Raw genomic sequence first — 57,671 nt, 5'->3', positions numbered from 1 at the left:
TTATTGTTATAATTGTAAACGCTTACTATAATAAGGTTATAAAGATTCACCACATCTTAATAAGAAAAAAGAGGAGCGAATAATATGGAAATCGCAATGGCAGTTTTAAAATTTATAGGTGGAGCAATCCCATTAATCCAAGAACTTCTAAAAACATTTATGTAAATTCACTATTTAGCAATGATTTATAAAAATTATCATACAAATGATCTGTATATCAAAAATGAATTGATTTACAGATCATTTGCGTGAGCAAGTTCCCTTTAACATGATTAAGGGACTTTTTTAATTTTTAAATACTTAAGGTTACGCCACATTAACATCAAGTTAGCAAAACAAATGGAATAGCATATTTTTCATTTTTTGGGCCTTAAAAACTTTAACTTCATGGTGAAGGGGTAACAATTCTGATTTAGAGATAAGATCAGTTTATACAAAGATTACCCACCGATATGTGGAAGATGAAGAATACACTTGCGAAATTGAAACGATTGAATTAAAGGACTTGATGTTAGTGTGGTGAACAGAATATGAAAATCACTTAAAAAATCGTAATCTTAACAAAAAAATACCAAGACCCCCTCCTCTTTAGGGCAGTTTTGGTATTTTTTACGTTCACATAAAAATTATTATTTGTATTGTTGCATGTGGTCTTTGTTAAATCCTTTACGTCTACCTTACCATTAATAAGCAATGACTAATATCTCTCCTTTAATCGTACTGATTATCTATACCATGTGTTAAAGGAACTATCTTGGCTAAAATGATAAAACAAGAAATTGAAATAAGCACCTTTTTTATTTTGTAAACTGTAAAGCTTCCATTTTATATGAACCAGAGTTAAGTTTAAAGGAACTAAATTGTGCGTTTTCTCTTTATTCAACCGTTTAACTTACTAACACTTTTCATAAGATATTTACACACTGCATTTAGGTAAAGAAATACAGAAATGTGTTTTTTTCTTTGTACTATCTAAATTTATGCTCCCTCCATGTTTTTCTACTATATGCTTAGCAATAGTTAATCCAAGACCTGATCCCCCATTATTTTCTCGAGAATCATCTACTCGAACAAATGCATCAAAAATACTTTGTTTCATATCCTCAGGTATTCCAATTCCATTATCTATAATGTTTATATATACTTTGCTTTCATCCTCAATTAACGATATAAACACGGTCGTACCTGCCGTATTATACTGTAGAGCATTAGATATTATATTAGAGATAGCACGGTATAGTAACCTGTTGTTAATTGGAGCAATCACTTCTTTAGGGGGTATTTCATATTGAAGAATTAAGCGCTTCGCTTGAAATAAATCATAATATTCTGCAAGCAATTCACGAATAAACTCAGATACATCAGTTGGATGTACTTCAAAAGGGTAATCAGAATGCTCTAATTTAGATAGTTCAAAAATATCTTCAGTTAATACCGCAATGATTCGAATCTTATTATATATTACATTCAAAGTTCTTTCTCTTTCACCTTTTTCTGTAATGATCCCTAGTTGTAATGCTTCAACATAACCTTGAACGGTTGTAATTGGTGTCCTTAAATCATGAGACAAATCTACAAGCATCTTCTGCTTGGTTTCTTCCAACCTCTTCTTCTCTTTCTCTATTTTATCGAGTTTTTCCGACATAACATTAAACGAATGCTGTATTTGCATTAACTCAAAATATGTTTCATAGTTTAACCTTTTATCATATTTCCCACTAGCAATTTCCTCAAATCCAGTTGCTAGTTTATCCAATGGCCTGGTTATTTTCCTAGCAATTTGCCTACTAAATATATATACATTCATAGAGAAAAATACAAAAAATAAAAAGATTGTAGAAAAAAATATCTTATAAAAAACATATACGTATTCCTCATTTTTATCAGAAAACGTATATTCATACTTTATTGCTTTTTTAGGAACCTTAACAAGGCAATATAATGTTTCACCTTTTTTCGTTACAAATGTTGCTACAGATGAATAATAAGGAAGCTTATCATTATCAAAAAATAAAGTAGCAAATTCTCTTTGTGAATATGATAAAAGCTGATCCTTCTTTTCCCCTTTGGTATAGATAACTTGTAAATTTTCATTAAGAATTTCTACCCAACCACCAAATGAAACTATTGATTCTGAATTAATAGTTTCAAAGTTTTCACGCACTACTTCACTTGCTTTTAAATTATTTAGCTTTCCTAGTTGCTTCTCTGTTTGGTACATCAAAAATATAAATAAAATTATCACCGTGAAACCTATTGCTAGTGCAAATATAACGTAATTTTTAATTAAGATATATAAAACTTTATTTTTCATAAAGTTCTTCCTTCCTAGCAAATCTATACCCAAGCCCCCGGATCGTTTTTATATAAACTGGATTCTTAGGAGAATCCTCTAATTTCTCTCGTAGTCTACTAATATGAACCATAATTGTATTATCATCTGCACAGTAATAATCAGACCATACACTTTCAAAAATTTGTTTTTTAGTAAATATTCTCCCTGGATCCCCCATAAAAAGTGTTAAGATTTTATATTCCGTAGCACTAAGAGTAATGGTTTCGCTTGATTTATAGAGTGTACAAGAATGATGATCTAATACTAAATCACCCATATGAATTTGCTTCTCCTTACCTTCTACAGCCTTATCATTAAATTCATAGGACCTTCTAAGGTGAGCTTGAACTCTAGCTATAATTTCTAAAGCACTAAATGGCTTTGTAATGAAGTCATCTGCTCCAATCCCTAAACCTATAATTTTATCTACTTCTTGAGATTTAGCTGACAATATAAGTATTGGGAATTGTAACGTCTCACGAATCTTTTTAATTAATTGATAACCATCCATTTTAGGCATCATAATATCAACAAAAAAATTCTCCATTTCTAAAAAAAGCTTTAAAAGATCAACAATATCTTTGTCATCATCAACAATTAATATTTTTTTCATACTCTCCCTCGCGCCAGTCAGAATTTTCAAAAATCCATTTAAGGTTATTGTAAGGTAAATGAAAGTGACATGAAAGACTAACCGTTTAATATACAGGTATGAATTAAAAAAGGAGGTATTATCACATAAAAAAATTTGTTGGAATTGCGTTAGCAGCTACCATTGGAATTGGAGGTTTAGGAACTTTTGCTACTACTAAAACTTACGCTGCAGTAAACAATCCAGAATCAACAAAATCGGTTTATCAAGTATCTGATGTGCAAGGTGAATTTATGCACATTAAAGTGGGGAAACCTTGGTCAATGACGCCAAGCGGAAATCAATACAAATATGTCTTATTTAGTAAAAATAAAATTTATGTCAACCCTAAAACTGGTGTTGTAACAGCATATGAAGAAGGAGCAGCTGAAGGCAGAGTACTTGATAAAAATGGAAATGTAATTGCTATTTGGTATATTACAGCTTTTAAATGATGAAAGGAAACTTTCACAAAATTAAAAAGGCGTTTTTAAGAGTAGTTAACAATTTAATATGTTAGTTTTTTGTTTTATTTATAGAAAAAACAAGTTAATTTAAAAAATTTTTTAAATCAAAGGAGATGTAAATATGTTCAAAAAAATAGTAGTCGGTGTATTAACTACAGGCATTTTATTCTCTGGATCAGTTGGAGTATTTGCAGCAGATAATAGCCAACAATTACCCACAAGTAAATTAGCTAAAAAAGAAGCATGTCCAAATAATACCGTTTGTTATCGAATAAAGGAATTTCAGTATTATAATTTACCTGTAAAATATAATAAAAATACAGGTAGTAACGAATATTACTATAAATTATCTGGTGAAACCGGACATTGGGAAGTTGATTCTCATAAAGGGAGATTAACTAATTTAAGTGCTGGAAAAATAAAAGTTAAAGTGTATGAAGGCGGTGTATTATTAAAAGAGTTTATGGTAATAGCTGATAGCTATAATTAATTTAAAAGGAATAATATAACTAGATGGAACGCTGCTATTTAGCAGCGTTCCATCTAGTTATATTATTAAAGTAAGGAATCGATAAATTATAAAAGGACAGCTATCCTTAGATAACTGTCCTTTTATTAAATATGCAATAAATATATTATTCTTATCGTATATTAATTATTCAAACTTAATGTTTATTAAAATTGTAAATATGATTTTGGATCTACTTGTCCACCTATATACTAATTCTTAATTTCGAAGTGCAAATGGTTCCCAGTAGAATCGCCTGTACTACCTACTTTCCCTATTACTTGATCTTGTTGTACATGTGCCCCTACAGTAGTTAAAATTGAGTCCATATGACCGTATAATATCCAAAGTCCGTCTTCATGCCTAATAACCACCGCATTTCCATATCCACCAAAACTAGCAAATTCTACAGTTCCTGATTTAGATGCCATTATTGGTGTACCCTTTGCCGCTGAGAAATCAATACCTTTATGCACGGTCCCCCAACGACTTCCATACCATATATATGCAAAATTACATACTAACCCTCATTGAAAATAATTCTCATTGAAAATAATTCTCATTGTAACTATAATGGTTTTCAGGTGGGTGATATTTTCACTTCCTTTTCAAATCTCAAAATATATTAAAGGAGGAACTAGCATTATGAAAAAAGCTATTTTAGCAGGGGCACTAGGAATTGCAGTACTATCAGGTATGAATTTACCAGGAGCAGAGGCACTAAAAGCGAGTGCGGCAACTACGAATTTAGAAATTCAAGAAGTTACAAAATATTACTCTATGAATTCCTATGAAGTTTCTCAAAAAGAATCATTTAATCTTAGTAAAGGGGAAGAACTTACAGTCTTTGTACAAAATTCCGGGTTCCCCATTTCTTATACAGTCTTTGATGCAGATAATCAAGTAATTGGCACATACAATGCTAATTCACCATATGGTCGCGTATTCAAAGCACAAAAAGACGGTAATATTTCTGTTCAATTTCAAGCAGGAGTAAATTCTTCTTACATGAAGAAAATGAATTTCACAGCTAAATTTGCAGTTTCTAAACTTAACCAACAATAAAAAATTTAACGATCCTCTTTAAAAGCAAATTAAAAAGGTATATCCCTTCAATGGGATATACCTTTAACTTTAGTGAATTTTATATTGACCAGATAACTGCTCTTGCGCCATACGAACTAAACGTTTCGTAATCTCTCCACCTACTGAACCATTTGCTCGTGATGTTGAATCTGGTCCAAGTGTAACACCAAACTCCTGAGCAATTTCATACTTCATTTGCTCAATTGCACTTGCTGCCGCTGCTACCAAAATCTCGTTTGAATTATTATTTTCTCGTATTTGCATTTCTAACACACCTCCATTTAATTGGTAATATCATGCTCTATTTCCAATTAAATATGCAAAATTTATATTTATTTAAGTAAGCATGTGATTTACATTATTAAATTCAAAGTAAAAAAAGGTTTTTCAATAAAATTAATCTGATATTTATTAATTTTATTGAATTTTAAACTCTCTAATTAATTCTTTTAACTCTTGTAATAGGCAACTTAATGATGTTGCAAGTTCTCCACTTTCTTGTACATACATTTCTTGCTCTTTCATACTAGTCTCTACATTACTACTGCTATCCAAATATGTATTGGAAATATATGATAATTCATTTACAATCTGAACGGTTCTGGTGCAAATAAAGGATACATTCAAAAAAACATTGATGATTCCTACCGGAATCGTTCTTTACGCTGTTAATCCAAATAATTGATGAATGAATTGTTTTTGATTTTGAACAGACTGATCCCGTAAATCAATCTGTTCTTTTTGTATCATATGCATGGCTTCTACTCCTGCAAGAATAAATGTAGCTGTGCGAAAAGATTTAAGTCCTAACATAGAGCGTATACGTTTTTTAATGAAACGATGGTCTTGCTCTACGATGTTATTTAGATATTTTATCTGCCTGATTTGAATGCCTAACGGCATTTTTTTCTCTTTCTTCAACCCGCTGATAGCAATGGGATAGGCGGGATTTTTATCAACTGTAATTGCACGAGGTTTTGAAACATGAAAAGACCGCAAAGCCTTCTTGAAGAATCGCTTTGCAGCCTTATGATTTCTAGATTTACTGAGATAAAAATCAATCGTGTTCCCTTCAGAATCAACGGCACGATATAGGTACATCCATTGTCCTTTTACTTTTATGTACGTTTCATCTACTCTCCAGGAGTCATTCGTTTGTTTGAGATGACGTCGAATTCGCTTATCTAACTCCGGCCCATATTGATGGACCCACCGCATAATCGTTGTATGAGCCAAGGATAGTCCTCTTTCCTCCATCATTTCTACCAAATCACGAAAACTAAGATTGTACCGTAGGTACCAACGTACAGTTAATAGAATAATATCTGGCTGATAGTGCTTCCATTTAAACAAAGTTTCCTTTTTCATACTGATCACACACCCTTTTGTAGAGTAATAGTATCAGTATGTCCAAGATTTACAGATTCATTGCACAAGTGTTATATTTTTTGCACCAGAACCATTTGTCCTTACTCCCTACATATACATCGTGTAATTCATACACTTGGCCAGGTTGTAGTTGTTTCATAATGTCTTCCAAATGAATTTGTATATATACTGGTTTCAATTGAGAGGGTTTTGTTTTAAATACCACTGTTTCGAACTCTTTTCTATATATTTTAGTTGGTAACTTAAGACGAGATAAATAATACCCCTGCTTGTCTTGAATAGACTTAAAGTCTTGTAGACGAAAATATCCTAAGTCACGAATATACAGCTCATTCTTTTGTATCATGCCTGTTCGAGTCGCACCATACGCCTGATCACTTCGTTTTCCTGGTTCAATTTTCACATCAGAAAATTCCCCACTTAACAAGTCATACTCTAGTTGAATTTTCACACCAGCTTTATGACTACATCCTCCGGCACCAGGATAGGTAGATGCGAATCGATCTGGAACCTGAAAGGTTGTAGAATCAAGGATGCGAATGCGCTCAAAGTAGGAAGAAAGAGAATGAGAAATCTTAGATACGCCTCCAATTTTAGCTTGTAGAAGTGTAGTAAATACAGTTCGAAAGAAGGCTACAGAAGCAGAGTTAAATCGCCGATTAAGTCCTTCCGGACTTAATAAAACTCCTGTTGAAGTTTCTAATTGACTACATAGTTGAGTAAGAGAGGTAGTAGCGACTTGTTGATTTAGCCATACACACAAAGATAAGAAATGGTGCCCGTGGCACTTACGTTTTCGTTTCATTCCGCCTGCTTCTATGGCTAATTGATTAAGTGTAGCGGGAGACATATATCGATATAACTCTTCAGCGAATAAAGATAATTCTTGTTTTTGATTCATATTCATAAAAACACGTCACCCTTTCTCATTAACATAAGAAAATAGTAACGTGCTTTTAACTTCAAAAATAGTCTAAATCCTTAAGTTGATGGATGTGGGGTAGCGCCACATCGCTATCAAGCTAAGATTATGTAAAATCAATTTCAGGTGAGAAGGTTTTGAACAAGCTGATTTTGTATTAAATACACCAAAAGATATTTTGAATTTACTGTAACCAAACTCGAGTCTAATAAAGAAATTAAGTTACTCACTAAAAAGTCGATTTCTTAACGTACAGGAAATCGACTTTTTATTTATAGGATTAGCGAAAAAAATTTGGTTATTGTTGGTGCTATCTTTCAGTGAAGGTTTTATTGATATTCTAGTTTTTTTAGCATAAAACACCTTAATTCTAGTTACCTTTATGCTTCTTATTAAAATTCCTGGAAAAGTTTATGGGTTAACAATTAAACTACGGCTAATTTATAGGTAAACTGATAATCAAAGTGTAGCTTGATGGAAATAAAATAAAAGACTCTTTTTAAATTTAGTTGGAAATTTAATTAAAAAATATGAGGTTTAATTCATAATAATTACAAATTAATTATTATGAAAACAAAGAGTGATTCCTCTTTTTATACCGTTTTATTAAACTGGATAAACTTCAATTTTTGTTGGATGTGAAAACCGACGTTCTAATTCTCTTTTAATTTTATTAACAGCAAAAACTTCTGAGGATGCATGAACTCTAGCTACCTTTTTTATAGCAGTATTACCCGTGACTAAAATATAACTTACCAAATACGATGAAATCATATATTCACCCTTTCAATGTAACATGTTGTTATAATATATGATTCTTATCTTAACTCTATGAAAGAAATGTAAATTAATATAAAGTTTCCTTTTTAATTCATAGCATATACTTAACTAAATATTAATGAAAAAAGGCCTCTTTTCTCGTTGAAAAGAGGCCTTTTACCGTATCATATTAAGGTTTTTCGGGTACTAGTAATAGTAAGTAATGTACTGGGATACAATTTATTTACTATGCAATTAAGTATAACATGTATATATCATAAAAGGCTGTGTCAAATTTACGAATAAATATAGCATCAAAATACTTATAGCTAACCAAGTACTGAAGTTAAACTATTTTCATACTTCTGCAGTTGACTAAAATTTAAATGAAACTTTAAATTGAGACTAATTATCCAATGTTCTTATCTCTTCGGGAGTATCTTTGTATTTTTTATTTTCTTTCAACAATCTATAAAACTCACTTTTTAATATATTTTTTTCGCGCTCTAGTTTCTTTTGATGCTTAGTCAATTCATTTATACGCTTCGCACTTTCTTGTATTTTTAAATACATGCTCATAATCAACCTCCCAATAAATTATGCTTAAATATATGAGGTTTTTGTACAAAAAATACGGTGAAATTTTTTGTACAAAGGAAGCTTTTCTTTGGTAGTCATTATAGCCTTGCTATCTGGAGCTTATGTAGAGACATAAAAAATTCATAGGAAAATTATCTTTACTTCATATCAGCTTCAGGTGCATGCGATAGTATATATACATAATAACACTAGAAAGAGCTAATCAAGATGTCACTTGAAACAAACATTATTCTTTCTTTATTAGATGTACAACTGTGGATTGCTCATCATCGGGATAATAGTCACATACAAGTAAAAAAACAAAAATTAAATTCATCACCTTACTCAAATAAGTACGCAAGTGTAAATAAATAAAATTAGACATTTATACATATTTTGTATATAAATTTACCGGTTCCTTATATGTTGAGGAACCGGTTGTTGACTTATTAGAAAAAGTTATATTTTATTAATTACTTTCTGGGTCTTTAGATTCCACTTCTCCTTCATTATATTCTTTAGTAGTACCGAATCCTGAATTCCCACCTTCAATAAATGAGGGTTGTCTTTGATTCGATCCTATCTCATCTTGAAAAGTATTTACTTGATTTTGGCTAGACTCACTTATGTCTTCTTGAATAAAAACATGTGTTACATATCCTATTAAAATACCAATTATAACCAGGACACTGCAAACAACTACCTTAATCCATGTTCTCTTCATTCCTCTCTTAGGTGTAGCATCTATTATTTACAAAAAATGTATAAATCGAACTTACAGTTACTTTGAAGTTATTTCATTCTTTGTTTTCTCTAAAGTAAACACATTCATTTTTCAAGAAACATCTTGTACAACTAAATTCTGTTTTTGTAGATAAACAGCTTTATCTGACTGTTTGGCTACGTCTTGTGAATGAGTCACAACAATAATACATTTATTTTCTTTATGTGCTAACTCTTTAAACAACTCAATAATTTCCATAGACGTTTCTTGATCTAGGTTTCCAGTCGGTTCATCTGCAATTAACAAATCTACATTACAAGATAATGCACGAGCGATTGCGACACGTTGTTGTTGACCACCGCTAAGCTGTAACACATTCCTTTTTGCTTCTATTTCTGTCAATCCTACTTTTTTTAGTAGCTCCAATGCTCTTATCTTTTTATCTTTTACATCGACTCCTGTTATTTCCATTGCTGTTATAACATTTTGAAGTGCGGTCATATAAGTAATGAGATTATAAGATTGAAAAATAATTGATACATACTGATTTCGATAGGAGTCGAGACCAATTTTACGTATATCCGTTCCTTTATATAAGACATATCCACTTTTTGGAACGTCTAATCCACTGGCTAAACTAAGAGTTGTTGTTTTTCCTGAACCAGATGGCCCTAAGATAGTATAAAAACTTCCAGTTTGAAAAGAAAAATTTACATTTTTTAAGATTGTAGTTCTCTTATTATTACTTTCATAATAATAATTGATATTTTTAAACTGTAAAATTGTCTCCATATAAATCCTCCTTATTCGTCTTTTAATAAAATCTGTTTTGGATTTAAACGAAGAATGTATAATGCCGGAAGAATCGTTCCTAGCATAGCAATTCCTAATCCAATCCCCCCTACTTTTCCTAAATCTTCAGTTGAAATACTTACATGGATATTATCAACCGGATCTACGTCTGCAGCAGGGTTACCACTTAATTTTGCTATAGGATCTTCCGGTTTATCTTCATTCTTTGCTATTTCACTAGATAAAAGATTATCACCCACTTTTTGAGAAACTTTCTCTCCTGTTGCTAAAGATAAACCAAAAGCTAATACAGCAATACATAATACCTCAACTAGTAATTGACCCATTAACTTCCACTTTTTCTCGCCTATAGATAACAAAATTCCAATTTCTTTTCTACGTTCCTTAATAGAGAGCGTAATTATTAATCCTAAAATTGTTGCACCTGCAATAGACACCATAATTACAATCGTTTTCGAAAAAGATGCAATATTTTCGATTGGACCAATCATCTGTTTATAAACGTTATCTTGTGCATCTAATTCATAGTACGCTGGTAACCCCAATTTTTTTGCTTCTTCTTTAAATGCATCAATATCCTTAGGATCCTTTAATGAATAGATTGCATTTTCCAGTGAATTCATAACAGAATACGGTACATATATTTGATTAGCAGGCTCTAATAAAGCAAAAGATTGTCCTCCAAAAGATGGAGCCTCTTCTTTAGACTCATATATACCTATAATTTCTAGCTCTTTCGTGGTAAGTTCCTCATCCATTACTTCACCTATCTGTAATTTATCACCCACTTTTAAATTGTTTTTTTCAGCTAGTTTTTTTTCAATCATAGCAACGTTTTTTCCTATTGTTTTTGACGTAATTCCCTCTCCTTCAATAAGTTTTAATTTTTTGTCTTGAGCAGCTTCTAATGAAAAAAAGTCTCTAACACCCTGTAAAGTGAAATTTAAATTATTATTTGGACCAAATGATTGAGCTCCTCCAGATGGTTCGACATTATGAAGCTCTTTCAGCTCAGCAATAGCACTTTTTAGATAATTATAGTGATCTAAATACTTAGAGTTCTTTAATTTATCAGCTTCTTTTTTTTCGATACTTGGTACCTTTATCGCTTCATTAGCATTTTGATTATTGTTTTGTTCTTCCAAATACTTATTTATATCGATTCTTAAGTTGATATCAGCTCCTAATTGTTGCCTAGCCAAATCTGTTGCTTTACTGGATGCACTTTGAATCGTAAAACCAGCAAATACTAAATTAATAACAACTAGAAAAATAGCAAGTAATATAAGTGACTTTCCCTTTCTTGATTGTAAACTCAAAAATGATCGTTTGATAAAATTCATGTTCTCTAACCTCCTTGATGCCATAGTATTGTATTAATCTGGAGTTTATATGAGGATTGTCTAGAGATATGTGGAGTTTATATGAGTTTCTGGTGCAAAAACTTCAAGATAATTGCAAGTAACCTTTTAAATTTGGACATATAAACTGTGATTTAGACCATAACCTTGCCACTTTGGCAAATTTATGCTTACAACGATAAAATTTTAAATCCATCATAAAATCGCTTACAATTATAAAGGCATTAAAAATAAGGTTTTACCAAATCCACTTAATAACACTTAATTACAGGAGCGTTATCGTACATTATAACTTAAACTAACTTGCATAACGACTTACTTTAACTTAATATATTCTTATGGAGGTTACTTATGAATCAAGAAGAACGATTGATACGAGTCCTTAATTATTTAGAAACAAATAAAACTATGAATATAAAAAAAATGTGTGAAATGTTTCATATCTCAAGAGATACTGCAAGAAGAGATATAGTAAAACTTTCAAAAAACAAAGCAATAGTTAGAACTTATGGCGGAGTGGCTTTAGCTACTTTTCATAAGAAAATTGATACTTATCAAGTGCGGTCACAGACTGAATTAGAAACGAAAAAGTCGATTGGAATGAAAGCTGCAAATATARTTGCAAACAATGACATGATTTATTTAGACGTTTCAACAACAGTCAACTTTGTAGCGCAACATTTGCAATCAAAGAACGTAACTATTGTGACGAATTCAATTTTGGGAGGAACTTTAAATAAGGTTTCTCGACATACTACGGGGACTTCGACCACTGAAAAACTCAAAGATTATCACTTTGACAAGGTGTTCATTGGAACCGCAGGTATTACTGAAGACGGGATATACTATGGTTTTGAAGAAGATATTTATTTCAAGCGTGAATTAATCAAACATGCTGATCAAGTTATTTTAGTGGCAGATCACACTAAATGGAACCAGCGACGAAATTATAAGGGTTTAACGCTTGAATCTATAGACACATTCATTACAAATCAAGTTATGTCTAATGAATTATATAATACTTTGAAAGAAAATGGTGTTGAGGTAGTAATTGCAAGTGAAGATTAAAAAATAGGGAGGATTTATTTTGATAACATCTCTTGTTTTTGACGTAGACGGCACAATTTTAGACACAGAAAAAGCAATACTAAAATCCTTACAAAAAGTTTTAAAAGAAGAACTAAAGGAAGATTATGCGTTACANTTCATTACAAATCAAGTTATGTCTAATGAATTATATAATACTTTGAAAGAAAATGGTGTTGAGGTAGTAATTGCAAGTGAAGATTAAAAAATAGGGAGGCTTTATTTTGATTACATCTCTTGTTTTTGACGTAGACGGCACAATTTTAGACACAGAAAAAGCAATACTAAAATCCTTACAAAAAGTTTTAAAAGAAGAACTAAAGGAAGATTATGCGTTACARGATTTAARATTTGCATTAGGGATTCCTGGAAAAGAAACCTTAAAAAAATTAAATGTACAAAATATAGACGTTGTTCATCCGAAATGGGCCAAATCTGTATTAGATTTTTCTCATGAAGTTTCCGTGTTTGAAGAATTAGAAAGCATTATTAAAGAGTTATCACTTAGTAAATTAAAGCTTGGTATTGTTACATCAAAAACTAAGCAAGAATTAATAGATGAGTTCGAGCCATTTGGTCTAAGCGGTCATTTTGAACATACAATTTGTGCGTGTGATACGGATAAACACAAACCACACCCTGAACCATTATTAGCTTGTTTGAAACAATTAGATGTTTCTAATAATGAGGCAGTATACATTGGAGACTCTGTATACGATATGCAATGTGCGGAAAGTGCTGGTGTTAAATTCGCACTCGCTTTATGGGGCTCAAAGACAAAAGAAGGTTTTGAAAAAGCTGATTATGTATTAAATACCCCAAAAGATATTTTGGATTTAATTTAATCAAGCTCGTTTCTAATAAAGATATTAAATTACTCATTAAAAAGTCAATTTCTTAACGTACAGGAAATCGACTTTTTATTTATAGAATTAGGATTAGCGTAAGAGATTCGGTTATTGTTGGTGCTATCTTTCAGTGAAGGTTTTATTGATATTCTAGTTTTTTAGTATAAAAGCACCCTAACTCTTGTTAACTTCATGGTTCTTATTAAATTTTTCGGCCAGTTTATGGGTTAATAATTAACTTACGACCAATTTATAGGTAAAGTGACGTTCACTTTGGTTTTAACTAAATTTGTAATAAATTTCTCAATATAGATAGACTACTAAATTACGACTCTAATATTCAAAATTAACAAAAAAGAAATTATAATATAAATATGATGGTTATCCGTTTGTTTACTCCTTGTGTTAAAGATAAGATCGTGTTCCCGGATCTTATCTTTTTCTTTTTTGATTTTAGATACAAAAAGAAATCCTTAATAGCTTAAAACTCCGTCCTCTATGTAGCACATTAAAGTAGTAAAAATTGCTTGGAGGAAAACGTTTGGACGGGAATTAAACGTACTAGAAAATATAAAACAAAGAGAACTAAATGAGTTATTTAGTAAGGTACATCCGAAGCAATGTAAGATACAAAGAGGACATAGGGAGCTTCTTCGGAAATAACATAGTTATGAAAACAAAACCACTTGAAGGTAGCCCATGTGTATCTAAAACATTGGCAAAACAAATAGATGATTTTAGGATGTAGAAAATGCTTACTAAAAAAGGAGAAGAGATTATGTCAGAAGCTTTTTATATAAATATTGGTGATTACGAGAGACCTGCAGATATATTGCGGATGCTTGGACATCCTATGCGTTTGATGATAGTTCGAGAATTAATTTCGAAAGGGCCATTAAATGTATCCGAGTTACAGAAGTTACTACGTGTTCCACAATCTACAATGTCACAACAATTAGCAAAGTTAAAACAGTTTAAGATGGTTTCCTATGAGCGAAAGGGAAATGAGATATATTATATAGTGAGTGATGAGAAAGTGATTGAGAGCATGAAGGGAATAGAACGTTTGCATCAATGAAAGTAAGAAGACATGGAAAACCTCATAACGGTATGAGAAGAATAGGGGGTGAACTCGTTGGAAACAAAATTTCAAGCATTTCAAAAGGACAGAGGTAGAAACATACTATTTTTCCAGGAACAATTGTTACAAGAAGCATTTCAAAAGAGGAAGGATATCACATTAATTCTGGTCAAAGGATTACATATAAAAGGAATAATAAGAGGATATGATACTTTTTCTATTTTAATAGAATTTGAAGGGAAGCAACAGCTTGTATATAAACATGCAATCTCCACGATTCGATTCTAAAATAAGTAGCCCATGGATATCACGTTCGAGCATTTTAAATAAACACATTTACAGGTACCTGAAACCCTGAGCAAAACAATTAAGGTACGCCAGCATTTCGGTAAAAAACCACGCTAAGAGTATACAAAGTTTTATAACAAAAATAGGGAAATATAGGGAAGCAAAAAGTCGCTCTAGAATAGGAATGTATAAAAAGATGCATAGAGTCACAGAAAAAGAAAAAGGCGAATCTCTTCTGAGAGTAAGGGGACACCTTTTTCTTCGCTACCGATAATTAGACGTTATGTTAACCAAATGTATATAGAATATACATGGTTCTTTGTTCAACAGTCAGGTTGAACAAAGAACTTTAATTTAAATAATGCTTCTTATTCTTCCGTAAAGAATGCTTTTCGCTCTGTAGCAATCCAATTCTCCAAATTGTCTTGGCTACGTCGGACAAGTCGATTCACTAAAACATCATGCCATACATAATCCTCTAATAAGTATATATGAACGGGGTCATCTGTATAAAAAGCAATATTACGCTTTTCAAGTGATGGTCCATAAATCATCTCTTTAGAATCTATCGATAAAATAAACCAATGTTCTGTAGACAGGGTTTCTGTATAAGTTGTTATGCGATGGGCTTCTAGATTTTTAATGGGATTTTCAACATGCAGGGTAATACCTTGTATTGTAACTTTATCAGCTACTTCAGATAGATCTTCTTTTAACGCTTCATACATCTCATCCCACATTGAAATGACAATACGTCGTTCTGCTTTTTTTATTAATGCCTGACAATAGCTAATGATTGTTTTATTGTCTTTTAAAGTAATCACTCGATTATCCGTTTTTTCCTCAGAAGTTTCTAGTCTTTTTAATGAATCACTGATTCCTTCATAAGTAGACTTCCATTCTGATTGCGCCTTCTGTAAAAAGATTTCAACAGGCAGAGGTGAATAGCGAGTGGTGTCATTTATTTCTTCCTTCATGACAATTCCTTTTTCTACAAGGTTACCTAAAATCTCATAAATTCGCGCTCTTGGGACACCTGAATCTTTACTTACTTGGTAGGCTGTGACAGGCCCCTGTTTAACAAGAGATACATAAGATTTAGCTTCATATTCATTGAAACCAATTTTTTTTAGCTGTTGCACTATGTAGTCCACTTTTTTCGTCCTCCGATGTTTGCTTTTATATTTTAACGTTACAATAACTGTTTACATTTAGCAAATTATTAGTTACTATTCGGATAGTGACTAAAGAGAGGTTGATAATATGGATTTTTACTTAGACCNTTGCACTATGTAGTCCACTTTTTTCGTCCTCCGATGTTTGCTTTTATATTTTAACGTTACAATAACTGTTTACATTTAGCAAATTATTAGTTACTATTCTGATAGTGACTAAAGAGAGGTTGATAATATGGATTTTTACTTAGACCCATCAGTATTAATTATTTTGATTGTTTTTGGATTTTTAGCTTCATTTATTGATTCGGTTGTAGGTGGTGGTGGACTCATTGCTTTGCCAGCTTTATTATTTACAGGGCTGAATCCAGCAAGTGCAGTAGCCACGAATAAATTAGCATCGACAATGGGGTGTGTAACTAGTAATATTGTGTTTTATCGTTCTGGTAACCTGGATTTGAAATCAGGGTTTAGATTATTCCCACTCACTTTTATAGGTTCCATAATAGGTGCATGGACCGTTCATTTAATGAACCCAGAGGTACTGAAGCCATTGATGCTGATCATGCTTGGTGCTGTTGCTATTTATACGATATTCAAAAAGGATTGGGGTAGTATTTCCACTCATAAGAAATTGTCCGGTCGACACTTCATTATTTTTACTGTTTTTGTTTTTGTTATTGGTTTTTATGATGGATTTCTAGGTCCTGGCACAGGTTCATTCTTAATGTTTTCGCTTTTATTTATTGGATATGATTTTTTAAAAGCGGCAGGTAATGCGAAGTTGCTTAATTTAGGAAGCGATATTGGTGCATTGTTAATGTTTATGTATGTAGGACAAGTAAACTATGCGTATGGTTTCATAATGGGAATTGCACAAATTGCTGGAGGGATTATCGGATCCAAGTTTGCTATAAAAAAGGGAAGTGGGTATGTTCGTGCCCTTTTCATAACAGTAACTTGTTTATTATTAGCAAAAAATATTTATGATTATATTCAATAGCTTCTAAAATTAACTTCCTATATCGATCATTATGTAAATAAGCTGTCCATGTGGACAGCTTATTTACATAAAATTCGAAAGCGGAAGTCAATGTATCTTGTTTATTTAACATTAGCATCCGTTTGTTTCACAAACAAAGACCATTTAATTTAAAAACTTATAAAAAATGGTTCCAATCACTACTACACAACTAGTTCTTTAATGGTGTTAAGTATCCCTTCTGAATAAGAACCTATGGTTAAACGCTCATGTCCATTTTTTGCCTCACTTGTAGCATTCTCAAGTAAATAACCGAATTTTACAGCCTGTAACATTTTTAAGTCATTACCACTATCACCGAAGGCAATTGCATTTTGTCGGTCTATCTTAAATTTTGCTAATATATATCTCACAATCTCGTCTTTTCCAGTCCCTAAAGGGATAAAATCAATATCATATGCATTCTCTGGATCTCCAGCCAAAGGATTACATTGATTGATGTTTATACTAATTTTAAAATCACTAGCAACTTGTCTAATATGGTTAAGGTTTAATTGATCGTCCTTTTCATTCTTGCTGAAATAGTAGTAATTGCTTTTGTATTTTGATGCACCCATCTGTGATTGGCTATCTAAAGCAATATTTTTAGAAGCTAACAAATCAACTATCTCTTTTATTTTATCGGGATGGTAATTGCCATTATCAAACCTGCTAAGCCATTCTTTATCAATTTCACCTTGTTTTAATTTGTTGAAATAATGAATTTCTGTTCCCAAATCACTTGCAATAAAATGAGGAAGATACTGAAATCCACCCCTCTTCATTTTTTCAAGAACAGCCTCAATGTTACTACCTGTTACCAAGCCAAAAAGTAAACCAGAAATCCTACTTTTTTCTACGATAGTCTGTTCTAATGCTTGTATTTGACTTTTTCGTTCGGCGGTTAATTGGTGAGGAAAGTACGTTTCATCAAAATCACTAAATACAATGTACTTAGGATTTGGTATTTCTGGTAAAGTTCTAAATAGATTGTAGTCCATAGAGTAACCTCCATAAATTCTTCTCTCATTCACCTTCATCTTACTATAAATATCCAATTACTTATATAACTAAACTGCCAGTTAATTGAACAAGAAACAATGTATACCATATACATGCTCGGTTAACATAATGTCTCATTATTGGTAGCAAGGACATGGCAGAATCCTTAAGCTATTAAGGATTCCTTTTTTGTATCTAAAATTTACAAATAAAAAAGATAAAATCGGCGAATACGATCTCATCTTAAGCATAAGGGAAAAACAAGTGACAGAAAACATCTTAATTTTTATGATGTTATATTTTTTGTTAATTTTAGATATAAAACCCATATTTAACATCTATATCAATATCGAGAGATTTATTACAAAATTAGCTATAAATGATTTAAAACCCCAAAGTAAACTTTTAGCCAAAAGTTTACTTTGGTTTTATTTCAATCTCGAGATTAACAGAGCTACATTTAAATTAATAGGCGAGTTAATAATGCGGTCTCGCTAACTAAACGCGAACTTCGTATGCTAAGGAATTTCTAAGTTAAAAAACTGGGTTTTACCGTACGTTAACAAATTTCCATAAACGACATTTAATGTTTGTTATGGGATTTTGTTTTTAGTAATGAGTTTAAGAACTGGTTTTTGGCCGTATTTCTTTCAGATATCATCTTTTATTTATTATATATAGTTTGGAAAAATTACCATTTACACACAATCAGTATTAGTGTATTATTCGTCTGGTACACTAACGCTGAGGAGGGAAGAAATGGAAATTGAGTTTTCTCCTAATATCCCGATTTATATTCAGGTAATGGAATACATAAAAAAGGAAATTGTAACAGGTCGTTTAGCACCGGGGGATAAAATCCCAGCTGTACGTGAACTAGCCAGTGAATTACAAGTGAATCCCAATACGATTCAACGTACATTTCAAGAGCTAGAACGAGAAGGTATTGCTGTGACACGAAGAGGGACAGGGAGATTTGTAACGAGTGAAGGAGAAAAGATTATTGAACTACGCAAAGAAATGGCAACAGAGTTGCTTGATAATTTTATAAATGGAATGGACAATTTAGGATTTACGAAAGAAGAAATTCTTCCAATCCTCCATTCTGCATTAGAACAGAAAAGGAAGGGAAATGAATGACAGAGTTATTAAAAATTGAAAATCTGTGGAAAAGATATAACTTAAAAACAGTGCTTGAAGATTTAAGTGCAACAATTTCTGAAGGGAAAATTATTGGTCTTGTTGGTGATAATGGTAGCGGAAAAACGACATTATTAAAAATGATTGCTGGTTTGCGTTATCCTTCTAAAGGAACTATCACAATTGAAGGTCAGAAGGTAGGAATAGAAACAAAGAAAACTGTTTCATTTATGCCTGATAGTCCTGTTTTTGACGAGTGGATGACGATAAAAGATGCTGTAGTTTTCTATCGGGATTTTTATAGTGATTTTGATTTACATCAAGCAATGGACTTAATAGCGGAGTTTAAAATGCCATTAGAAGAGCATATAGTTGCTTTATCAAAAGGTGAAGTGGAAAAATTACAACTTATTTTAACTTTCTCCAGGAAAGCAAAGTTATATATATTAGATGAGCCATTGGGTGGAATTGATCTTGTTTCTAGAAAACATGTACTAGATTTAATTCTTAAATTTTACCGAGAAGATTGTACCATTCTCATTTCAACTCATTTAATAGAAGAAATCGAAAATATATTTGATGAAGTAATCTTTTTAAAAGACGGAACTATTATATTACATGAAAACGTAGAGGAAATTCGTTTTCATCACGGGAAAGCAGTACATGAGTTGTTTAGGGAGGTGTTTGAGCAATGAACCCACTTTTTCTCTATTTATATAAGTGCAATAGAAAAAAAATAGCAGTCTTTTATTCTGGTTTTATTATTATTTCTTTACTTCTTTTATTTAGTACGATAGGACTCTCAAGGGTACTACCTCCGTTTATAAAGGATTTAGTATTAATCATATACCTAATAATAATTGGTATATCTGCATTTTTACTTCTTCTAATAGCGCTGCCTTCTTTTAATAAAATATTAAAAAATTCTATGATTCGTTATACAGCCATCACAACCCAAATATATACATATACGAATTTATTATTTTTCACATTAATGTTTATTATTTTATTAGGTATAGGCTTAATTTTTTCATATTATTTTTCACAAAGTCTCTATGATGGAAAAGTAATTGGTTATAATCCGAGTCTTTATGGTGAGGAAGTAACCGGAGAATTTCGACAAGAATATCACAAGTTGTATAGTTATGGAATCTTCCAACACATATTTGCCTTTCTTTTATGGGGGATCGATTTCATGAGTATCCTTATTTCTTGTTATTTTATCATAGCCATTATAAGGCTGTTTCCAGTGAAGTCATGGATGAGTAAAATAATTTTATTCATCATTTTCGTTGCTATCTTTTCAACAATACAAACAATAGTAATGGATGTGTTAAGTAAATTAGAGAAATATGCAGTTACTATTAAAAGTTCTGGGTTCATGGATAAGAATGATTTTTTTGATACATCATTTTACCCTATTGAAGATTTCACTATTTTGGGTCTATGTTTTACTTGCTTGTTAATAATTGTACTCGTAGCGATTACAGGTCGCATTATCAATAAGAAATTAGAGATATAAAAAATCACTTTATAAGTAAAAGATATTTTGGGAGGAAAGCATGAGAACATCTAATCCAATGTTAAAAAAAGACAAATTCCATAAAGAAAAGACAAGCGCTTCAACAATGACAATAGGTGGAACGATAGGAAAAACATTCATTTTGCTTATCTTACTTCTTGCAGCGTCTGTCTATTCATACGTACAGATGACACAAGAGACAATGAAAATACCCGTGTTAATTGGAATTATAATAGTTACTCTAATTGTCGCTTTTGTGGTTATATTCGTTCCGCGCATATCCCCAATTTGCGCACCGATTTACGCAATATTACAAGGGGTTTTATTAGGAAGTATTTCAGCATATTATACAATGCGCTTTGGTGATTCTATCGCTTTAACTGCCGTATTACTAACAATTTCGATTTTATTTTCCATGTTAGTGTTATACGCAACTCGAATAGTAAAAGTAACTAAAAAGTTTCGTGCGGTTGTAACGGTTGCAACACTTGGAATTTTTATTATGTATTTTATTGTTTTCTTATTGAGCATCTTAGGGGTGACTGTTCCATATATTCATCAAGGTGGGACAATTAGTATTATCATAAGTGCAATTGTAATTGTTGTTGCTGCATTAGATTTATTACTAGATTTTGATTCAATTGAACATGGTACTCATAGTGGAGCACCAAAGTATATGGAATGGTACAGTGCAGTAGGACTTATGATGACATTAGTATGGTTATATCTAGAGATCCTTCGTCTGGTTTCTTACATTATGAAAAACAAAGACTAGAAAACATCCTGCATGGTTCAAACATGCAGGATGTTTTTGTATTTCGTAGTATCAATTAGGTCACGTTATGTAGAGAAAGAAAAATTTCATTTAGAGGGTACTTCAAAACTTTATCTTGATGGTGATGTGACGTTACGTTACCCCTTTTAGGATGGTGATATCAATCACTGAATATTAATATTCTTTAACTGAGCAACAGTTTCAAAACTGATTTTTAATAGAAAAAAGGGTTACAAGGTCGATTGTAGCCCTTTTTTCAAGTGTTTTTTATTTTATACGAGTCCTATAATGATTACAAGACAGAAGTATGGTTCGAAATAGCGTTGATTATATGAACCCAATCATCGCAATGAATTTCGTGCCCCGATCCTTCTAAGGGTAGTAACAAAGCATGCGGAATTTCATTAACAAGAGCAAGGCCATGCTCATATGGAAGCACTGTATCTTCTGTACCATGGATAACCAAAGTTGGTATATTAATTCCTTTTAACTTCCCCTCATAAGAATCATCGCCTTTAAGAAGGGAGTGATTAAACATACTAAGTAGGTTATTTGCTCGTTTTATTTCTTTTTCTACCTGCTTATAAGTCCTCTTCTCATCAAATTTATTCTTTGAACCACAGAGTAACGCTGATCCTGCAACCAAGTAATTTGCAACAGATTCTTCATCCGACCAATTTAGTTTGGCCCCATTAGCATGGTAAGCGAGTATCTTCTCGTCAATCGGAGGCAAATTACGGTTGTTGTCTTCAGAACCAAAAATACCTGATGCAATCAAAGTTATACTTAGAACTCTCTGTGGGTTTCTTAAGGCTATAATTTGAGCAATCATTCCACCCAATGACATTCCAACAATGTGTGCTTCGTCAATATGATATGCATCGAGTACCCCAACCGCATCATCAGCCATATCTACCACAGTATAATGGGAACTCCCCGGCTCATAAGTAGTTGACCGTCCCACATCTCTATTATCATAACGAATAACATAACGGCCCGTATCAGCTAATTGTTGACAAAATTCTTCATCCCAATAAACCATTGAACACATGGCTCCCATAATCAGTAGTACTGCTGGATCTTCTGAATTGCCAAAGCTCTCTGTACATATATCAATTTCATTAATTTTAATAATTTTTTCATTCATGATTAAATCCTCATTTCATTCATATTTAGTTAATAAAAAAGACACACTCAAATAAACCCAAACATCTTGAAATAAATAACTGGGCATAACAAATTGTGTTTAAAATTAACGTAAACGAATGAACTTGATAATCATGTTAAACACTCTCCTATAATAAGTGAATAAGGGTTTTACCCTTATTCACTTATTATTACATACCTCTATCATTTGGAATATTGGTTCGTTGTTTCTTTTTAATAATTGAAAAAATAATTCTTGTGGTATGAATCCGCACTCTTAGTTGAAGAAAAAAAGATGTTTATGATATGCAAACCTAATTAACAGGATGCATCGCTATTATTAGTCAATAATGAATAGAATTTTCGTTTTAGGGTAATCCTGAATCCTTAAGTTGATGGATGTGGGGAGTAGCAACTTGGACAACGACACCAGCAAAGCAGTTTTATCTGATTTCACTGAAACCACAATCCTCTGAAACAGTACTCAGTTTTAATACCGCCTTAATGAATGTGGGAATGATGCTTGGCTCTGCATTAGGAGGAATCATTATTCAATATACTAATATAGAAAATTTAAGCTGGATTGGTGGATTATTCGTTATACTTGCACTTATTTTTATCAGATATTCTTTCTACCTAAATAAAAAAGTTATGAAGCACCATCGACTTTAATGAATTAAAAAGTAATTTCTAAACTCAACTGCCTTGCTATTCGGTTGGATTTTTTTTTTAATACTCTCCGATATTTGGCATTTTATAAAAAAACTTGTTGGAGGTTATGAAAGGGGAAATCATCACCCACATTTGCAGTTGCGGAGGGAGAGGAAATGCATGTTAGAACGATCGTACCGAATGGCAAGTTCGCTGTGCATTTAACGCCTTTTGTAAACGAGTATTGAAGAAGAGAACAAAGAACTTTCATTAGAGTATGACTAATGAGTATAGGATTTGATGAATATCTTAGTTATTCCATTAAAGGGCGCTTTTCCGGAGTAACAATAAAAGCCCAATTTCTCAATTTTAATGCGAGAAATTGGGCTTTTTTATATTTACTTATAGTGCAAAATAGCGTTTAAAATAAGCGCAAATTACCTCCTAAAGTGACAGATATGAAAGTAGAGTTGTTTATAAATTTAAAAGAACGAATTTCAGATATGATTAAAGAGGGTTATACGGAAGAAGATGCCTTTAAAAAGGGAGTCATTTCAATAGGAGATTTGAGTGACCTAGTGGAAGAAATGCAATTGTATGGGCGAGATAAAATGAACCAATCTATTGATTCTAAAGAAGCGCAACATATTTCAACAAAAGGAATGATTGGTGGAATATTATTATTTCTATTTGGGGTCCCTCCACATGCCCATCAAGCTAACCAAGTAATTTAATAGTTACGAAATGATCCTTGTTTCAAAACTAGCAAGTGATAGAAAAGTAGGCATGCTAAAGAAGCCTATTAAAACGCGATTTTTTCGCTAGGCAGCTTGTCTATGCTTCACCGCCGTTTTATACACAATCCCTAGAATATCAAAGACGGTCATCTTCTTATACCTATGACATTTACGACCGTGTTTTTTGAGCAGCTGATAAAGGCGATGCAGAATTTTTAAAAGTTCTTCTGTGCCAACGGCTATCGCTTGAAACAGTAATGGAAAGTAATCTTTAATCATATAAATCGCTTTGTATTCACTCAGCTCCTGCTTTTTCTTTTCAAGCAGAAGCTGACGCATTTGAAACATCGTAGAAGAACAGAGGAGAATGCCGATGAGTTGTCCATATAAATGGCACTCTAGGCGTTCTCTTTTTATATTTTGACATTCATCAATTTCAAAGAATGACTTCCACGTTTTAAACAAAATTTCAATCTGCCAACGAAGTGAATATAATGGATGCACGTAGTTCGTCGGTACTTCTTCTAGCGACGTGTTCGTGATATATACATTCATGCCCATTAAACGTTTACTTTTATCCTTCATGACAATGCCTTTCTTCTTTTCACGTATCGCTTGGTTTTTAAGACGTGTTTGCGTTTGATTATCGGTTAAACGATGGATAATAACACGTGCTGGAAGTTTCTGATTTTGGCCAATGTATGCCTCAGGGATTTCTATCGTTTCACCAGGGATTAGATCAGACATCATTTGTGTCATATCAAGCTGGATGTATTCTGTCTGCTTTTTTAACGTACCATTGTTGAAGTATTCGGGTTCAGGGTTCTTGGTATAAATGCGTGTATTCAGCTTCAACCGAGAGATATAGTAAGCCTTTTTATCATGAATGGTTTGTAAGTCTCCTAAATCGAAGTAACCAAGATCACGTAAACACAAATCGCCTGCTTCTACGGTTTCAAGGCAGATGGTACCATATGTTTTATCATTATTCTTTCCTGGCCCAAGCTGCACGTTAAGAAATTGACCACTAAGTAAATCGTATTCTAATTGGATTTTCACGCCTGCCTTATTACTACTCCCACCTGAACCTTGATAGTCAGTAGCGAATTGATCAGGTAGTTGAAACACTGTTGCATCTAGAATACGGATACGATTGAAAGTAGAGATTATATGTGCAGAAAGTGAGTGATTTGAACAGAGTTTTTGTGTGAGAAGGGAAGTAAAATGCGACAGCTGCTGGATTAAAGCGTTGATTCAGTCCTTCTGGGCTAATGAGTGTAGCTGTATTTGTATAAAGCTGACTACATAATCGAGTAAGAGAATCGCTTGCTACGTGTTGACTAATCCAAATACATAAAGCGGCCAAATCTCATGCGCCATATTTACTTTTACGTTTTACGAAACCCGTCTCCTGTGCGAGCTGTTGAAGGATACTTGGGGATAGATATCGCTGTAATTCTTCAGCGAATAAATGAAACTCATCTTGAATCGATAGAGTCATACAAAACGCCATCCTTTCTGTATATTTCTACAAAAAGAATAGCGTTTTTTTGATTATATGGATACAAATTTACCTTAGATTGATAGCGATGTATGGTAACCCCAATTAGACCAACGATTTCTCCTTGGCTGAGTTTCGCTCCCCGACTTTTCCTATGGAAACGTAGAAAAACAAATGATTAAACAATTTATATTTTGTCTTTTTGTGGCTTTGTAAAATAGATTGATCATTTATAACAAAGTTTGATAATTAATAATAAAGATTGATGAAATTGTTAATTCAAATAAGACTTGTATTTGAATAAGGGAGCTATTTTTAATTATTCGTAATCTAAAATAATCAAATTTTATTTTACAGTAACATTAAAACAAAATTATTGACCACATGGTACAAAAAAGAGTGTTCTATTAATGTTATCTTTAAAATGAGAGGAGGATACGATTGAATAAACGCGGCAGACCTCGAGAGTTTGATTATTCCTCAATTGTAGATGTTGCAATGAAAACATTTTGGTTAAGAGGATATGAAGGGTGTTCTACACAAGATTTATGCAGTGATACAGGACTTGGAAAAGGAAGTTTATACAATACTTTCGGTAGTAAACATGAACTGTATAAACAAGTATTAGAACGCTACCATGAAATTGGGATTAGGGAACAAAGGAAATTGTTAGATACTCCAATTCCAGTTAAAGAACGATTAAGTAATTTTTTTGAATGGGCATTGAAAGAAGACTTTGAGAATATTGATCAAAAAGGATGTTTATTGATTAATGCCAGTATAGAACGTGCTAAAAACGATTTAATGGTACAAGAAATTTTCTCGAAGCATGTTGAACTTCTTAAACAAGCTATTGAAGCAGTGATGGAGGAAGGATTGCAAACAGGTGAAATTTCAAAGAAGCAATCAGCTGAGGAATTAGCTAGTCTGCTTTTAAGCAGTTATTACGGATTCCGTGTTCTTAATGTATCGATGCAAAATCGGATGTTGTCTGAACAAGTTATCAAAGGAACAATGGAGTCTATTTGTGGCGCTTAGTGCGCTCTTTTTTCGCACTATTTTTGTACCAATCATTACAATAATGAATAAGGAGTGTTTTTATGCCATCGATTATTTATTTATTAGCTTTAGCAATCTTTTGTATGACTACATCAGAATTTATGGTTGCAGGTATGATGAATGAACTTGCTGTTGCATTCCAGGTTTCTGTATCATCTATTGGGTATTTAATTTCAGCTTATGCAGGAGCAATGGTAATAGGAGGCCCCATTTTAACTGCAATCCTCTTACGAATGCGCAGCAAACAAGCATTATTGTTTTTAATGTTCGTATTTTTAATTGGTCAATCGCTCGGAGCTATTGCTTGGAACTATGATATTATGATGATTTCACGTATTATAACTGGTATTGCTTCAGCTTCATCTTTTGGAGTTGCGATTTCCTTTTCTGCAACATTGGTTCACTCTGATTCAAGGGGAAAAGCTGCATCAATTGTACTTGCAGGTTTAATGTTCGCAACTGTATTAGGTTTACCTATAACAACCGTTGTTTCGCAATATTTTGGCTGGCGTATTAGTTTTGGGGCTGTTTCTGTTCTTGTGCTAGTATCAGGGATTATGATTCAATGGTTGTTACCATCATCTTCAAATAAAGAGCAATTGAATTGGAAAAACGAACTTCTGCGATTTAAGAATATTCATCTTTGGGCAGCGTACGTAACAAGTATGTTCATTATTGGTGGTACGTTTGCAGCATTTAGTTATTTCACTCCTATCTTTACAAATGTCACAGGCTTTTCAAGTGCAAGTATTCCATATTTACTTGCTCTCTATGGTAGTGCGACGGTAGTTGGGAATATAGTGATTGGCAAGTTTGCTGATAAATATACAATGAAAATACTGGTGAGCGGATTGATTATATTAATAGTAGCATTGTCTTTATTTGCTTTAGGTGCAGAGAATAAATACATTGCGGTTATTTCTACGATTTTTATTGGTTTAACTGGTGTAGCATTGAATCCGGCTATGGTTGCGAGAGTAATGAAAACAGCTAGTAATGGAACAATGATAAATACCGTTCATAGTTCTTTTATTACGCTGGGTATTGTTATTGGTTCCTCACTAGGTGGTCTTGGAATCAGTAAAGGATATGGTTTTGTATCTCCGCTATGGATTGGAGCTTGTTTAGCTATCCTTGGGGTAATTTCATTATTCCCATATTTACATAAAGGAAAGGCAGATTAAGATGTTTAAAATTTCTTTATATGGGGTCACCATACATGCCCATCAACTTAAGAAATTGGTAGTTCCCCAAAACGAAGAAATTTTCGTTCTGGGGGTATTATAATATCTTAACTTGATGGGCATGGGTGCTACCCCAAAAATGAATAGAACTATGTTTTACTTTTGGATCTCGCTTACGTATCTAGCAGGCAAAGCATTTCGTATATGACATATGTGAAATACGACAGAGGCAATGCTTGAAGAGATGGTAAACTGATTGGTGACTCGTTAAATGTATTAGAGACAAAGTGACTACTAGGATAGCTATTACACGTTTAAAGGAAGAGTTAGTAGTGTCTGCAAAGTAGATGATAGAAGGCTGTGTCAAATTAATTTTGACACAGCCTTCTAATTTATTTTACGATACTTATCACAAAACCATCGTACCCTTTATTGCCAACTGTTTGTATGGCTGTAGATTCAATACGAGGTTCTTTTTCTAATATATCCATAAATTTACGTACACCTTGTACGCGGTCATCATCACTTCTTTCGTCAATAACTTCACCGTTTCGAACGACATTATCACTGATTATCAGTGCCCCATTATTAGCTAATTCTAATGCCCATTTTAAGTAATGAGGATTATTGGGTTTATCTGCATCAATAAAAATTAAGTCAAAAAATGTACCTTTTTCTTTAAGGGTAGGTAAGGTTTCTAATGCTTTTCCTACTATGACATCGACTTTACTTGTACAACCTGCGTTCTGAATATTTTTTTTAGCTATTTTTGCATACTCCGGTTCAATTTCAAGTGTATATACTTTACCAGTTTCAGGGAGTGCACGTGCAAGCCATATACTACTATATCCACCTAGGGTACCGATTTCTAATATGTTTTTAGCCCCTTTAATTTTAGCTAATAGGTACAGGAGTTTACCTTGTGTTGGTGAGACATCAATTTCTGGAATACCAGCCTCTTTATTAGCTTGTAATACTCCTTCAAGTGTTACATCAGATGGTATTAGTTTATCAATAAAATATTCATCTACATCTTTCCAAACGTTATTCAGCATAATGGTAACCTCTTTTCCAATTTTTCAAATTCTTCTAACAAAAGTGTATAATAAAATGAATCATAATAAAAATATATTATTATTATTTATCCATAACTTTAGGTTATAGATTGGGGTGAAATCATGAATATACATGGATTAAAATTGTTTTATCAAGTAGCGAGTACAGGTAGTTTCACAAAGGCGGCCAAATTGATGTGTATTAGTCAACCTGCAGTTTCTAGCCAAATTAAAAAATTTGAACATGAAATTGGAGTTCCGTTATTTAAGCAACAGGGGCGAGGTGTTGTATTAACTGATTTCGGGATAGTATTAGCAGAAAAAGCAAAAAATCTTGTTACTCTTGAAGAGCATATTGAATCTTTTATTGAGGATTATCGACTTGCCAAGACAGGAACAATTCAAATTGTTGCTACGTATCTACCTGCAAATTTTTTAATACCTAAATGGGCAGCTACGTTTAAAAGTGCAAATGAAGATGTTAATTTAGTCATTACAACTGCCAATACGAAAGATGCATTTGAGCAGCTCATACATTATAAAGCCGATATTGCAATTTATGGGGGTGGAGTATCGGAAAGACCAAAGGAAGTAACGTGGGAAGAGTTATTTGAAGATGAACTTTGGTTTGTAGTATCTACTGCTCATCCGTTTGCTAATAAAACTATTTCGTTAGTGGAGATGGTTAAAGAATCATTTATTATGCGTGAAGAAGGAAGTTCGATGAGAGAACACCTTTTTTCTTTATGCCAAACTCACCAAGTAAGACCACCAAAAATCTCACTTCAATTTAGTGGGATTAATGAAACAATTCGTTCTGTAATGGCTGGATATGGTGCAAGTTTTATTTCATCGCTAGCTGTGAGTGAGTATGTAGATAATGGCCAATTGGCGAGAGTGTATGTACAGGATATACACATTAAACATAAAATCGCTATTTGCACAAGAAAAGCTGAGAAGCATAGCTTACTTGTGCAAAAATTCATAGAAATTGTTAAAAATAGTCTGTGAGTTGAAGAATTAGATAATGCAGAACAATTCTGCAATAATGAATTTAGTATCAGAGAGAGTGTGATTGAGTTTACATTGATGATCCAGTTGAAGGGGCAAAACACTATTTAATCAATAATTAAAAAACTTAACTTTATGTAACTAACGAATGCGTTAGTTGGGGTAGCACCACACATCCATCAAGCTAACAATCGATATATCCCCCAAAATCAAGAATTTAAGCTTTATCCAGTAAAGAACTTCTAAAATTTTCGTTTTGGGGGTAATTGTTTTTCTTAGCTTGATGGGCATGGGCTGTACCCCTTTAACCGATGAATATTGCAAGTAAGAACGGCCCATTCAATATTTTCTATTCAAATATGATAGAATGAAGATATATCCAAAACGGAGGGAAAACAAATGAACTCAAACACAAAACAGTTTATTTATGATATCCAGCAAAGAAAGAACAATTATATAGAAAATGCTCTAATAGCAATACAACACCCTCAAAAAGAGCAATCTGAACAAGTCATTCAAAATATAGTAGAGAAGATGGATATGATGATTAGTTTAGTTACTACTTACATGGCTATTGAATCTGAATCTACAAAAGAATTAAAAGAGCTTCAGGAAGAACTTATTCATGCTCAAGCATATATTCAAAAACGGAAATTTGAAGAAACACAGAGATAAAACCCTGTGTTTTTACTTGGTGGACTATGACATTAATTTTTTATAAATTTGATTATTGCTTTGGCATAATCCATACAATTTGTTGAATGCGTACAATATATGGCGCCGTATCTTCAATGAGCAAATGATCTGGTTTCACATCCTTTAATTTACCTCTTATATTGCCTCTTACAGTTTCAATAACCACATGTTTACCAATTACTGATTGTAATGTCTGATATACATAGGGATTAGGCACACTTACCATATGTTGTTCACTCAAGTCATTTCCTTTCGAATAACTCATTCTATAAGACTCCTTTCTAACTTGCATTCTTTCTACTAATATATGATATAAATCTTATAAATATGCTAGAAGGATAATTCATTATAGGAACGAAAATACCATTTTAATAGAGTACGGTTTCTATTTCTACGTTGCTAAAAAAATGATTTATATAAAGTTACTTTTACTAGTTAATAGGAGATGATAAAGGGATATTTTGAATATACATCTAGGTTGCTCCTTTCTGGATATATATCATTTTAAATACGCCCTTTATTAGAATAGTGCTCATACTTTTTTTGAGATTCTTTCGTAATACGTGCGTTAAGTAAAATTGCTAATAATAAAAACACTCCATATTTTCCTACTGTAGCTCCTATGATAATCACACTACTACAAACAAGTATAATTAGTAGGATAAACGAAACTGAATAAATACGGTCATAATTCTTTGACATCTTTTCGTATTTTATGCGTTCTTTCCTTGCATTCATCTAAATTCCTCCTTTAAATTATCCATTTCACTATCAAATAAATCTCACCCTTAAAAAGGAAATAATAAATCGTTATGTAAATTAGTTTGTTTTTTTTATCAACTAATTTATATAACGTAAAAAGAAATCCTACCAATATTAAGCTTTCCAGCATGATAATCTCGACCTTCTCCTTCCTTTTAATCCCAACACATCAAATGAAAGTTGCAGCAAACAAAAAGGATCATCCCTTTTCGTAAAGGATCATCCTTTTCTTCATTCAACAATTTTCAGGTATTCTTGATTAATTAAAATAACAGCCGGTCCATCTACAACAATTCCACCAACTTCAATTTTTTCATAAGGTTCAATCTTAATAGAAGTAATCCCTTTCCGCTTCTTTAACTCGTTACTTAATTCTTGCGTTGGCATGCGTTTCATATCTTCACTCCTTCTTATTGTTTCATTTAATCTTATTATGTTNAATCCCTTTCCGCTTCTTTAACTCGTTACTTAATTCTTGCGTTGGCATGCGTTTCATATCTTCACTCCTTCTTATTGTTTCATTTAATCTTATTATGTTAAATAAATTGTAAAAATGGGTTCTAGTTCTAGAAATCCCATCAATTTGTATCGTTGACCATATATTTAGATGTTACCAACTCGCATATCTCTCTTATGAAAAGAAGATAAACAATTACTATTCACTGTCTCAGTGAATGTAAAAATTCTTAAAGATAGAGATGAGATTGATTGTTTTTTCTTCTAGAAATAATGACTTAGATATATATACCTAAAACAATGAAAGCCCTACCTNGAATGTAAAAATTCTTAAAGATAGAGATGAGATTGATTGTTTTTTCTTCTAGAAATAATGACTTAGATATATATACCTAAAACAATGAAAGCCCTACCTCTCTTTCATCCTTACGGCTCCTTGTCCGTGCCAGTGTGARTCAGGATTKCAAAAATCAAGTGACTATTTGATCGAGTTATTTAATGAAACTTCGAACGTTCGTAAAAGAAATTTAAAAATAAAAATGGATTAGATTGAAGTAATAACAAAAGAGGTTCCTACTCTAAAAGTGAGTTGAAGAAATTGAATGTCTTTGAAATGATTTGCTTTTAATACTCATCATATTCCCGAAAGATTTAGAATGTTTTTAGAGGATATAACGCATTATTTATAATGAACCTTAACAGAAACTTTTTATTTGATTTTCAGTGATTCCTTTAATTAATTCTAGTTCACTGACCAAAAATCTATATGCATCATCCAACAATTTTTTTTCGCTTGTATTGAGTGCTTTTTCTTTCTTCATACGCATTAAATCCCGTACAACTTCAGCACCTTCTTGTATTTCACCCGTTTTTACTTTGTCTGTGTTCACTTTATGTCTTTGTTTCCACGGCAGTAATTTACAGGATTCTTCATGGTGAAAAATGTGTATAATGTGCTTTAATGCAAGTATATCAATAACTGGGCGTATATTCGAATTCAATATTTTACCCGTAGGAATCATGACTTGCATATTACTGATCGACATTTTTATGACAAAATACTGTTGTTTTTTTCCTGAGAATTCTTTTTCTTCTATGGCTTCAATTATACCTGCTCCGTGCATTGGATAAACAATGTTATCGCCAATTTGAAACATATAATCCACCTCCATNCCCTGAGAATTCTTTTTCTTCTATGGCTTCAATTATACCTGCTCCGTGCATTGGATAAACAATGTTATCGCCAATTTGAAACATATAATCCACCTCCATATATGGTAACCTTCTTAACTTTAACATATATGTGTTTTTTTATCAAATATTTTATAATATCATAAAATTATTTTCGCTGTCAATTACTTTTTCTTTAAAAATCAAATCGAATAAAAATAGCACAAAAAACATAGGGAGTGTGTCAGATTTCCCATAAAGGGAAGGGGAATTTCCCCTCGTATATTCTCAAACCTCTACTCATTAACGTAGATCAGTTTTTCCCTTGAAAACGACCAAATCGATCCCTTATTTTTTTCAATCTTGTGTGGTACTCCAAAATCTCAATTCTTGCTTTTTCAGCTAGAGGTGCAATTGGTCGTAAGGCTTTTAACCCCCAATACTCAATCACTACATCAAGTACTTGATCAAAATATTGTAGTGGTCCATAGTTCGCTTCTTTTGCAATTACAGCCATTCTATTTTCAAAATCAGGCATGACGGCACCTGGCATTTTAAAATTCTTAATTACATTGGCAATATGATAGCAATAATTAGGTTCTAATTCCAAATGTGTTCGAATGACGTCTCGATAAAAAGCATAATGAAGAGTCTCATCTTTGGCAAGACGACGTAATAATGTAGCAAGATCTGGATCGTGCTTACTTGCAACCTTAGCTACATTATTGTAAAACACCATCGTTGCAAGTTCTTGTAGCGTCGTATACGTCATAGCTTCGATTGGTGTATGAAAATCAGGTTCAAATCCCCCCTCAACGACTGACTTTCTTAATTCATGTATTCGTTTAGGATTCACACTTCGAGTGAGTAGTAAATATGTCTCCAATAGATTCGAATGTTGATCCTCTTCTGATGTCCAAGTATGAATAAAGTCTGTAATAACAGAGAGGGACCCTTTAAAAGTCGCAGATAAATACGTGGTAAACCAAGGTAAATTCACTTCTGTTAATAAAGCTGTTTCAATGGCTGTAATTACACCAGTAGGAAGAGTAACTTGACTTTCATCCCAAGGAACTCTTTTAAAGTCCATTCCCTTATCCCATGGTAAAAACTCATGATAACCCCAGTCTATCTTCTGCGCTCTAATTTTATGTTGTTCATATAGTTCTTTTAAACGTGGTTCTAATCGGAAATCTAAATCATTTGTTAGCATAAAAGTCCCTCCATTTCTTATCACAGATAGTCATTCTATTTTTACTCTTAAAATTTTCTACAAATAAATATTACGTTCCTTTTTTTAAATCAAACATAATAAATTTGTAATAAAACCTTTTAAGAGCGCTATATTTTTATAGGATTTTTTTATTAAAAGGGGGACCGTTACATCTATTTTCTTTTTTTATAAAATAGATACTGAGGCATACAATATGTTAGTTAGCCTAAATAAAGAAACTAACCTCAGTAAATTCAGAATAACATTCATGGATGAAGATACTCGTCATGTTATAAATCTTCGTGAGTGTAAAAAGGTGCATGCTTATAAAGAATCATTTTATAATAAAGATAGATAGTGTTTTATACACATTAACAACTTATTTAGATGTAAATCCAATATATTAGATTGAGCACTTGAAAACCAAATAAAGTGGATGAGATAGCCTTAAACGACAAATCCCAACTAGAACAATGTACATTGGCTATGTATGGTGAGTTAGACCAAATTTTGTTATACAACAAAAAAGGGAAGAGGCGATAAACATGCAGTCAACAGAAGCGCATATGAAGGAAAAACAGCGTAGAGAAAAAATAGAAATTATATTTAGTCACAGGGTAAAAGGGGAGAGTTATTTTCACGGCTCTTCCTATCAATGGAAAAACATTGTATATCAAAATTATGATAGAATACAACAAAAAGAGATGGAAGTTGAACAACTCATTTCGAAAATGGAAAAAGCAGGGGTTCGTTTTACGCAGCACCGTTCACTCATATACTATCCCGTCATTGATTTTGTAAAATATATAGCTAAGATTTATAAGGAACCCCTCGAAATACAATAATCATATTTAAAGGAAACATTTATAAAAGGTTTATTTTCGAGGATTTTTTAACTAAAACCTTAAAAAATCATTACTACATTCTTTTTATTTTCAATACTCATCGGTTTTGTTATAATATCAACCATAGCGTATTATATTCGTTTGTATATTTTCATATTTTGGGGATTTTATTACACAAAAAGACAACTCTTAATTGGAGTTGTCTTTTATTTTTTTCGATATACACAATACTATTCTGATACAAAAACATCAAGATTCTTACAACCAAAGAAAAAGTAGGATTTCTAATAAGAGAGATCCTACTTTATTTCCTCATATTCCGTCATTATTTTATGAAACGTGTTTTTCTTTAGCTCTAACATTTGCATAAACATAGTAGCTGTCTTTTCTTCACCTTTACATTTATTACAAAAAATGTTATTATTAAAATGAATTATTTTTGTTCGGTGTAAAGGATTTGTAACTTTTCACCTTTATGATCACTGAGAGCAAGGATAGTATTACATTGTGTGTGTTTACACACTAGGAGGCAATACAAATGGAAAAAGGTAATGTAAAATGGTTTAATGGCGAAAAAGGCTTCGGATTCATCGAACGTGAAGGTGGAGACGATGTATTCGTTCATTTCTCAGCGATTCAAGGCGAAGGTTACAAAACTTTAGAAGAAGGTCAAGCAGTGACTTTTGATTTAGAGCAAGGTCAACGTGGACCTCAAGCTTCAAACGTACGTAAAGCTTCTTAATTTTACAAACCAGGGAAGGCAGGCTCTTTTATGAGAGTCTGCTTTTTTTCCGTGAAACAAAGAACCCCCGACTCGTAAAGGACATGAAAACAGTAAATCAAATGGTAAACCAAGTCTAGCATATACTTACGGAGTATCCTAATTTAATTTTTGAGCTACCAACTTTATAAGCCTTTTTTCTAGCATAAAAGTACCCCCCTAAATGAAAATTCTCTTTCTCTACAGTTAGTTATTTTGAGAAGTCAGCTCATTTTGTGTTTTGGGGGTGTTTACATTTCTTAAGTTGATGGGCATGGGGTGCCACCCACATTTTAACGAAAATATACGCTAAGTAAATTTCGACATAAAAGTAGCCGATTTTTTTACTCTAAGAAATTTCCGGCTCTAATTCGTTATAAGTTAGTTACTACTTTGTTTTCTTCATATTCTTTCACTATTTTATAAAAAGTATTTTTCTTCAGTTCTAATAGCTCCATAAACTTAACTCCTGTTATTTCTCTATTTTTCCACTTTGGGTAAGTTTCTTCTATATGATAAAATTCTAGTAAACCATTATAACGGAAGGCATTCAAATGTAGTTTCATCATCTCAAAGAGAACTTGTAGTAATTACTACAAGTTCTCTTTGTTTTTCTGATAAAACCGAAAGTAAACTTTTATCTAGTAGTTTACTTTCATACTATTGATTTTTATACGTATTTGGTAAAAAAACACAATGATTTGCAAATAAAAACTATACCGAAATCTAGTTCGGTATAGCAAAGTGCATATAAAAAATACCTCTTTGTTATCTCCCCCAAAAAGAATCATTGCCGAGGACCTTATAAACTGTATTTTCAGAAACATGACAAGCATGTAAGTAAAATGTAAGGCAATTCAATATGAGAAAAACAATCTTACTACTACAATGAATAATAGAAACATTCATGAAATACCTGTGATGCAATATCAAGTTATTTTAGTGCTTAAAACATTCGACCAAGTATTACAGCTTAAATAAGGAAATACGAAAATAGACCAACAATTAATGGTAAATTACTCGTATTTTAAAAAAAGTAAAAATGTTGGCAGGCATCATCTAGCAACGCTCTTTCTTAGTCTGTAAATTTGGAGGGAATTTCTCATATGAAAATAGTAAAAGTAAAAGATCTTAGTAAAGAATACACAGGAAAGGTTTCACATACAGCACTTTCAAATATTAATTTAACAATTACAGAAGGGGAATTTGTTGGGATCATGGGTCCTTCTGGTAGTGGGAAAACAACGTTATTGAATATGATTTCTACTATTGACTCGGCAACATCAGGCAGTGTATTCATTAATAGTAAAAATCCTTATCAACTCTCACCCAATGATTTGGCCGTATTTCGCAGACAGGAATTAGGATTCGTCTTTCAATCCTTTAACCTACTGCATACATTAACAGTAAAAGAGAATATGGTTCTTCCGCTCGTATTAGATGGCATGAATGTGAAGAGAATAAATAAACGAGTAGAATCTATTTCAAAAAAATTAGGAATCAGTGAAATTTTAAATAAACGAACATATGAAATATCAGGAGGACAAGCACAACGAACAGCGATTGCCCGTGCACTCATTCATGCTCCTAAATTGGTTCTTGCCGATGAACCAACAGGAAACTTAGATTCTAAAGCTTCCCAAGATGTAATGGAGATATTAACACATTTAAATAAAGAAGAAAAGGCAACAATGATGTTAGTAACACACGATCCGGTTGCTGCAAGTTACTGTGACCGCGTTATTTTTATTAAAGATGGACAATTATATAATGAAATTTTCTACAATGACAATCGTTCGTTATTTTATCAAAATATTATAGATAGTCTTTCTATGTTAGGCGGGAACAAAAATGACTTTTCGACAGCTCGCATTTAATAATGTACTACGGAATAAACGAATATATCTTGGCCATTTTTTTAGTAGTACATTTGCGGTAATGATTTTCTTTACTTATGGGCTACTTGTCTTTCATCCGAATCTACAAGGCGAACTGACTCATGCAAGTACCATAATGAATGCATTTGGGAAAATAGGATTTCAAGTATCGTATTACTTAATTTTTGTTTTCTCTTTCTTATTTATTTTCTATTCTGTTAGCGCATTTTTAAAAAATAGAAAAAAAGAGTTTGGATTATTAATGTTACATGGAATGTCTCATCAACAGCTTCATCGATTAATTTTTTTCGAAAACATGTTGATTGGAATCCCTTCTATACTAGCAGGCATTGGGCTTGGGATGGTTTTTTCTAAATTATTTTTACTAGTTAGTGGGTCTTTATTGGCAATAGAGCATACGTTATCATTTTACTTCCCATTAAAGTCTATGGGAGTAACAGCTATTGCCTTTTCTGTTTTATTCCTACTCATTTCATTGTTTACATCAAAAATGGTGAAAATGAATGAGCTTGTAGAACTTATAAAATCAGAGGAAAAACCAAAACCTGAGCCGAAAGCGTCCGTTTGGATATCCTTGTTGGCAATGATCTTAATTGGAGCAGGTTACTCCGTCGTCCACTACTGTATCGTCGCGGTGCATTACGTGAGTAGTTTGAATCAATTATTCCTACTCGTAGGTGTAGGTGTCTTATTAATTGTATGTGGAACCTATTTTTTCTTTACTCAATTGTGTGTATATGTGATATACACTTTAAAAAATAGAGAAACTACATTCTTTAAAAGAACCAATCTCCTTGTTATTTCAGAATTAGCGTTCCGAATGAAAGATAATGCGAGAACGTTCTTTATCGTTACAATTATATCAGCTGTATCTTTTACAGCAATTGGAGTTTGTACGGCAATCGCAAATCCTGAATTGGCAAAAAATGAGACCCCGTATGCATTTACCTATCAATCGGATAAGGGGAATACACAAGAAAAATCCCATATTGAAGAGATAAAAAAGCAATTAGAAGAATCTGGATTTTCTTATGAACTTGTAGCAACAAAATTTAAAATGGCACAAAACGAGGTGTTAATTAATCTTTCTACGTATAATGAATACGCTAAAAAATTAGGGTATGAAATAGAAGAATTAACAAATGAAAATGAAAGTATCGATATACTACCAAAGAAAAATCACACAAGTGCAGAGCATCGAAAAACATTTGAATTAAAATATGATGAACTAGAAGTACCACTTTCTGTTCAAAAAACAATTTATATCCCAGAATTCGCCAAGATTTATAACCCCGTTATTGTCTCTGATGCTGTTTACAGTAAGGTTCTAAATGTTCAACAAGAAAGTGTACTCCGGGATTACACCATATACGGTTTTATCATAAAAAATTGGTCTGAAACAAGTGAAATCTCTTCAAAACTTATTAAGCTCATTGGTACGAGTCAAGATGATTTTTATGACTTTTCATCTTTGTATTTAAAATGGCTTGATCTGAAACAACAAAATGGATTACTTTCTATTTCAAGTGTATTGGTGGGGATTGTATTTTTCGTATTTACGTTAAGCTTTTTATATTTCCGTCTATTTACTGATTTAGAACGTGATCAAGAGCAATATCAGATGCTTTCAAAATTAGGTTTAAGCCAAAAAGAGTTAAAGCAAATTGTGACAAGACAAATGATGATTCTATTTTTCTTACCGATTGTAGTAGCTATGGTTCACAGTAGTTTTGCATTTCTAACTCTGCACCAATTAGGACAAACAGTAAGTAGGGAGCTGTCCGTTATTCAAAGCTCAATTGTTGTATTAGTAAGCTTTATTGGTATGCAAATTATTTATTTCCTTATTATTAGAAATCACTATATAAAACGCATATGTACAAAAATATATTCATAATAAAGATAAACAAAAAATTCAAGGTGCATACTCAATCACTAATTATGCTTGGATATGCACTTTGAAAGCAAGTTTAACCTAAATGCAGTTGGAGATCAGGGCACATCCCTTGGACTGCTTCAAATCCATCGAGGTGGATTAGCACCTAGAGATTTAACGAAGGAAGATTTGAAAATGCAGAAACCAATATTCGAATTACAATAACTAATATGACACGTGCATATAACCGTGGTTTATAGAAAAGTTTAAAAGGACCAGATCTATTAAAGCATGTTGCTAATACCTCAGATTGGCCTGGCAATATGGTGGTTCAATGGATAGAGAAACAGACAGACTATAACAAAGGTTTAGAAAAGAGTTTTAAAATGCTTTCTAAACAACAATAAGATGTTCTAGAATGAAATTTTTAACGACTATTATAAAATTTATGCTTAAAGACGAAAATTCCCTTCAAAAGATGCACAGATTGACTTTGTACTGCTTATATCAGGAATTTAAAGAAACATAAGCACAATATGTACAATTCTCCAACTGTACTAGTATAGTGGTCTATATTAACAGCAAAATAGCTTTTAAAATACGTAAATATGTTTATGTGTGTCAATAAATTAGAATAAAACCTTAATAAAACCTTTAAAAAAACTTTAGATAATATTTCTTTTTTCTTTCTATATTTATTCTAAAATTAATGTATAAATATGAAAAATCCCTTTAAAAGATACACAATTTTTTGTAGCGTTTATATCGGGAGTTTCACGAAAAATAAACACAATATATTTACTTCGCTACCACACTAGTATAGTTATCTATATTAATAATGAAATCTGTAGTTGACAAGGAGAACACTTTATGAGTAAGAGAATAAACGAATTAGATTCAATACGAGGACTAGCGGCTATCACAGTGGTATTTGGACACTTTTGTTTAATGCTACCATCGTTGCCTAATTCTATTAAATTTTCCCCGCTTAGGTTTTTATGGGCTGGTGGGGAAGCAGTAATCGTTTTTTATGTACTCAGTGGTTTTGTGCTATCTATGGCACTCTATCATTCAAAAACAAATTATTGGGGATATTTAATTAAACGATTTGTACGAATCTATATCCCTTATTATTTCTGGATATTCATCACCTTTGCTTTATTTATTTTGTTTTCACCATATGAAGTTACGGGACTACGAGATTGGTTCTATGATAAGTGGCAAGGGCCAATAACAAACTTAGATATTATGAATCACTTTGTACTTCTTAATAACTTTTTTACGGATAATTATAATCCGGTTATCTGGTCATTAGCTCAAGAAATGCGTATATCTATCGTGTTTCCGTTGTTATTCCTTCTGTTTTATAAACTGAGTTGGAAGAAAACGATACTGTTTGCTATGAGCTTTTCTTTAATTGGTATTGTCCTTAACATGTTGCATATTGGGAAAGCTGAGGGGTTTTATAATGGTTATGCCGATACATTGCATTTCACATCTATGTTTATGGTTGGAATGCTACTTTTTAAACATCAGGAAGAACTTACTCAATTATATAGAAGTATGAAAAACTTAAACAGAAAACTTCTTATCGCATTAGGGGTCTTTCTATATCTATATTCCATTATGATTTATGGGCTTTCTAGTAATGCTACTACTTTCTTATTAAAAGATTGGGGTGTCGTAATTGGTGTTAGTATAATAATCATTATGGCAATGAATAACCTAAAGGTAAAAGCTATTTTAAATAGGGGTGTATTTGTATATTTAGGGGAAATTTCATATAGTATCTATTTATGTCATTTTCCAATCACGATGGTACTCTTTAAACTTTTGTATGCAAAGATACCCACCCTTTTTCTTCTTATCTTATGTATTACAGCGACAATACTTTGTTCTATATTATCGTATCATTTAATTGAAAAGAAATGTATCAATTGGGCAAAACAAAGAACAGCAAAGTTCAAAAAAAAGTGTGACATTTGTAGGGGTACGGAAACGATTCAAAGAATAACCCGCTTTGAAAAACCCTCCAATTCAGGCGGCTGTTTTTCTTTAAATTGCTATATTAAACTTTGCACTTAAAAGAAATAATTTTGAGTCCGAAAAGGTACGGATTTTTAATACAAGGAGGAGTATATGAAGGATACGATTAAAACACGGTTTATTATATTATTCTATATTGGTATTTTAGGTTTAGGAACCATGCTTGGAATATTTTATGTTAAGCATAAAAGCAATATTCAAAAAAAACAAGTGATTGCTGCCGAAAAACGTTTATTGCAATATGAGCTCACCTTGAAAAAAGAATTAGAAAAATATAATTTAGGAGAGAAAACAGCAGTTTTATTAGGAATTATGTACCAAGAGAGTAGAGGTGAGGGAAACGACCCTATGCAGTCTTCTGAATCACTTGGATTAAAGCCAAATGAAATTCAAGAGACAAGCCTGAGCATTAAACAAGGGGTAAAACACCTTGCTCAAATGTACAAATATGGAACGGAAAAAGATGTTAGCATGGATACAATTATTCAAAGCTATAATATGGGACCAGGGTATATTGATTTTATTGCGAGTCAAGAAGTTAAACAACACTCGGAAGATTCGGCCAAAAAATTTTCTAAGATGAAAGTTGATCAAAATCCAGAGATGTATACTTGTGGTGGAAATAAAAATAATTTTAGGTATCCATATTGTTATGGTGATTTCACATATGCAACAAAGGTGAATGAAAAAGCAAAACTTATTGAAGAACTTCTCCGAAAAAATTCGAAATATAGTTCAGAAAATTTTTAATATAAGAACTTTAAGATTCATGTGAGAGATCTATTAAATCAGGTCATAGTGATACCCGTATTCTAAAAATAGTCTGACTACATGTCTGATTCAGGTAGTTTGGAGTGACACATGCAAAGTAGGTAGGATTTAAAAAGCACTCTACCAAGTCACGAAAATTTAGGTTTTACCATAGGTACCATTTCACGTTCAACAAAATAATATTAGGTTGATAATGTCTCTATTTAAATAAGCTTTCCTTATCCACACTAATCAGTCACCTTTTAAAGTAGCCTCATCAGTATGGATAATTTTGAGAATGTTCAATATCTCCTTATTATTGTAAAATTATATTAATAAATGTTAATGTACACATAAAAAACAGGATAGTTCCTATAAAAAGTAAATACCACAATGTCTAGGGGGTTGAAATGGTGGGGAAAATAGTTTTTTTAAAAAAATTAGATAAGAAACTAATCTTTATTTTATTCATATTATGTATCACCAGTATTGTTGCAATATACAGTAGTCAGCAAACCGGGCAATATGGTAACCAAAATTTTGCTGTGAAACAAATAGTAAATTACGCCATAGGTTTTGTTCTATTATTAATTGTTGCCAATATCGATTTAGATCAATTACAAAAATTAGCTTGGCCGATTTATATTGTGGGGTTCATCTCAATTATTATTTTAAAGGTATTACCAGTGTCAAGTTTTACACCTGAAATATTAGGGGCAAAAAGATGGTTTAGATTTCCAATTATTGGTGCTATTCAACCAGCTGAATTTTTTAAGCTTGCCTTAATTCTTCTGGCCGCAAGTTTAGTCGTAAAACATAATGCACAGTATATGGCACGGACATTTCAAACTGATTTACTTTTGATTGGTAAAATATGTTTGATAACTATTCCACCTGCGTTACTTGTATATAGTCAACCCGATACGGGAATGGTGTTCCTATATATAGCAGCCATTGCATGCATTATATTTATGTCAGGAATTCAAAAAAAGTTAATCATACTATTTGCAGGGATTCCGATGACTGTATTGTCTGCTTTAATATTTATATACGTAAAATATCCAGATATTTTCTTCAATAAGTTAGTTACTTTATTAAAGCCCCACCAACAATCGCGAATTTTAGGCTGGTTAGATCCATTTCAGTATACAGATCAGGGATATCAAACTCAACAAGCACTTTTAGCAGTAGGTAGTGGAGGGATAGAAGGAAAAGGCTTCAGTTCTGGAAATGTTTATATTCCAGAAAAACATACTGATTTTATTTTTGCCACAATTGCCGAAGAAGGCGGTTTTATAGTTGCCACTTTTATAATATGTATATTCTTCTTAATGCTTTCCCGAATACTTATAATTGGTAATTCCGCAGATAATTTATTCGGTACCTTACTATGCGCAGGAATTGTAGGCGTTCTAATGTTACAATTTTTTCAAAATATCGGTATGATTGTGGGATTAATGCCTGTCAAAGGTATTGCACTTCCATTTTTATCATATGGCGGAAGCTCTTTATTTTCGAACATGCTAATGATGGGGCTTATTCTATCCACACGAAAAACATACAAAGAATATATGTTTTCAGTGAATCAGCACTAAATATCAAATAAGAAGTACTTATACCTTAAACTATTCGTAGAATAATACGTGATGAATAAAAAAGGTTACAGAGCTATAATTAAGTATTGTTAATAGACAGAGGGAGGAGAATAATAAACATTCTTTTCCCTTTGTCTGTAATTAGGGTTTGCATATATAAATATACGTTGTAAGGAATTGCTGGAGTGAGTGTTAAGGTTACAAAGGGGTAGCATGCACATTTTAACGTTTTTATACGTTAAGAGATTCTCAAAACGTGAATTTTATTTGTCTTAAATACCCTCGTTTTTGAGAATGAATAAGTTGCTTAGAGTAGTAAAATCATCGTTTTTTTATGTCAAAATTTGCTTAGCGTATATTTTCGTTAAAATGTTGGTGGTACGCCAATTGACATTCTAGTCGTTCGAATTTTACAGAATTACAATGGTGAATACGAAAAAATGATTTCCAAATTTTAAAGATAAGTTCAACTTGCCATCGTAAGGAATAAAAATCGTATAGGTTCTGGTGCAAAAATAAAGTAAAAGAGAATAAAGCATATATATTCCTAAGGGAATCGTATCTTATGCTACAAGTCCAAACAATTGATGGACGAATTCTTTCTGATTTTGGATAGACTGGTTCCGTAAATTAATCTGTTCTTTTTTAATCATATGCATGGCTTCTACTCCAGAAAGAATAGATATAGCTGTGTCAAAAGATTTGAGCCTCAACATAGAACGGATACGCTTCTTTATAAAGTGATGATCTTGTTCTACTATATTATTTAAGTACTTTTGTTGTCTAAGTTGCATACCATCGGGTATGCTTTTTTCAACTCTTCAATTGCTATAGGATAAGCCGGATTCTTATCGACTGTTATCACACGTGGCTTTGAAACATGAAAAGACCGCAAAGCTTTCTTGAAAAAGTGCTTTGCAGCCTTTTGGTCTCTTGTTTTGCTTAGACAAAAATCGATTGTGTTTCCTTTCGAATCAACAGCACGGTACAGGTACATCCATTGCCCTTGAACTTTTATATATGTTTCATCAACTCTCCAAGAATCATTGGTTTGCTTCAGGTGACGACGAATTCGTTTGTCCAATTCAGGGCCATACTGATGAACCCAACGCATAATCGTGGTATGAGAAATAGATAAGCCCCGTTCCTTCATCATTTCCACCAACTCACGAAAACTGAGGTTATACCGTAGGTACCATCTTACCGTTAACAAAATGAAATCAGGCTGATAATGCTTCCATTTGAACAAACTTTCCTTTTTCATTCTGATCACACACCTTTTCTAGAGTAGTAATATCAGTATGTCCAAGTTTTATAGATTTTTTGCACCAGAACCTTAGTTATAACTGTCTAGAAGTTTTTGTATCAGAACATAGTGTGTTAATATTTCGACATTTTTATATATTTTATGTGTTTTTTAAAATAAATGTATTAAAATCTGTTTTTTCTCATACATTCATTTGATTATTCTTCTTATTAATTGAATTGAAATGTATCCATTTTCTTATATAAATGAGTATATTTATGTTAAATTGTGTAAATATGTGTAAATAGATAATATGAATATGTAAGTAATATCTATTACTTACATATTCATATTTTAAGTATCTAGAAATATAGCGGAGGGATATTATGAAAAGGGGACAGAAACGAAAAACACAAAATTTAATGATGGTAACCGCCACATTATCTATGTTTACTATTGGAATAACGCCCTCATTAGAAATCTTTGCGGAAGAACAAGCGCAGCAACAAAAAGTATCCGTGTTAAAAAATGAGGAATCAGTGAAAGTGGAAAATCGGGTGTTTACTGTTCAAGGGAAAGGTGACGTTAAAGCACTGTCGCATCTGGATAGAAGAGCTGCTTCTTTTAGTCCTTTTGAACCTACGGGTTTGTATGCGAAACCAAATGAAGAAATTACTATTGATGTAGAAGGAAATAATGAGATTACCGCATATATTGGAGCGTTTTCATACAATAGAAATTCACAAGGAGAAGAGTTAGTAAAATCATTTACTCTAAAACCTGGTACAAATACGATTCGATACGAAGGCGGAGGAATGATATATTTCTATAACAAACAAGAAAATGGGACAATTCGAACAACTATTCAAAAGGGAGGTACCCCCGTTCCTTACTTTGAACTTGGAAAACATACAAAACAAGATTTAATTGATATGCTTAATCAAAATCCGGATTCATTTGCAGTCGAATTAAAAGGAGAGCGTGTATTGATTACTGCTACTCCGGAACGTGTAAAAAAATACTTGCTAGGTTCTAATACAGACCCGGCACAATTATTAAAAAAAATGGATGAAGCCACTAGGATTCAAGATCGAATGTCTGGATTAACGGAAGAACAAGTAGATAAACATTATATTCATTATGTAGAAGATAAAGATAATAAATCTGGCTTTATGTACGCAACTGAATATAGAACAGCTTATGTAGGAGATGCCATTCAATATGTATTAGATATCAATAAATTTACTACTGATGGATGGGGACCTTGGCATGAAGCTGGACATTTGAGACAACAGGTTCCTTGGAGATTCTATAATATGGGCGAGGTTCAAAATAATATTTACAGTCTCGCTGTAGAAAAAGCATTTGGGCAACCATCCCGTTTAGAAGAAGAAGGGGTTTATCCTAAGGTATCTAGATATTTAGTACAAGAAAATAAGAATTATGATGAAATTAGTGATGTTTTTGTAAAACTTGCTATGCTATGGCAATTACATCTAGCGTATGGAGAAGAATTTTATCCGAAGTTGCATCAGCTGTATAGAGACATGCCTTCAAATGAGATTCCACAAACTGATGAAACGAAAAAACAATTATTTATGATTACAGCATCAAAAGCAGCAAAACAAAATTTAATTCCGTTTTTTGAGAAATGGGGATTACGCCCAAATAATGATACAATCCAAAAAATAGCGTCACTAGGGTATCAAAATTTAACGGCTGAAATTTGGGAAAGTACAGATTCTAATCCGATTAAACCGGATACACCGTATTCTTCGAATGTTTTAGAAGGAAGCCAGTTTGCATGGTCGCTGAAAGGGATTGGGGATTTTGAATTCGCAAAAGTAAATTTAAATAAATCAACAGAAGAAATGCAAATTGATCTAAGAGCAGGTGTACCACATAACTACTTTGATAGTACATATGCAAGTATTAAAGTGCAAAACACATCAGGTAAAGTGGTCTATAACAAAGAGGTTTATGGGAATAAACAGCAAAATGCTGAGCAAGCAAAATTCCAGGTAAAAGTAGGTGATTTTATTGAGTTCACACATTTAGAAGGTGCGGATAGAGCTATTATTACAAATATGGAAAAAAACATTCAGGAAAGTTTTGGGAATAAAGCGGTCTATGAGATTACAAAAGAGGGATTGAAGAAAGTAGATAAAATTATTAATCCGAAACCAGATACAGAAGCTCCCACACAGCCACAAGGATTATATGCAAGTAACGTTACTTCTACCAGTGTAGAGCTAAAATGGAATTCTTCTACAGATAATGTAGGTGTAAAAGAATATCAGGTATTACGTGATGGACAACTAATTCAAACGGTACAAGGAACGACGTTTACTGATCAAAACTTAACAGCTAACAAGGAATATAAATATGCAGTGAAGGCTGTAGATGCAGCTGGAAATACATCAATTCAAAGTAACATTCTTCCGGTAAAAACAAAAGATCAAAATGTATCTTATGAAAAATGGAATCCGAAGAAGGCATATACAAAGGGTGACAAAGTAGAACATCAAGGGACAGTGTATGAAGCTGTTCAAAATCATCAAGGAAATGGTGATCCGAATTGGATATTCGCTTTATCGTTATGGAAACCGCTTATTTTGAATTTTTAAGTTGATGGCATGGGAATTATTTTATATAAAGGAGAATCATGCAGCAGTCAAAGGTCAAAAACAAAAAAAGGGAGGGAATTATTTTGAAAAGGATTTCATCTTTATTATTAACTATGCCGATTATTTTAGGAAGTATTGCTACGATTCCGCATACAAAGGTTTCAGCTGAAACAATGTCATTCAATCAAGAAACATTCACTTTAGAAACATTGAATCAACAGACAGATCAAGCCATTGCAAATGGTAATTTTGAAGCACATTTGAATAATCTCACAGCATATTTGAATGGAAATGTCGGGGGTATGACTGAAGAGAACCTGAAAAAGAAGCTTGCAGACCCAGTATTTGCAGCAGCTTTGGCTCAGTGGCAATTCATATCACAAACAGGTGCTGCAACAATGGCTACATTTGCTAAAAAAGATGCTGACCATCAGAATTTTCTTGGCTGGGCTATGAAAAATACAGATGTGATGAATACCTATCTTGAAGGTGGTAGTCCAACTGGAAAAAATCCTGTAAATGCACTTGAGATATGGAATACAATCTGGAATGCGGATGCAAATTCTCACGAAGGATTGTATTTAAAATTAGCGATAGCTACATCGTTAGCTCATGCTGAACCTATAAAATATTGGACAAACAATCAACCTATTAATCCATTAACAAGGTACCAACATTATAAATCAGCAGATCAAAATAATGAGTTACTTCCTTGCTTTAGAACATATGATGTTTGGCATTTAAGATTAGTAGTGAATACTTGGTCACCAGAAGAAGATTTAACTTGGGCAAGAAATATGATTAATACGGAACATCCAGAACTTAAAAATCAAGATAAGGTAGGGGAAAGTGCATATTTGGTTAATTATGTAACCCATAACAAAGATGGAGTTAGCATTCACGCTGGAAATGATGCATTCTACGGTTTAGGTTGGAATCTTTCTTCCATTTACAGATTTGGCGGGGTATGCGGTAATATTTCGAAGTTTGGTACGCAAGTAAGTCAAGCATTTGGAGTGGCAGCTATGCCTGTTGGACAACCTGGACATTGTGCACTTATATGGAATAACAAGCCATCTTCTTGGAATTTAGGAAACGATATATCTGGATGGGGTGGATCGAGCCGTCATGATGCAACTGTTATTCCTTGGTCAGATAATAGCCCTACAAATCAAGTGCCGTATATGCTACTATTTGAAAATGCTGAACGTGACCCAGTAAAACTAGATCAATCAGAGCGATTACGCTGGTTAGCGAAAGCGATGACTTCAGCAGATAATAAAATTGCAATTTATAAAATATCCACCAATATTTTACCAATCAATTTTTTAGTATGGGAAGATTACGTTTCTCTTATGTTACAAAATCCAAATGTAACAGATGCTGAGTGGAGAGAATTAAATAACAGTATCATTTCTGCTTTTGCGAATGAACAGCGACCGTTGAAGGATCTTCTTACTCAAATAAAAAGCCATGTACCAAATGCAGATGATATCTTGGAAGGAAAACAGTTTTCATGGTCACTGAAAGGGATTGGAGATTTTGAATTCGCAAAAGTAAATTTAAATAAATCAACAGAAGAAATGCAAATTGATCTAAAAGCAGGTGTACCACATAACTACTTTGATAGTACATATGCAAGTATTAAAGTGCAAAACACATCAGGTAAAGTGGTATATAATAAGGAAGTTAATGGGAAAAATCAACAAAATGCTGAGCAAGCCAAAGTTTCGGTAAAAGTAGGCGACTTTATTGAATTCACACATTTAGAAGGTGCGAACAGAGCTATTATCAAAAATATGGAAAAGAACATTCAGGAAAGCTTTGGGAATAAAGCAGTCTATGAGATTACAAAAGAGGGATTGAAGAAAGTAGATAACATTGTTAATCCGAAACCAGATACAGAAGCTCCCACACAGCCACAAGGATTATATGCAAGTAACCTTACTTCTAACAGTGTAGAGCTAAAATGGAATCCTTCTACAGATAATGTAGGTATAAAAGAATATCAGGTACTACGCGATGGACAATTGATTCAAACGGTACAAGGAACGACATTTACTGATCAAAACTTAACAGCTAATAAGGAATATAAATATGCAGTGAAGGCTGTAGATGCAGCTGGAAATACATCAATTCAAAGTAACATTCTTCTGGTAAAAACAAAAGATCAAAATGTATCTTATGAAAAATGGGATTCGAGGAAGGCATATACAAAGGGAGATAAAGTAGAACATCAAGGGAAAGTGTATGAAGCGGTTCAAAATCATCAAGGAAATGGTGACCCAAATTGGATATTCGCTTTGGCATTATGGAATCCATTGACATAGCTGTCTGATGGCATATCCCATAACTTAAGAATTCAGAATTACCCCAAAACGAAAAAATGAGCTGACTTCTCTGAGTAACTATCTGTAGAGAAAGAAGATTTTCATCTAGGAGTCTATTCAAACCTTAGCTTGATGAAGGTGTGGGGGTACCCAATGAAAACTATAATATAAGTAATTCTTTTTATGGTTTATATTTTGTTATTTCCTGTTGCAGAATCCTTATTATAAGGGTTCTCTTTTTTATATTGTGAATCAATAAATAAAAAAGTTAAAAACTATATTATTATTCATTTGAATATAGACAAGTTTTGTATTATTTTATTATTCGGTTAATTAATAGAACCTAAAACGGTAGGTGTCACCAACAATACAACTGTTTTGGATATTCCGATGTGTGAAGTGAGGGGAATGCGTTTGTTAGCTAAAAACTAGCATCAAAAAAGCCCGTACAGAAGCACAGGCCAGTTGTTACACATATCGGTAACTGAATTTTAACAGCTTTTCAGAAAGTTAGCTATTGAAAAGTAAAAAAACGCTCGATGGCAAGGAGCGCTGTAGAGAAAATATTCCCTAAAATTAGCTAACTTTATTATATCATAAATTTTCTCTCGGTAAATAAGGAGTGAAATCCTATATAGATAAAAATTAATCAGAAATCGTCTTTCCGACGTGGATATGGAAGAACGTAAGAAACGAAAAAGAAGCAAAATTGAAGGCGACATAGCGGCATGCGAAAGAGAAATGAATTAATGACATCAGTAGATAGATGAAGACGTGTTGATACTCCTGTAAAGATAGTAGAGGGTACTACAATGAGAGATTCTTTAGTAGTGGTAACAAGTATAACTTGCCAAGCAACTAATAAATTATGCCTGTTTTATATAATTTTCGCAAAATCACTTTGACTCATTAATTATTATCATTATAGAATAATAAAAGGAAATATTTTACTAGCAGTTAAATGTTTAGTATATCCTTTTTGTAATTATAAGGAAAAAATTCAAGTTAAGACTGAAACAGTAAGTTAGGAAAACAAAACTGACGCAGCAGAGAATGCAAACAATGAAGAAAAATATTTAGTTGAAAAGTGTATTGAAAGGGTTAGCTCCTCAATAGGCTTCATCCCAGTAATAAACCTCACGCTCAAAAACAAAAGGTAACTCAATTATCAAACTCATATAAAGTTTCAATCTTGTCTAAATACCCATTAGGATATGCAACTGATTATCTATTTTTTTATATAATCTCCAGATACAGTCTATATCAACTATAGATTCTTGTCTTATGCTAAATGTAATCAAAAAGCAAGTAGATAAAGATAATGACTAAAACATTAACTCTAGATACTTTTTTGATAAATATTACAAATAAACAGGAGGTAATGAAAAATGATTAAAACATTATTAGCAGGGACACTTTTAAGTACAGGATTATTAGCGGGAGGTGCAGTAGGTGCAGAAGATGTAAAAACGGATGAAAAATTACAAGTTGTTGTTGCAGATAAAAGCGGAAATATGACACATAAAGAAATTGATAAAAGTGAAATTCCGAAAGATGCAGAACCAGCAACTCCTAAAGAAGATGTAAAATAAGATAATCAAATTGAGAGATCTAACAAAATAAGAACTGGGCAAAAATAGCCTGGTTCTTTTTTTGTTTTACAGGTTTTTTTAAGAATTAAAGAGTATTAGGGGTCTCGCAACATCGCCATCAAGCTAAGATTTTTAATTACCCCCAAACCGAAAAATTTTTCTCTCTATAGTTATTTATGATAAATTAATCGAATTTCTTTTTTTCAACAAATGATTAATTTTTAAAAATTATACTCAAAGGTTAGGATTTTACAATAACTTTTATGAATGAGTGTTTTTGGCTTTCTACTGTAATAAATCCATGATGAGCTTCGATAATTGATTTTGCTAGTGCTAAGCCAATTCCAATGGACCATTCTTTATTAGAATTTTTTGTTTTGTAAAATCTATCGAATATATATGGAAAATCTTCTGATGCAAAAATAAAGTAAAAGAGAATAAAGCATATATATTCCTAACGGAATCATATCTTATGCTACAAGTTCCAACAATTGATGGACGAATTGGTTTGTCCAATTCAGGGCCATACTGATGAACCCCAACGCATAATCATGGTATGAGAAATGATAGCGTCTTTTTTCTTATCTTTCTATGCAATCATAAACCATTTATCTCGAAAAGTGAGTGGGGAAGAGAACGAATGAAAATCATAACGCGTCAGCTTATTTCAATGATTTTCTTGTCTTTAATTAAATTAGTCTTTATATCTATTCATAGTGTGTACTTTATACTGTCCATTGGCGTTAATTGCAACGGTAATATAAAAAAATAAACAAGGGAACAAATAAAACTTGTGTCATGTCTATATATTGAAACCATAATAAAAGTGAGGGAAGTTTTATGTTGATTCAAATAAGTTTGAGGTATGGAAATGGAACAAAAGTTTATTGAAAAATGTAATCATGATGAGCTGGACTATGTTATAAAAGACTATTGGCAAGATGTATGGAATTATTCATTTATTATTACGAAAGATCCACATTTATCAGATGACATCACACAAGATGTCTTTATAAAGGTTTTTAAACATTGGCACTTGTTTCGAAAGGAGTCATCTATTAAAACGTGGATATTAAAAATCACAAGAAATACGGCAATAAACTATTTGAAATCCGCTTATTTTAAAAGGATATCTTTAATGGGATTTTTTAGTGACGATAAACAATCTCCATCGGCAGAACAAGAATTTTTTAAGCAAGAGGAAATGAATGAAGTGTGGGATGTAGTATTAAAACTACCTAAAAAATACCGTGAAATACTAATATTGGACGCGAAATATGGATTATCTTATGAAGAAATGGCTGAAACATTAGGTGTATCAATTGGAACAGTCAAATCTAGATTAAGCCGAGCGAGAAGTAAAGTTTCAAAATTAATAGGGGAGGGTAGAAGTGATGAACAGTAAAAATAATCCTGACTGGTATAGTAAAATAAAAAACGGCCCAATGGGGCATCGGAAAGATGAAGAAGAATTTATTTATAGAATAAAGCAATCTATATACCTAAATAGTGAAGTAGATTCTATAACATATAAGAAACCATCTCGTAAAAAAGCATTGCCCATTGTAGTTGTGTTGGTTTGTACAATGTTATTTTTTATTGTTCAACAACCTGGGCTTGATGATAATAAATCGCCGGTACAAAGTAGTACACAAATTAAGCTGAAAACAAAAGATGAGTCTGCTCAAGAGCTATCATTAAAACAGTTTATGAATGATTTATCTCGAAGTACAAATTCAAAAAATGAAAATGACTTGTACAAAGCGTTAAATGATGAAGTTCTATTTAAAGGGAAGAGTTATAAGAAGGATGAATTGAAATTTGATGAAGATTTGTTTCATGAGTTGCAAGTCGCTCTTACAATGGGGGGAGAATTTGCAAATGATACAAAAAAGGTATATAAAGTACCAAGTGGAATGACAGACAGTAACCAATCAAAGCGAGAACATTTTATATATGTAACTGTTACTGGAAATAAAACGAAAATTTTAGCTGAACCAAAACGAGAATCACAAGTTTTATATGAAGTATCTAATGAGGTGGTAAAAGCTTGGATTCCAGAAAAAGTGCAGAATGATGGATATATAAAAATATCGACATTTAACGGCAATACTGGGTATGTACAAAAAGAGTATGTTTTAACGGATATTAAATATTCATTCTTGTTCGAAAAGGATCATGAAGGTGTATGGAAAATAATAGGTGTAGATTCTATATGGTAAAAGAGGAAGGTTCACTTTAATGAACCTTCCTCTTTGTTATTATTTTCTTTTTGAAGTGTATGCCAGGACTCTAAAATTTCTGATGTAACGAGAGCAGCGATGTTTTTTTCTGGATTACTACCAGGAATAACGACAGAAATGGCGATTTGTGGATCTTCGGTAGGAGCATATGCAATGAAAAGAGAATGATTTATCATTCTTTCTTGCTTATTCGGAGAACCTGTACTACCCGTTTTACCTGCGACATGAAAGGGTAAATTTTTAATCTCCTCTATATTTTGACTCATTCCACCGTGCACGACACTCCAAAAGTTCATCGGGTAACGATTTGAACTTTCTAAAATGGGTTCAAACTTTTTGGTTTCCTTACCATCTTGACCAATAATCGCACTTACGATTTGAGGTTTATATTTGTCGCCTTTACTTGCCAAAGTTGCTGCATATTGAGCGAGTTGAAGAGGAGTATGCACTTCATTTCCTCCCCAAGAGGCATTTAATAAAGCTGAAATCCCATTTTCAAATTTATTAGATGGCTGAAATTCATATTGTCCGTCTTCTTCAAAGGGCAAATCAATCCCGGTTTTAGAACGTAGGCCGAATTGCATTAAATAATCTGTCCATATATGGGCCACTTTTTCTATATTTCCATTATTTTGGTTGAATAAGGGCAGAGCTACTTTTGCTGTCATAAATGTGTTAGATGAATTAATGATAGCCTGCCTCGGTGTAATCTCCCCTGTTGGTGTTCCAGGCGCATTCGTAATGTTATTTTGACTATCATACTGAAAAGTACCTTTATCTAAATAAGTATCTTCGGGTTGGAAAAGCTTTTCGTTTAATCCAATTAAAATAGTAAGTGGTTTTATAGTAGAAGCCATATTTACATAAGATTCACCATACTTTAATTTTTGAATTGCTTTATTTTGCGAAAGAGATTTAATATTTTCTTTTCTAGAAGATACATGTGTATTTAATATATTTGGATCAAAAACTGCCGAGTTGACCATAGTTAAAATCGCGCCAGTTTTTGCATCGCTCACTACAGCATAACCAGCTTTAGCATCAGGTGTTTTCTTAATTTGCGATCTTAATGCTTCTTCTGCCTTTTGCTGCAACTCAGAGTCTAAAGCTAGCCGTACATCTTTACCTTTTTGTACGTTTTGAATGTTCCATAAGAACTTTTTATTATTCAATTTAAAAATAAGAGTTTTACCTGGTTTTCCTTTTAAATCATTTTCATATTGCAGCTCAATCCCGCTTTTTCCAACAGCCATATGCTTTGAATTAAGGTCATTTTCTACATACCCAATTACCTGTGAACCAATTTCGTGTTTAGGATAATATCGAATCCATTCATCTTTAATTATTACATTATTGGGTTTGTTTTTGTTTATGAATGCAAGTTCATTCTCAGTTATATCAGAGTATAACGGTATATCATTCATAGTCTGCTTTTTACAAGATTGTTGTAATTGAGATTTTATGTTCTCTGTAGAAATATCATGTTGAAAYTCGCTTGAAAATTGATTAAAAAAAGCTAATGTGTTTGATRTATCTTGTTTCGATAGCTTTTCRTCATTAGAAGTGCAATATAGAGACTTAACTTTCTTATTTGTAGCTAGTATTACACCATTTTGATCAAAAATCTTTCCTCTTTCAGCTGAAGAAGTTGCGATAGTAATTGAAATGAAKTTGATTTTTAATAAAATTAGTAAAATCAAACCTACRATAGAAAAAACCGCAAAAAATGAAGTGAACCCGAATAGTGGTACATGAAAAAAACACCTCCTGAATTCGCATACTAAGTATGCAAATTCATTGGAGGTGTTTTTCGTTTGAAGACNTCAGTTATATCAGAGTATAACGGTATATCATTCATAGTCTGCTTTTTACAAGATTGTTGTAATTGAGATTTTATGTTCTCTGTAGAAATATCATGTTGAAACTCGCTTGAAAATTGATTAAAAAAAGCTAATGTGTTTGATATATCTTGTTTCGATAGCTTTTCATCATTAGAAGTGCAATATAGAGACTTAACTTTCTTATTTGTAGCTAGTATTACACCATTTTGATCAAAAATCTTTCCTCTTTCAGCTGAAGAAGTTGCGATAGTAATTGAAATGAATTTGATTTTTAATAAAATTAGTAAAATCAAACCTACAATAGAAAGAACCGCAAAAAATCTCCATCTTTTTGTATGTAACATATAACCCTCCTCTATGTAGCCTATTTCATCTTATAGTTAATTATTTTTTTTGTAAATGTGGAACAACCTTATTACTTAGGTTTTCTATTAAGTATTCCAGCATAAAGAAAGGAATAATTAGTATGAAAGGTTATTAGCATGTCTATTTGTAAGTTTAACATGAGTCATTATACAGTTGAGCATTTCTAATGTAAGCAACCAAAAAATAGAGAGAAAAACAGGAAAGAAGATTTTTATTGTTTTATTAAAATGAGAGTTCGTTTGATGTTAGGATTGAGATCTTATCAAACTACAATCCATTGTACAATCAAGCATTTAAACAATCTAATTGAACAAGATTATAGGCATGTAACGAGACGTTTTGCCAAATCTGCAGGGTTTCAAAATCTTCGTCATGCTTCACGTACGATAAAAGGTATTGAAACCATTCAGGCTCTATATAAACAAAGGCTAAGTATTCAAAGAGACTCCACCTTTTCGACGTACAATGAACTTCAACAATTATTAGCTAATTCTTAAACTTTGTCCCTCATTTACCAACCTGCTCATTTTTTTCAAACTTTGCAACAGAACCGATATTTATACGGGTTCGGTATAGTAATATATATATAATCCTTCTTTGCTATCTCCCAAAAAAAGAAGCATTGCTGGGCATGCATGGTGACCCCTATAAAATAGCCGTAAGTTAATTATTAACCTATAAACTTGCCGGAAATTTTAATAAGAAGCATAAAGGTAACTAGAGTTAAGGTGTTTTTATGCTAAAAAAACTAGAATATCAATAAAACCTTCACTGAAAGATAGTACCAACAATAACCGAATTTCTTTCGCTAATCCTATAAATAAAAAGTCGATTTCCTGTACGTTAAGAAATCGACTTTTTAGTGAGTAACTTAATTTCTTTATTAGACTCGAGCTTGGTTAAATTAAATTTAAAATATCTTTTGGTGTATTTAATACATAATCAGCTTTTTCAAAACCTTCTTTTGTCTTTGAACCCCATAAAGCGAGTGCGAATTTAACACCAGCACTTTTCGCACATTGCATATCGTATATAGAGTCTCCGATGTATACTGACTCATTATTAGGAACATCTAATTGTTTCAAACAAGCTAATAATGGTTCAGGGTGTGGTTTGTGTTTATCGGTATCACACGCACAAATTATACGTTCAAAATGACCGCTTAGATCAAATGGCTCGAACTCATCTATTAATTCTTGCTTAGTTTTTGATGTAACAATACCAAGCTTTAATTTACTAAAAGATAACTCTTTAATAATGCTTTCTAATTCTTCAAACACGGAGACTTCATGAGAAAAATTTAGTACAGATTTGGCCCATTTAGGATGAACAACATCTATATTTTTAACATTTAATTTTTTTAAGGTTTCTTTTCCAGGAATCCCTAATGCAAATTTTAAATCCTGTAACGCATAATCTTCCTTTAGTTCTTCTTTTAAAACTTTTTGTAAGGATTTTAGTATTGCTTTTTCTGTGTCTAAAATTGTGCCGTCTACGTCAAAA

At 32.4% G+C, this 57,671-nt stretch carries 51 protein-coding genes and 15 pseudogenes (1 of these 66 running past the window's edge); 36 read left to right on the top strand and 30 right to left on the bottom strand.

Annotated elements, in window-relative coordinates:
* Positions 1-165, top strand: a pseudogene (locus tag ASE54_RS37015) (hypothetical protein); it begins 22 nt to the left of the window's first position.
* 751 nt (positions 166-916) lie between these two features.
* Here ASE54_RS37015 and ASE54_RS15985 read toward each other — a convergent pair.
* Positions 917-2,314 carry a HAMP domain-containing sensor histidine kinase gene (locus ASE54_RS15985; protein WP_000792433.1) on the bottom strand — a complete coding sequence of 466 codons (1,398 nt, stop codon included), beginning with the start codon at positions 2,312-2,314 and terminating at the stop codon, positions 917-919.
* Positions 2,304-2,948 (bottom strand): response regulator transcription factor, encoded by a 645-nt coding sequence (locus ASE54_RS15980; RefSeq protein WP_000722050.1) that lies wholly within the window; start codon positions 2,946-2,948, stop codon positions 2,304-2,306. The genes ASE54_RS15985 and ASE54_RS15980 overlap by 11 nt, the downstream gene beginning before the upstream one ends.
* 272 nt (positions 2,949-3,220) lie before the next feature.
* On the opposite strand from ASE54_RS15980, the gene ASE54_RS37010 reads away from it, so the two are divergent.
* Positions 3,221-3,421 (top strand): hypothetical protein, encoded by a 201-nt coding sequence (locus ASE54_RS37010; protein ID WP_000547727.1) that lies wholly within the window; start codon positions 3,221-3,223, stop codon positions 3,419-3,421.
* 133 nt (positions 3,422-3,554) lie between these two features.
* Positions 3,555-3,923 carry a hypothetical protein gene (locus ASE54_RS15970; RefSeq protein WP_000473547.1) on the top strand — a complete coding sequence of 123 codons (369 nt, stop codon included), beginning with the start codon at positions 3,555-3,557 and terminating at the stop codon, positions 3,921-3,923.
* Positions 3,924-4,153: 230 nt separating this feature from the next.
* On the opposite strand, the gene ASE54_RS15965 is transcribed toward ASE54_RS15970, so the two are convergent.
* A complete protein-coding gene (locus tag ASE54_RS15965; protein WP_000548717.1) occupies positions 4,154-4,417 on the bottom strand; it encodes a M23 family metallopeptidase in 264 nt (87 codons plus the stop codon).
* Between the two features lie 169 nt (positions 4,418-4,586).
* Between ASE54_RS15965 and ASE54_RS15960 the strand changes: the two genes are divergently transcribed.
* Positions 4,587-5,006, top strand: a complete 420-nt coding sequence (locus tag ASE54_RS15960) for a hypothetical protein (protein WP_000709194.1) — start codon at positions 4,587-4,589, stop codon at positions 5,004-5,006.
* A gap of 69 nt (positions 5,007-5,075) precedes the next feature.
* Here ASE54_RS15960 and ASE54_RS15955 read toward each other — a convergent pair whose 3' ends face one another.
* The 5 genes and pseudogenes from ASE54_RS15955 to ASE54_RS35785 all read right to left on the bottom strand — a co-directional run bounded on the left by ASE54_RS15955 (position 5,076) and on the right by ASE54_RS35785 (position 8,676).
* The gene (locus tag ASE54_RS15955; protein WP_001167052.1) at positions 5,076-5,291 is read right to left on the bottom strand and encodes an alpha/beta-type small acid-soluble spore protein; all 216 of its coding nucleotides are present in this window, start codon (positions 5,289-5,291) and stop codon (positions 5,076-5,078) included.
* Between the two features lie 153 nt (positions 5,292-5,444).
* Positions 5,445-5,624, bottom strand: a pseudogene (locus ASE54_RS15950) (chemotaxis protein); the annotation flags it as partial.
* A gap of 63 nt (positions 5,625-5,687) precedes the next feature.
* The gene (locus tag ASE54_RS15945) at positions 5,688-6,395 is read right to left on the bottom strand and encodes an IS6-like element IS240C family transposase (RefSeq protein ID WP_000712401.1); all 708 of its coding nucleotides are present in this window, start codon (positions 6,393-6,395) and stop codon (positions 5,688-5,690) included.
* Positions 6,396-6,489: 94 nt separating this feature from the next.
* Positions 6,490-7,323: pseudogene (locus ASE54_RS15940) on the bottom strand (IS4 family transposase); the annotation flags it as partial.
* A gap of 1,179 nt (positions 7,324-8,502) precedes the next feature.
* Entirely contained in the window at positions 8,503-8,676 is a 174-nt protein-coding gene (locus ASE54_RS35785) for a hypothetical protein (RefSeq protein WP_000063204.1), read from the bottom strand.
* 228 nt (positions 8,677-8,904) lie between these two features.
* Here ASE54_RS35785 and ASE54_RS36365 point away from each other — a divergent pair, with 228 nt between their 5' ends.
* Positions 8,905-9,051, top strand: a complete 147-nt coding sequence (locus tag ASE54_RS36365; protein ID WP_000051345.1) for a hypothetical protein — start codon at positions 8,905-8,907, stop codon at positions 9,049-9,051.
* Positions 9,052-9,145: 94 nt separating this feature from the next.
* Here ASE54_RS36365 and ASE54_RS15935 read toward each other — a convergent pair whose 3' ends face one another.
* From ASE54_RS15935 to ASE54_RS15925, 3 genes are all read right to left on the bottom strand, one after another.
* Positions 9,146-9,400 carry a hypothetical protein gene (locus ASE54_RS15935; protein WP_000831889.1) on the bottom strand — a complete coding sequence of 85 codons (255 nt, stop codon included), beginning with the start codon at positions 9,398-9,400 and terminating at the stop codon, positions 9,146-9,148.
* A gap of 111 nt (positions 9,401-9,511) precedes the next feature.
* Positions 9,512-10,192, bottom strand: coding sequence for an ABC transporter ATP-binding protein (locus tag ASE54_RS15930; RefSeq protein WP_000447828.1), 681 nt, complete (start codon positions 10,190-10,192; stop codon positions 9,512-9,514).
* An 11-nt stretch (positions 10,193-10,203) separates the two neighbouring features.
* Positions 10,204-11,556: an FtsX-like permease family protein gene (locus tag ASE54_RS15925; protein ID WP_001009347.1), complete on the bottom strand. Its 1,353-nt coding sequence runs from the start codon at positions 11,554-11,556 to the stop codon at positions 10,204-10,206.
* A 369-nt stretch (positions 11,557-11,925) separates the two neighbouring features.
* Here ASE54_RS15925 and ASE54_RS15920 point away from each other — a divergent pair, with 369 nt between their 5' ends.
* The 6 genes and pseudogenes from ASE54_RS15920 to hfq all read left to right on the top strand — a co-directional run bounded on the left by ASE54_RS15920 (position 11,926) and on the right by hfq (position 14,877).
* Positions 11,926-12,642: a DeoR/GlpR family DNA-binding transcription regulator gene (locus ASE54_RS15920; protein WP_057272993.1), complete on the top strand. Its 717-nt coding sequence runs from the start codon at positions 11,926-11,928 to the stop codon at positions 12,640-12,642.
* Between the two features lie 19 nt (positions 12,643-12,661).
* Positions 12,662-12,777 (top strand): annotated as a pseudogene (locus tag ASE54_RS37005) (HAD hydrolase-like protein); the annotation flags it as partial.
* Between the two features lies 1 nt (position 12,778).
* A pseudogene (locus ASE54_RS37395) lies at positions 12,779-12,865 on the top strand (DeoR/GlpR transcriptional regulator); the annotation flags it as partial.
* A 19-nt stretch (positions 12,866-12,884) separates the two neighbouring features.
* Entirely contained in the window at positions 12,885-13,505 is a 621-nt protein-coding gene (locus tag ASE54_RS15910) for an HAD family hydrolase (protein ID WP_057272991.1), read from the top strand.
* A gap of 781 nt (positions 13,506-14,286) precedes the next feature.
* A complete protein-coding gene (locus ASE54_RS15905) occupies positions 14,287-14,586 on the top strand; it encodes a metalloregulator ArsR/SmtB family transcription factor (RefSeq protein ID WP_043320325.1) in 300 nt (99 codons plus the stop codon).
* Between the two features lie 57 nt (positions 14,587-14,643).
* Positions 14,644-14,877 carry an RNA chaperone Hfq gene (gene hfq / locus ASE54_RS15900; RefSeq protein ID WP_000448253.1) on the top strand — a complete coding sequence of 78 codons (234 nt, stop codon included), beginning with the start codon at positions 14,644-14,646 and terminating at the stop codon, positions 14,875-14,877.
* Positions 14,878-15,245: 368 nt separating this feature from the next.
* Here the strand turns inward: hfq and ASE54_RS15895 are convergent, their stop codons facing one another.
* On the bottom strand, positions 15,246-16,031 hold the full coding sequence (locus ASE54_RS15895) for a TrmB family transcriptional regulator (protein ID WP_000384581.1): 786 nt from the start codon (positions 16,029-16,031) through the stop codon (positions 15,246-15,248).
* A 256-nt stretch (positions 16,032-16,287) separates the two neighbouring features.
* Between ASE54_RS15895 and ASE54_RS15890 the strand changes: the two genes are divergently transcribed.
* Entirely contained in the window at positions 16,288-17,055 is a 768-nt protein-coding gene (locus tag ASE54_RS15890) for a TSUP family transporter (protein WP_000348423.1), read from the top strand.
* Between the two features lie 182 nt (positions 17,056-17,237).
* On the opposite strand, the gene ASE54_RS15885 is transcribed toward ASE54_RS15890, so the two are convergent.
* Positions 17,238-18,074, bottom strand: coding sequence for an HAD-IIB family hydrolase (locus tag ASE54_RS15885; RefSeq protein WP_000386174.1), 837 nt, complete (start codon positions 18,072-18,074; stop codon positions 17,238-17,240).
* 760 nt (positions 18,075-18,834) lie between these two features.
* Between ASE54_RS15885 and ASE54_RS15875 the strand changes: the two genes are divergently transcribed.
* Genes ASE54_RS15875 through ASE54_RS15860 form a run of 4 tightly spaced genes read left to right on the top strand, consistent with a single transcriptional unit; the run spans position 18,835 to position 21,512 of the window.
* Entirely contained in the window at positions 18,835-19,215 is a 381-nt protein-coding gene (locus ASE54_RS15875; protein WP_000401937.1) for a GntR family transcriptional regulator, read from the top strand.
* Positions 19,212-19,910, top strand: coding sequence for an ABC transporter ATP-binding protein (locus ASE54_RS15870; protein ID WP_000137754.1), 699 nt, complete (start codon positions 19,212-19,214; stop codon positions 19,908-19,910). Before ASE54_RS15875 ends, ASE54_RS15870 begins: the two co-directional genes overlap by 4 nt.
* Complete coding sequence (locus ASE54_RS15865; RefSeq protein WP_001068580.1) at positions 19,907-20,737, top strand: hypothetical protein; 831 nt, start codon at positions 19,907-19,909, stop codon at positions 20,735-20,737. Before ASE54_RS15870 ends, ASE54_RS15865 begins: the two co-directional genes overlap by 4 nt.
* Before the next feature lie 40 nt (positions 20,738-20,777).
* Complete coding sequence (locus tag ASE54_RS15860) at positions 20,778-21,512, top strand: Bax inhibitor-1/YccA family protein (RefSeq protein WP_001260640.1); 735 nt, start codon at positions 20,778-20,780, stop codon at positions 21,510-21,512.
* 292 nt (positions 21,513-21,804) lie between these two features.
* On the opposite strand, the gene ASE54_RS15855 is transcribed toward ASE54_RS15860, so the two are convergent.
* Entirely contained in the window at positions 21,805-22,659 is an 855-nt protein-coding gene (locus ASE54_RS15855) for an alpha/beta hydrolase (RefSeq protein WP_001003100.1), read from the bottom strand.
* Between the two features lie 401 nt (positions 22,660-23,060).
* Between ASE54_RS15855 and ASE54_RS15850 the strand changes: the two are divergent.
* Both ASE54_RS15850 and ASE54_RS15845 read left to right on the top strand, forming a co-directional pair.
* A pseudogene (locus ASE54_RS15850) lies at positions 23,061-23,330 on the top strand (MFS transporter); the annotation flags it as partial.
* Between the two features lie 437 nt (positions 23,331-23,767).
* Positions 23,768-24,043 carry a permease prefix domain 1-containing protein gene (locus tag ASE54_RS15845; RefSeq protein ID WP_000861928.1) on the top strand — a complete coding sequence of 92 codons (276 nt, stop codon included), beginning with the start codon at positions 23,768-23,770 and terminating at the stop codon, positions 24,041-24,043.
* An 87-nt stretch (positions 24,044-24,130) separates the two neighbouring features.
* Here ASE54_RS15845 and ASE54_RS15840 read toward each other — a convergent pair.
* Positions 24,131-25,547: pseudogene (locus tag ASE54_RS15840) on the bottom strand (IS4 family transposase).
* Between the two features lie 441 nt (positions 25,548-25,988).
* Here ASE54_RS15840 and ASE54_RS15835 point away from each other — a divergent pair.
* Positions 25,989-26,585 carry a TetR/AcrR family transcriptional regulator gene (locus ASE54_RS15835; protein WP_001042192.1) on the top strand — a complete coding sequence of 199 codons (597 nt, stop codon included), beginning with the start codon at positions 25,989-25,991 and terminating at the stop codon, positions 26,583-26,585.
* Between the two features lie 62 nt (positions 26,586-26,647).
* On the top strand, positions 26,648-27,790 hold the full coding sequence (locus tag ASE54_RS15830) for an MFS transporter (protein WP_001139236.1): 1,143 nt from the start codon (positions 26,648-26,650) through the stop codon (positions 27,788-27,790).
* 392 nt (positions 27,791-28,182) lie between these two features.
* Here ASE54_RS15830 and ASE54_RS15825 read toward each other — a convergent pair whose 3' ends face one another.
* Positions 28,183-28,845, bottom strand: a complete 663-nt coding sequence (locus ASE54_RS15825) for an O-methyltransferase (RefSeq protein WP_000933896.1) — start codon at positions 28,843-28,845, stop codon at positions 28,183-28,185.
* 123 nt (positions 28,846-28,968) lie between these two features.
* On the opposite strand from ASE54_RS15825, the gene ASE54_RS15820 reads away from it, so the two are divergent.
* Together ASE54_RS15820 and ASE54_RS15815 are read left to right on the top strand one after the other, a co-directional pair.
* Complete coding sequence (locus ASE54_RS15820; protein ID WP_001020813.1) at positions 28,969-29,856, top strand: LysR family transcriptional regulator; 888 nt, start codon at positions 28,969-28,971, stop codon at positions 29,854-29,856.
* Positions 29,857-30,255: 399 nt separating this feature from the next.
* The gene (locus ASE54_RS15815; protein ID WP_001087715.1) at positions 30,256-30,531 is read left to right on the top strand and encodes a hypothetical protein; all 276 of its coding nucleotides are present in this window, start codon (positions 30,256-30,258) and stop codon (positions 30,529-30,531) included.
* 52 nt (positions 30,532-30,583) lie between these two features.
* Here ASE54_RS15815 and ASE54_RS15810 read toward each other — a convergent pair whose 3' ends face one another.
* The 6 genes from ASE54_RS15810 to ASE54_RS15795 form a co-directional block, all read right to left on the bottom strand.
* Positions 30,584-30,817 carry a YuzF family protein gene (locus tag ASE54_RS15810; protein ID WP_000122390.1) on the bottom strand — a complete coding sequence of 78 codons (234 nt, stop codon included), beginning with the start codon at positions 30,815-30,817 and terminating at the stop codon, positions 30,584-30,586.
* A gap of 239 nt (positions 30,818-31,056) precedes the next feature.
* The gene (locus ASE54_RS15805) at positions 31,057-31,290 is read right to left on the bottom strand and encodes a hypothetical protein (RefSeq protein WP_003254583.1); all 234 of its coding nucleotides are present in this window, start codon (positions 31,288-31,290) and stop codon (positions 31,057-31,059) included.
* A gap of 255 nt (positions 31,291-31,545) precedes the next feature.
* Positions 31,546-31,710, bottom strand: a complete 165-nt coding sequence (locus ASE54_RS34430) for a BC1881 family protein (RefSeq protein WP_000827566.1) — start codon at positions 31,708-31,710, stop codon at positions 31,546-31,548.
* Positions 31,711-32,465: 755 nt separating this feature from the next.
* Positions 32,466-32,927 carry a CarD family transcriptional regulator gene (locus ASE54_RS15800; RefSeq protein WP_000486306.1) on the bottom strand — a complete coding sequence of 154 codons (462 nt, stop codon included), beginning with the start codon at positions 32,925-32,927 and terminating at the stop codon, positions 32,466-32,468.
* 16 nt (positions 32,928-32,943) lie between these two features.
* Positions 32,944-33,027: CarD family transcriptional regulator (locus ASE54_RS35780; protein ID WP_002131741.1), on the bottom strand; the 84-nt coding region annotated here is incomplete at its 3' end.
* Between the two features lie 226 nt (positions 33,028-33,253).
* Positions 33,254-34,153, bottom strand: a complete 900-nt coding sequence (locus tag ASE54_RS15795) for an acyl-ACP desaturase (RefSeq protein ID WP_000957109.1) — start codon at positions 34,151-34,153, stop codon at positions 33,254-33,256.
* A gap of 545 nt (positions 34,154-34,698) precedes the next feature.
* Between ASE54_RS15795 and ASE54_RS15790 the strand changes: the two genes are divergently transcribed.
* Positions 34,699-34,998 (top strand): hypothetical protein, encoded by a 300-nt coding sequence (locus ASE54_RS15790; protein ID WP_001191997.1) that lies wholly within the window; start codon positions 34,699-34,701, stop codon positions 34,996-34,998.
* A 299-nt stretch (positions 34,999-35,297) separates the two neighbouring features.
* On the opposite strand, the pseudogene ASE54_RS37000 reads toward ASE54_RS15790, so the two are convergent.
* A pseudogene (locus ASE54_RS37000) lies at positions 35,298-35,405 on the bottom strand (integrase); the annotation flags it as partial.
* Between the two features lie 131 nt (positions 35,406-35,536).
* On the opposite strand from ASE54_RS37000, the gene ASE54_RS15785 reads away from it, so the two are divergent.
* Positions 35,537-35,740 (top strand): cold-shock protein, encoded by a 204-nt coding sequence (locus ASE54_RS15785; RefSeq protein ID WP_000410775.1) that lies wholly within the window; start codon positions 35,537-35,539, stop codon positions 35,738-35,740.
* A 392-nt stretch (positions 35,741-36,132) separates the two neighbouring features.
* On the opposite strand, the pseudogene ASE54_RS15780 reads toward ASE54_RS15785, so the two are convergent.
* Positions 36,133-36,270, bottom strand: a pseudogene (locus tag ASE54_RS15780) (recombinase); the annotation flags it as partial.
* A 594-nt stretch (positions 36,271-36,864) separates the two neighbouring features.
* Here ASE54_RS15780 and ASE54_RS15775 point away from each other — a divergent pair.
* The 6 genes and pseudogenes from ASE54_RS15775 to ASE54_RS15750 all read left to right on the top strand — a co-directional run bounded on the left by ASE54_RS15775 (position 36,865) and on the right by ASE54_RS15750 (position 43,923).
* On the top strand, positions 36,865-37,635 hold the full coding sequence (locus ASE54_RS15775; RefSeq protein ID WP_000706738.1) for an ABC transporter ATP-binding protein: 771 nt from the start codon (positions 36,865-36,867) through the stop codon (positions 37,633-37,635).
* Complete coding sequence (locus ASE54_RS15770) at positions 37,610-39,553, top strand: ABC transporter permease (RefSeq protein ID WP_000144208.1); 1,944 nt, start codon at positions 37,610-37,612, stop codon at positions 39,551-39,553. The genes ASE54_RS15775 and ASE54_RS15770 overlap by 26 nt, the downstream gene beginning before the upstream one ends.
* Before the next feature lie 63 nt (positions 39,554-39,616).
* Positions 39,617-39,939, top strand: a pseudogene (locus ASE54_RS37570) (transglycosylase); the annotation flags it as partial.
* 463 nt (positions 39,940-40,402) lie between these two features.
* On the top strand, positions 40,403-41,617 hold the full coding sequence (locus ASE54_RS15760) for an acyltransferase (protein ID WP_000044248.1): 1,215 nt from the start codon (positions 40,403-40,405) through the stop codon (positions 41,615-41,617).
* A 54-nt stretch (positions 41,618-41,671) separates the two neighbouring features.
* Entirely contained in the window at positions 41,672-42,328 is a 657-nt protein-coding gene (locus ASE54_RS15755) for a lysozyme family protein (protein WP_000655504.1), read from the top strand.
* A 410-nt stretch (positions 42,329-42,738) separates the two neighbouring features.
* Positions 42,739-43,923: an FtsW/RodA/SpoVE family cell cycle protein gene (locus tag ASE54_RS15750; protein ID WP_000232874.1), complete on the top strand. Its 1,185-nt coding sequence runs from the start codon at positions 42,739-42,741 to the stop codon at positions 43,921-43,923.
* Between the two features lie 384 nt (positions 43,924-44,307).
* On the opposite strand, the pseudogene ASE54_RS34420 reads toward ASE54_RS15750, so the two are convergent.
* Positions 44,308-44,445 (bottom strand): annotated as a pseudogene (locus ASE54_RS34420) (transposase); the annotation flags it as partial.
* Between the two features lie 41 nt (positions 44,446-44,486).
* Positions 44,487-45,187, bottom strand: a pseudogene (locus ASE54_RS15745) (IS6 family transposase).
* 368 nt (positions 45,188-45,555) lie between these two features.
* On the opposite strand from ASE54_RS15745, the gene ASE54_RS15740 reads away from it, so the two are divergent.
* From ASE54_RS15740 to ASE54_RS15730, 3 genes are all read left to right on the top strand, one after another.
* Complete coding sequence (locus ASE54_RS15740; RefSeq protein ID WP_057187505.1) at positions 45,556-47,796, top strand: M60 family metallopeptidase; 2,241 nt, start codon at positions 45,556-45,558, stop codon at positions 47,794-47,796.
* A gap of 83 nt (positions 47,797-47,879) precedes the next feature.
* Positions 47,880-50,126 carry a putative mucin/carbohydrate-binding domain-containing protein gene (locus tag ASE54_RS15735; RefSeq protein WP_000822719.1) on the top strand — a complete coding sequence of 749 codons (2,247 nt, stop codon included), beginning with the start codon at positions 47,880-47,882 and terminating at the stop codon, positions 50,124-50,126.
* A 1,388-nt stretch (positions 50,127-51,514) separates the two neighbouring features.
* Complete coding sequence (locus ASE54_RS15730) at positions 51,515-51,718, top strand: hypothetical protein (protein WP_000598100.1); 204 nt, start codon at positions 51,515-51,517, stop codon at positions 51,716-51,718.
* A gap of 241 nt (positions 51,719-51,959) precedes the next feature.
* Here ASE54_RS15730 and ASE54_RS37565 read toward each other — a convergent pair.
* Positions 51,960-52,136, bottom strand: a pseudogene (locus tag ASE54_RS37565) (ATP-binding protein); the annotation flags it as partial.
* Positions 52,137-52,589: 453 nt separating this feature from the next.
* Here ASE54_RS37565 and ASE54_RS15725 point away from each other — a divergent pair.
* Positions 52,590-53,123, top strand: a complete 534-nt coding sequence (locus tag ASE54_RS15725) for a sigma-70 family RNA polymerase sigma factor (RefSeq protein WP_000435488.1) — start codon at positions 52,590-52,592, stop codon at positions 53,121-53,123.
* Positions 53,113-53,940 (top strand): SH3 domain-containing protein, encoded by an 828-nt coding sequence (locus ASE54_RS15720; RefSeq protein ID WP_043333225.1) that lies wholly within the window; start codon positions 53,113-53,115, stop codon positions 53,938-53,940. The genes ASE54_RS15725 and ASE54_RS15720 overlap by 11 nt, the downstream gene beginning before the upstream one ends.
* 11 nt (positions 53,941-53,951) lie before the next feature.
* On the opposite strand, the gene ASE54_RS15715 is transcribed toward ASE54_RS15720, so the two are convergent.
* A complete protein-coding gene (locus ASE54_RS15715; RefSeq protein ID WP_057187506.1) occupies positions 53,952-55,670 on the bottom strand; it encodes a penicillin-binding protein 2 in 1,719 nt (572 codons plus the stop codon).
* 114 nt (positions 55,671-55,784) lie between these two features.
* Positions 55,785-56,146: pseudogene (locus tag ASE54_RS15710) on the bottom strand (penicillin-binding protein 2); the annotation flags it as partial.
* A 282-nt stretch (positions 56,147-56,428) separates the two neighbouring features.
* Between ASE54_RS15710 and ASE54_RS15705 the strand changes: the two are divergent.
* Positions 56,429-56,665 (top strand): annotated as a pseudogene (locus ASE54_RS15705) (DDE-type integrase/transposase/recombinase); the annotation flags it as partial.
* A gap of 402 nt (positions 56,666-57,067) precedes the next feature.
* Here the strand turns inward: ASE54_RS15705 and ASE54_RS15700 are convergent.
* The coding region (locus tag ASE54_RS15700) for an HAD family hydrolase (protein ID WP_057272989.1) at positions 57,068-57,671 on the bottom strand (604 nt) is incomplete at its 5' end.

The sequence above is a fragment of the Bacillus sp. Root131 genome, assembly GCF_001429475.1.
GTDB classification, from domain to species: Bacteria; Bacillota; Bacilli; order Bacillales; family Bacillaceae_G; genus Bacillus_A; species Bacillus_A thuringiensis_S.
This window is presented reverse-complemented; position numbering and strand designations above follow the sequence as displayed.

Excerpts from the sequence above, each read along its gene's own strand:
- ASE54_RS15970 (WP_000473547.1), top strand. The coding sequence starts at position 3,555 with ATGTTCAAAAAAATAGTAGTCGGTGTATTAACTACAGGCATTTTATTC.
- ASE54_RS15945 (WP_000712401.1), bottom strand. The coding sequence starts at position 6,395 with ATGAAAAAGGAAACTTTGTTTAAATGGAAGCACTATCAGCCAGATATT.
- ASE54_RS15865 (WP_001068580.1), top strand. The coding sequence starts at position 19,907 with ATGAACCCACTTTTTCTCTATTTATATAAGTGCAATAGAAAAAAAATA.
- ASE54_RS15935 (WP_000831889.1), bottom strand. The coding sequence starts at position 9,400 with ATGAAGAGAACATGGATTAAGGTAGTTGTTTGCAGTGTCCTGGTTATA.
- ASE54_RS15870 (WP_000137754.1), top strand. The coding sequence starts at position 19,212 with ATGACAGAGTTATTAAAAATTGAAAATCTGTGGAAAAGATATAACTTA.
- ASE54_RS15820 (WP_001020813.1), top strand. The coding sequence starts at position 28,969 with ATGAATATACATGGATTAAAATTGTTTTATCAAGTAGCGAGTACAGGT.
- ASE54_RS15955 (WP_001167052.1), bottom strand. The coding sequence starts at position 5,291 with ATGCAAATACGAGAAAATAATAATTCAAACGAGATTTTGGTAGCAGCG.
- ASE54_RS15800 (WP_000486306.1), bottom strand. The coding sequence starts at position 32,927 with ATGTTTCAAATTGGCGATAACATTGTTTATCCAATGCACGGAGCAGGT.
- ASE54_RS15930 (WP_000447828.1), bottom strand. The coding sequence starts at position 10,192 with ATGGAGACAATTTTACAGTTTAAAAATATCAATTATTATTATGAAAGT.
- ASE54_RS15830 (WP_001139236.1), top strand. The coding sequence starts at position 26,648 with ATGCCATCGATTATTTATTTATTAGCTTTAGCAATCTTTTGTATGACT.
- ASE54_RS15905 (WP_043320325.1), top strand. The coding sequence starts at position 14,287 with ATGTCAGAAGCTTTTTATATAAATATTGGTGATTACGAGAGACCTGCA.
- ASE54_RS15760 (WP_000044248.1), top strand. The coding sequence starts at position 40,403 with ATGAGTAAGAGAATAAACGAATTAGATTCAATACGAGGACTAGCGGCT.
- ASE54_RS15855 (WP_001003100.1), bottom strand. The coding sequence starts at position 22,659 with ATGAATGAAAAAATTATTAAAATTAATGAAATTGATATATGTACAGAG.
- ASE54_RS15720 (WP_043333225.1), top strand. The coding sequence starts at position 53,113 with ATGAACAGTAAAAATAATCCTGACTGGTATAGTAAAATAAAAAACGGC.
- ASE54_RS15755 (WP_000655504.1), top strand. The coding sequence starts at position 41,672 with ATGAAGGATACGATTAAAACACGGTTTATTATATTATTCTATATTGGT.
- ASE54_RS15985 (WP_000792433.1), bottom strand. The coding sequence starts at position 2,314 with ATGAAAAATAAAGTTTTATATATCTTAATTAAAAATTACGTTATATTT.
- ASE54_RS34430 (WP_000827566.1), bottom strand. The coding sequence starts at position 31,710 with ATGAAACGCATGCCAACGCAAGAATTAAGTAACGAGTTAAAGAAGCGG.
- ASE54_RS15785 (WP_000410775.1), top strand. The coding sequence starts at position 35,537 with ATGGAAAAAGGTAATGTAAAATGGTTTAATGGCGAAAAAGGCTTCGGA.
- ASE54_RS15925 (WP_001009347.1), bottom strand. The coding sequence starts at position 11,556 with ATGAATTTTATCAAACGATCATTTTTGAGTTTACAATCAAGAAAGGGA.
- ASE54_RS15805 (WP_003254583.1), bottom strand. The coding sequence starts at position 31,290 with ATGAATGCAAGGAAAGAACGCATAAAATACGAAAAGATGTCAAAGAAT.
- ASE54_RS15860 (WP_001260640.1), top strand. The coding sequence starts at position 20,778 with ATGAGAACATCTAATCCAATGTTAAAAAAAGACAAATTCCATAAAGAA.
- ASE54_RS15875 (WP_000401937.1), top strand. The coding sequence starts at position 18,835 with ATGGAAATTGAGTTTTCTCCTAATATCCCGATTTATATTCAGGTAATG.
- ASE54_RS15795 (WP_000957109.1), bottom strand. The coding sequence starts at position 34,153 with ATGCTAACAAATGATTTAGATTTCCGATTAGAACCACGTTTAAAAGAA.
- ASE54_RS15815 (WP_001087715.1), top strand. The coding sequence starts at position 30,256 with ATGAACTCAAACACAAAACAGTTTATTTATGATATCCAGCAAAGAAAG.
- ASE54_RS15980 (WP_000722050.1), bottom strand. The coding sequence starts at position 2,948 with ATGAAAAAAATATTAATTGTTGATGATGACAAAGATATTGTTGATCTT.
- ASE54_RS15750 (WP_000232874.1), top strand. The coding sequence starts at position 42,739 with ATGGTGGGGAAAATAGTTTTTTTAAAAAAATTAGATAAGAAACTAATC.
- ASE54_RS15890 (WP_000348423.1), top strand. The coding sequence starts at position 16,288 with ATGGATTTTTACTTAGACCCATCAGTATTAATTATTTTGATTGTTTTT.
- ASE54_RS36365 (WP_000051345.1), top strand. The coding sequence starts at position 8,905 with ATGTCACTTGAAACAAACATTATTCTTTCTTTATTAGATGTACAACTG.
- ASE54_RS35785 (WP_000063204.1), bottom strand. The coding sequence starts at position 8,676 with ATGAGCATGTATTTAAAAATACAAGAAAGTGCGAAGCGTATAAATGAA.
- ASE54_RS15740 (WP_057187505.1), top strand. The coding sequence starts at position 45,556 with ATGAAAAGGGGACAGAAACGAAAAACACAAAATTTAATGATGGTAACC.
- ASE54_RS15825 (WP_000933896.1), bottom strand. The coding sequence starts at position 28,845 with ATGCTGAATAACGTTTGGAAAGATGTAGATGAATATTTTATTGATAAA.
- ASE54_RS15960 (WP_000709194.1), top strand. The coding sequence starts at position 4,587 with ATGAAAAAAGCTATTTTAGCAGGGGCACTAGGAATTGCAGTACTATCA.
- ASE54_RS15845 (WP_000861928.1), top strand. The coding sequence starts at position 23,768 with ATGAAAGTAGAGTTGTTTATAAATTTAAAAGAACGAATTTCAGATATG.
- ASE54_RS15775 (WP_000706738.1), top strand. The coding sequence starts at position 36,865 with ATGAAAATAGTAAAAGTAAAAGATCTTAGTAAAGAATACACAGGAAAG.
- ASE54_RS15725 (WP_000435488.1), top strand. The coding sequence starts at position 52,590 with ATGGAACAAAAGTTTATTGAAAAATGTAATCATGATGAGCTGGACTAT.
- ASE54_RS15790 (WP_001191997.1), top strand. The coding sequence starts at position 34,699 with ATGCAGTCAACAGAAGCGCATATGAAGGAAAAACAGCGTAGAGAAAAA.
- ASE54_RS15730 (WP_000598100.1), top strand. The coding sequence starts at position 51,515 with ATGATTAAAACATTATTAGCAGGGACACTTTTAAGTACAGGATTATTA.
- ASE54_RS15885 (WP_000386174.1), bottom strand. The coding sequence starts at position 18,074 with ATGGACTACAATCTATTTAGAACTTTACCAGAAATACCAAATCCTAAG.
- ASE54_RS15770 (WP_000144208.1), top strand. The coding sequence starts at position 37,610 with ATGACTTTTCGACAGCTCGCATTTAATAATGTACTACGGAATAAACGA.
- ASE54_RS37010 (WP_000547727.1), top strand. The coding sequence starts at position 3,221 with ATGCACATTAAAGTGGGGAAACCTTGGTCAATGACGCCAAGCGGAAAT.
- ASE54_RS15810 (WP_000122390.1), bottom strand. The coding sequence starts at position 30,817 with ATGAGTTATTCGAAAGGAAATGACTTGAGTGAACAACATATGGTAAGT.